Origin of the sequence: Agromyces mediolanus (assembly GCF_014648575.1) — a bacterium.
GTDB classification, from domain to species: Bacteria; Actinomycetota; Actinomycetes; order Actinomycetales; family Microbacteriaceae; genus Agromyces; species Agromyces mediolanus.
On sequence record NZ_BMRJ01000002.1, the window covers coordinates 406,768 to 453,956 of the forward strand.

Consider the following 47,189-nt stretch of genomic DNA (forward strand, 5'->3'; position numbering starts at 1 on the left):
CGCAGCTCGGCCGCATGCGCGAGCCCGTCGGCCGTCGCCTGCTCGCCGAGTCGGTGTGGGCGGCGAGCTGGCCGCACGACCGGCTCGTGCTCGGGGCGTCCCGGCTCATCCGCGACGCCGACCGCGTCGTGCCCGGGCGCCGCATCCACGCGCACGCCAACCGCGGGCTCTCCGGCATCGACGGCACCGTCGCGACGGCGCTCGGCATCGCGATCGCCAGTCAGGAGCCGGCCGCGGCCGGCGGGCCGGCGGAGGCGGAGGCGGTGGTCGAGGCATCCGCCGCTCCGGCGCCGGCCGCGTCCGACGGCTTCGACCCGTCCGCCGGCGACGACCTCGCCGCCATGCTCGCCCGCGCCGCCGAGGTCGAGCAGCAGCTCGCCGAGGCGAAGGCCGGCCGCGCCGCCCAGGAGGCCCGCGCCCGCGCCGAGTCGAGCGTGACCCGGGTGCTGCTCGGCGACCTCACCCTGCTGCACGACGTCGGCTCGCTGCTGCTCGGGGCGGGGGAGACCCGGCCGCGGATCCTCGTCGTCGTCGGCAACGACGGCGGCGGCACGATCTTCGACTCGCTCGAGGTCGCCGCCTCCGCGCCCGCCGAGGCGTTCGACCGCGTGCAGTACACCCCGCAGTCGGTCGACCTCGAGGCCCTCGCCCGCGCCTACGGCTGGCGGTACCGGCGGGCCGCCGTCCGCTCGGAGCTCGAGGCCGCGCTCGGCGAGGCCGTGACCGAGCCCACCATCCTCGAGGTCCCGCTCTGCCGCTGAGGAGCGGGGCGGGCCCCTGCTCTGCCCCGGGCCCGCACGCTCACTGCCCGGCCCCCGGCGGAGGAGATTCGCGCGTCTGGAGGTCGGGTTCGGGGGTCTGATCCTCCCGCGATGCGAATCGCCTCCCCTCAGGGACGCCGGCGTGAGGCTGGCCGAACCGGCAATGGTCACTGTTTGCACAGTCAAGATTGAATATGCTAATTTCATCGAGCCATCAACGACGAACGGCCGAAGGGAACGACATGGACGTGTTTTCTCGGAGCGGTTCCCGGCGGGCCCTTCCCGCCGCGATCGCCGCCATCGCCCTCATCACCGTGCTGGGCGGCTGCGCCCAGCAGGGCGCGGACGCACAGCCCGCATCCGGTGACACCGAGGTGCTCATCGACGACGCGGCGTGCCAGCGCAACCGCGACGCGGGCACGATCACCTACATCTCGGGCTACGGCTACTCGGCGAGCGCCGGCCAGCTCGACGTCTTCCTCGCGAAGGAGCGGGGCTACTTCGACGCGCTCTGCCTCGACGTCGAGATCAACGCCTCCGGTGCGAACGGCCAGCAGCTCGTGGCATCCGGCCAGGCGCAGTTCACCGCCCTCGGCTCGGCGTCCGACGTCATGCTCGCCGCGGCGAACAGCAAGAACCTCACGGCGATCGCCACCTACGGCGACACCTCGCCGTTCTCGATCTTCGCCAACGAGCAGATCACGAGCCTCAAGGATCTCGAGGGCAAGAAGCTCGGCTACTTCATCAACCTCACGCCCGTGGCCTCGGCGATGCTGGACGCCGCCGGCGTCGACGTCTCGAAGGTCGAGCTCATCAAGATGACCAACTACGACCCGACCGTGGTGACCCGCGGTCAGGTCGACGCGATCGTCGGATACGCCTCGAACCAGCCCGAGAAGCTCCGCTCGCTCGACCTGCCGTTCACCGAGTTCCTGCCCGCCGACTCCGGGGTGGGCGGCACCTACAACGTGATGGAGGTGAACTCGGCGTTCCTCGCCGAGCACCGCGAGGTCGCCGCCGACTTCATGCGGGCGAGCCTCAAGGCGCTGCAGGAGTGCCTCGACGACGAGGCCGCCTGCGTCGAGGAGATCAGTGCGCTCGCCGAGGCGAACAATCAGGGTTCGGCGTTCCCGGTCGACCAGCAGGAGCGCACCTGGCGCGTCGAGTCGAGCTGGGTCCGCGACAGCGCGAGCGGGATGCCGGGTGTGCTCAGCGAGGCGGCCTGGGAGTCCGAGTACGCCCTGGTCCAGGAGTACGGCGGGCTGAAGGACCTGCCGCCGCTCGCCGACATGATGGACACCGAGCTCGTGGCCTCGCTGTACCAGGACGGCGCACTCGTCTGGCCGGGCGAATGAGCGCCGCCGTGGTCGACGCCGGAGTCCGGGTCAGCAACGTCTCGAAGTCGTTCGGCGCCGACGGCGCGCGCGTGAAGGTGCTCGACGACGTCAGCCTCACGATCGGGATGGGGGAGTTCGTCTCCGTCATCGGGCCGTCGGGGTGCGGCAAATCCACGCTCCTGAAGGTCGTCGCCGGGCTCATCGACGCCGACGGCGGCAAGGTCGAGATCGACGGGTCGACCGTGCGCGCGGCGGCCGCAGATAAGCGCATCGGGCTCGTGCCGCAGTCGCCGGCCCTGCTGCCGTGGCGCACGGTGCTCGACAACGTGCGGCTGCCGCTCACCGTGAACCGGCGGGCCAACGCCGGCCGAGCCATCCGCGATCCGAAGGAACTGCTCGCCTCGTTCGGGCTCGGCCACGCGATGCAGAAGTACCCGGGTCAGCTCTCGGGCGGCATGCAGCAGCGCGCCGCGATCGCCAGGGCCTTCGTCTTCGACCCGGCCATCATGCTGATGGACGAGCCGTTCTCCGCGCTCGACGAGATGAACCGCGATCAGCAGCGGCTCGGGCTCCTGGAGTTCTGGCAGTCGAACCGCAAGGCCGTGCTCTTCGTGACGCACTCCGTGCCCGAGGCGATCATGCTCTCCGACCGGATCGTCGTGATGGCCGCCCACCCCGGTCGCATCGACCGGATCATCGACGTCGACCTCCCGCGCCCCCGCACCGAGGAGGCGTACGCGAGCGACGAGTTCCGCGAACTGGAGCGGGTGGTGCGCACCGCCCTGCACGAAGTGATGGGTGGAGCCCATGTCTGAGACCAGCACGATCGATGCGACCGCCTCGATGGCGGCCGCCGAGCTCGCCGATCGCCGCACTCGGCGCGATGCGCCGAGTGCGCGCCGAGCACCCGCGTGGCTCCGGCCGAGGGTATGGCTGCCGACGGCGATCACCTTCGCCGTCGCCGCCTTCCTCTGGCAGGTCGTGGCGATCACGAACCCGTACGTCATCCCGACGCTCGACGCGATCGGGGCGAGCCTTGCCGGCGACCCGGCGATGTACTGGGCGAACTTCCTGGTGACCCTCCAAGAAGTCGTGATCGGCGCGGCGAGCGGCATCGTCGCCGGCTTCCTGCTCGCCGTGGTGATGGCCGAGTTCCGCCTGATCGAACGCGCCGTGATGCCGCTCGTGGTGGTCGTCATGGTGACCCCGATCGTCGCGATCGCCCCGGCCCTCGTCGTGGCGTTCGGCTTCGGGATGATGCCGAAGTACATCGTGACCGCGCTCGTCGTGTTCTTCCCGATGCTGGTGAACTCGCTCGCGGGGCTCCGGGACGTCGACGTGAAGGCGCTCGACGTCTTCCGCACCCTGCATGCGAGCAAGTGGGAGATCTTCCGCGACCTCCGCTTCCCGGGCTGCATGCCGTACGTCTTCGCGGGCCTGCGCATCGCCCTGCCCCTCGCGGTGGTGGGCGCGGCGGTCGCGGAGTTCGTCGCGGCCGGCCAGCAGGCCGGTCTCGGCTCGCTCGTCACCACCTCGGCCGCGCAGGCGAACCTGCCGGTCACCTGGGCGAGCATCGCCCTGCTCTGCGTCATGGGCGTGCTGCTCGTCTCGCTCCTCGCCGTGGTGCGCAAGCGCGTGCTCTGGTGGAGCGACGGCGAGGTCGTCGCGCGCTGATCCGCACCGGCGTCGACGGGGCGCCAGGACCCGCCGGCCGCGATGGCCGGACCCATCGAGAAGGAGGAACTGATGAGACGACTGCGCTTCGGACTCTTCGAGAACGCCCAGGCGAACGACTCGGGCACGGCGACCTGGCGGCATCCCGACAACCAGCGGGTGCGCTTCGACGAACTCGCGTACTGGCGCGATCTCGCGCGACTCTGCGAGGACGCGCGGCTCGACTTCCTCTTCCTGGCGGATGCCTGGGGCTGGGCCGATGTGAACGGCGAACGGCCCGAGATCTGCTCGGTCGAGGGACTGGACCTGCCGCGGTTGGATCCGGCGGTCGTCGCCGCCGCGCTGATGTCGCAGACCGAGCAGCTCGGTCTGGTGATGACCGGATCGATCCTGACGGAGCAGCCGTACGCCTTCGCGAGGCGGATGGCCAGCCTCGACCAGCTCTCGGGCGGACGCATCGGCTGGAACGTCGTGACGACCGGCACTGCGGAGACGGCGGTGCAGGCGTTCGGCGTGCCGATGGTCGCCCACGACGAGCGCTACCGGATGGCCGACGACTTCATGGAGCTCGTCTACAAGCTCTGGGAGGGAGCCTGGGAGCCGGACGCGCTCGTGAAGGACAAGGCGGGCGTCTTCGCCGACCCGTCGAAGGTGCACCGCATCGCGCACGAGGGGCCGTACTTCCGCTCGCACGGCTACGGCAACACCGCGTACTCGCCGCAGGGCACCCCGGTGCTCTTCCAGGCCGGTGCGTCACCTGCGGGGCGGGCGTTCGGCGGCAAGCACGGCGAGTGCATGTTCATCGGCGCGGGCTCGGTCGCCCAGCTGGCCGAGCACACGCGGGCCATCCGCGCCGAGGCGGTCGCCTCCGGCCGCCCGGCAGATGCGGTCAAGATCATGTCGGCGTTCGCGTGCGTCGTGGGCAAGACGACCACCGACGCGCAGCGGAAGTACCAGCGGGTGCTCGACGCGCAGAGTCCGGAGGTGGCGGTCGCCTCCTACGCATGGTTCACCGGGCTCGACCTCTCCTCGTACGAGCCGGACACGCCCATGACGGAGCTGCACACGGAGCTCTCGCAGACACAGGTCGCACGGTTCGCGGGGCTCACGGTGGGTGACGTGCTGAAGGACTGGCATGCGCACGGCGTCGGTGCGAAGCCGGTCGTCGGCACGCCGGAGGAGATCGCCGACCGCATGTGCGAGCTCGCCGAGGGCGCCGATCTCGACGGGTTCCTGCTGTCTCCGGTGATCCAGCCCGGTTCGACGCAGGACTTCGTCGAGCACGTGCTGCCGATCCTCCGTGAGCGCGGCGTCGCCGGGACGGAGTACGAGGGGGCGACGCTTCGCGAGCGGCTCCTCGGCACCGGCTCCGCGACGTTGCCGGCGGAGCATCCCGCCGCGGCGCACCGCCCGGCTGCGCTGCGCCGCGCGGCCTGATCGGGTCGGGCTGCGCGGGCGCGGGACCGTTCGGGTCGGTCCCGCGCCGGGTCGCCCGTCTTCGACGAAGGCGGGCGATCCGGCCGTCCGGCTGGATGCCGCGACAGTACCGCTGCCCGCGCACGGTCAGCGCCGGGGTCGCTCCTCGCGGGGGTCGTCCGCGAAGGCGTACTCGCCCTGCTTGAGTCGCTCGGCGAGCGAGCGCGCCCATTCCTGCTCGGCCCGGAGCCGCGCCGTCGACAGCTCGAAGATCTCGCGCACGTACTTCGGCGTCGTCTCCGAGCGTGCGGTGTCTTCGATGTGGAAGCCGTTGGTGAGCACGATCGCGTCGATCTTGGAGATGCGGTGCTCGAGGCCGGCGATGACCTCCTGCCGGCTCAGGATGAACATGAACGAGGCGATCACCATGACTGCCTGCGTGTCGAACGGCTCGACGTTCCACAGCGTGTCGCGCAGCATCCGCATGAGCTCGACCTCGCCGGCCGGTGTGATCGTGTAGCTCGTGCGAGCCGGTCGCTTGCCGTCGGACTCCGTGCCGCTCTCGCGTACGTAGCCGTCCTGCTCGAGCGAGCGGAGCGCGTTGTAGATCGAGCCGGGCTGGATGTTGGCCCACTCGTCCACGAGCCAGGTCATCAGCTCGCGACGGAGGAAGTAGCCGTGCACGGGTTGGAACTGGTGCACCGCGCCGAGCACGACGAGACGTGTTGGTGACGACATGCCTCCCATCGTAGACAGGCGGACTCCAGATTCCGCTTGTTTTGCATGATCAAATCTGCATAAGCTCTTCCCAGATAGACAAACTTGACTAACCGGGGCGCTCAATGGGCGTCCGGAGAGCGGAGTCGACGATGACCACCCAGCAGTCCCTGAGCGAGGCCCCGCAGCTGGCGCTGCGCCGGGCGTTCTCGGCCTTCCCGACCGGCGTCGTCGCCCTCGCCGCGATCGTCGACGGCGCGCCGGCCGGTATGGCGGTGAACTCCTTCACCTCGATCTCGCTCGAGCCCCCACTGGTCGCGGTGAGCGTCGCGCGCACGTCCACCACCTGGCCGCTGCTGGCCGATCGCCCGGCGCTCGGCCTCAGCGTGCTCGGCTCGGACCAGGAGGCGCTCTGCCGCCAACTCTCCTCGCGCACGGCCGACCGCTTCGCCGAGGCCGGCTGGCGGGTCGGTGAAGACGGGTCGGTGCTCGTCGAGGGGGCCGCGCTGTGGCTCGAGTGCGGTATCCACGCCGTGTACGACGGCGGCGACCACGAGATCGTGCTGCTCGAAGTGCGCAGCTCCGAGATGTTCCCCGAGGTCGCGCCCCTCGTGTTCCACCAGAGCCGCTTCCATGCCCTCGGCAACGCCGGCTGACGCATCCTTCGCCGGCATCGTCGTGGGAGGGCACGGGCGCGGGCGCGTGCTCGGATTCCCGACCGCGAACGTGGAGGTCGCCGAAGGAGAGGCGCCGCCGGTCGACGGCGTCTACGCCTGCTGGATCCGCTTCCCGCCCTCCGAGGTGCGCCATGGCGGCACGGTGAGCGTCGGCGACAACCCCACGTTCGACGACGTCTTCGACCGCCGGGTCGAGGCGTACGTGCACGATCTCGACGAGAACCTCTACGGCCGGGCGATCACCGTGGAACCGGTCGCGATGCTCCGCGAGATGCGCCGCTTCGACACACTCGGGGAGCTCATCGCGCGCACGGAGCACGATGTGCGCCGTTCGCGCGCGGTCCTCGCCCGACTCGATCCGTGAGCACCGCGGGAGGGGACGCGTGCGCAGGGAGGGCGGAGTCGGGGTTTTCATCCTCCCTCGGTGCGAATCCCGCCCGCTCGCGCCATGATGGAGCCCACGCGGCATCCGCCGCCGACGCGCACAGGGGGAACCGAATGGACCGCGAATCGTTCTGGACGGCGGACCCCGCCGAGCTGCTCCGCGTCGGCCCGGGCTTCCGCCTCGCCGACGTCGACACGAACGCGCACCCGGGCTTCGACGGCGACAAGGTCGCGGGCCAGGCCGCGCTCGCCGAGGGCGCCGCCGTGCTGAACCGCCTGCAGGAGCAGCTCTTCGCGAACAACGTCGTGAACGGCGACGAGCGGCGGGTGCTGCTCGTGCTGCAGGCGATGGACTCCGCCGGCAAGGGCGGCATCGTGAACCACGTCATGGGCGCCGTGGATCCGCAGGGCGTGCACCTCGCCGCGTTCAAGAAGCCGACGGCCGAGGAGCTGCAGCACGACTTCCTCTGGCGCATCCACAAGCAGGTGCCCGCGGCCGGCCAGATCGGGGTGTTCGACCGCTCGCACTACGAGGACGTGCTCATCGGACGGGTGCGCGAGCTCGCCCTGCCCGAGGAGATCGAGCGGCGCTACGGCGCGATCAACGACTTCGAGGAGGAGCTCGCCCGCACCGGCACCTCCATCGTGAAGGTCATGCTGCACCTCTCGAAGGACGAGCAGCGCGAGCGGCTCGCCGACCGGCTGGCGAGGCCCGACAAGCACTGGAAGTTCAATCCGGGCGACATCGACGAGCGCGCCAGGTGGGACGACTACCAGGAGGCGTACCAGCTCGTCTTCGAGCGCACGGCGACGGCGGATGCCCCGTGGTTCGTCGTGCCCGCCGACCGCAAATGGTACGCCCGGCTCGCGGTGCAGCACCTCGTCATCGACGCCCTGGAGCGCATGGACCTCGACTGGCCGAAGGCCGACTACGACGTCGCGGAGCAGCAGCGCCGGCTCGCGGCATCCTGACCGCGCAGTCGGGCGACTGGGCCGGGGTCAGCCGCCGAAGGCCTCGACGATCGGGCGGAACTTCATCTCGGTCTCGGCGAGCTCCTCGGCCGGCACCGAGTCGTGCACGATTCCGCAGCCCGCGTAGGCCGTGACGGTGCCGTCGCCGTCGACCTGCGCGCAGCGCAGCGCGATCGCCCACTCGCCGTCGCCCGCGCCGTCGACCCACCCCACCGGGCCGGCATAGCGTCCGCGGTCGAAGCCCTCGAGCTCGGCGAGGACGTCGAGGGCGACGCTCCGGGGCGTGCCGGCGACGGCGGCCGTCGGGTGCACCGCCCGCACGAGGTCGAGCGAGTTCGAGCCGTCGCCGAGGGTGCCCTTGAGGTCGGTCGCGAGGTGCCACAGGTTCGGCAGCTGCAGGGTGAACGGCTCGGGGCTCGTGTCGAGGCGGCGGGTGTGCGGCGCGAGCCGCTGCACGGCGCTCGCGACGGCGAGCGCGTGCTCGGCGAGGTTCTTCTCGCTCGCGGCGAGTTGCGCGGCGTGGTCGCGGTCGGATGCCTCGCCGGCCCCCCGCGGGGCCGTGCCCGCGAGCACGCGCGCCGAGACCGTGCCGTGGTCGACGCGGACGAGGGTCTCTGGGCTCGCCCCGATGAGCCCGTCGACGGCGAACACCCAGGTGTCGGGGTAGTCCTCGGCGAGCCGGTTGATGGTGGCGCGGAGGCCCGCGTCCTCGTCGAGCGCGCCGACGAGCTGGCGGGCGAGCACGACCTTCTCGAGCTCGCCGGCGTCGATGCGGCGCACGGCCTCGGCGACGGACGCCTCGTAGCCTTCGGGGCTCATGCTGCCGGGCGCGAACGCGACCCGCGGCACCTGGCGCTTCGGCGCGGGCGTCGGCAGCAGCGCGGCGGTCTCCTCGCCGGCGGTGGCGTCGGCGAGCGCCTGCCCCTCGGCGGAGTCCGCGAGGGCGATGCGGGTGATCCAGGAGCGGCCGTCGCGACGGCCGAGGACGAGCTCGGGGACGATGAGCACGCTCGTCGCGGCGGAGTGCGCGGCGAACGCGAAGGCGCCGAAGGCGACGAGGCCGGTGCCGGGCAGGCCGACCCGGTCGTCGAGATCGGCGGCGGCGGCGATCGAGGTCCAGGCGGCCGCGGCATCCTCGATCCGGTGCTCGCCGGAGGTCTCGATGCGGAGCACCTCGCCGAGGCCGACGACGCCCTCACCGCGCCGTAACCAGACGAGCGGGTTGCGCGGGTCGGTGCGGGGGATCAGCGGCTCGGTCTCGTCGACCGCGGTCGTGCGAACGATGAGCCGCGAGCCCGCGGAGGCGGGGGAAGCGGCGGCATGCTGGCTCACCGCCCCAGCCTACGCCCGCCCCGGCCGGGGGCGGCCGCCGGGCACCCAGGGTGCGGCCGTAGACTCGGAGGATGACCCGCGCAGACCTCGGCAAGCACCCGGAGCAGGTCTCGGCCATGTTCGACCGGGTGGCGGCCAACTACGACCGCACCAACACCCTCCTGTCGATGGGCAACGCGCCGCTGTGGCGCGTCGCCACGACCCGGGCGGTCGACCCGAAGCCGGGGGAGCGCATCCTCGACATCGCCGCGGGCACCGGCACCTCGAGCGCGAGCCTCGCCCGCAGCGGCGCCTCGGTCGTCGCTGCCGACTTCTCGCCCGGCATGATCGAGGTCGGCCGCCGCCGGCAGGCGCACGTGCAGAACCTCGTCTTCGTCGAGGCCGACGCCATGCGGCTGCCGTTCGACGACGACGAGTTCGACGCGGTCACCATCTCCTTCGGCCTGCGCAACGTGAGCGACCCGAAGCAGGCGATCCGCGAGTTCCTGCGGGTCACGAAGCCGGGCGGCCGGCTCGTCATCTGCGAGTTCTCGCACCCGCAGGCCTCGCTCGTGCGCGCCGGCTACGGCGCCTACCAGCGCTGGGTGATGCCGCCGCTCGTGAAGCTCTCCAGCTCGAACGACACGGCCTACGAGTACCTGAACGAGTCGATCAACGCCTGGCCCGTGCAGTCCGAGCTCGCGGCCTGGCTGCGCGAGGCGGGCTGGCGCGACGTCGCCTGGCGCAACCTGACGCTCGGCGTGGTGGCGCTGCACCGCGGGCGCAAGCCGCTCGCCGCGGCAGCGGGCTCGCCCGAGTAGGCGGTTGTCCCGCGTGGGCGGCTCGCCCGCCCGGCGATGTCTCCGGCCCGCCTTCGCCACGGCCGATACGCGAGCGGGCTCCGACGCACAGGTAGGCTGGACAGCGTGAAATCGAGCCTCCAGGGCGCGCGTCGCGGGTCCTCCCTCGCCGCCAACCTCGGTCTGAGCGAGCGCGTCTTCGCGTCCGCAGCCGATCGGGCGATGGCTCGGGCCATCGACGACGGGCTCGATCGGGTCGAGGCGGGGCTCGTCGACGAGGTGCGCTTCACCGCACCGGTGGCGGATGCCTCGACGCGCTACCTGCTCGAGGCCGGGGGCAAGCGGGTGCGCCCCATGCTGACGCTGCTCGCGGCACAGCTCGGCGACGGGGTGACCGACGAGGTCGTCATCGCGGCCGAGGCCATCGAGATCACGCACCTCGCGAGCCTGTACCACGACGACGTCATGGACGAGTCCGACCGCCGCCGCGGGGTGCCGAGCGCGCACGCGGTGTGGGGCAACTCGATCGCGATCCTCACCGGCGACCTGCTCTTCGCCCGGGCGAGCCAGCTCATGGCCCGGCTCGGCGAGCGCGCCATCCGCATGCAGGCCGACACCTTCGAGCGCCTCGTGCTCGGTCAGCTGCACGAGACCGTGGGGCCGCAGCCGGGCGACGATCCGGTGGCGCACTACATCCAGGTGCTCGCCGACAAGACCGGCTCGCTCATCGCGGCGGCCGCGCAGTCGGGCGTGATCTTCTCGAACGCCGACCCGGCGTTCGAGGCGCCGCTCGTCGAGTTCGGCGAGAAGATCGGCGTCGCCTTCCAGCTCATCGACGACGTCATCGACCTGTCGCCGCGCCCCGCCGAGACGGGCAAGGTGCCCGGCACCGACCTGCGCGCCGGGGTCGTGACCCTGCCGCTGCTGCGCCTGCGCGAGCTCGCCAAGCGCGATGCCGACGCGGCATCCCTGCTCGCGCGCATCGAGCGCGACGTGCTCCCCGTCCCGGCCGACGCCGTGGGCGACCCGCTCGACACCAACACGCAGGCCGCGAGGATCGTGCCGTCGAAGGAGACGGTCGACGCCATCGTGGCGGAGCTGCGTGAGCACGAGGCCACCAGGGTGACGCTCGCCGAGGCGCACCGCTGGGCGGACGAGGCGGTCGCCGCGCTCGCACCGCTGCCCGAGGGCAGCGTGAAGAAGGCGCTGACGCGATTCGCCGAGACCATCGTGGAGCGCTCGAGCTGAGCTCGGGCGAGAGGAGAACGAGCACGTGACGAGGAACAAGCTGCGCCTGGCGATCGTCGGAGCCGGCCCCGCCGGCATCTACGCCGCGGACATCATGCTCAAAGCGGAGCGCAACTTCGACGTCTCGATCGACCTGTTCGATCACCTGCCGGCGCCCTACGGGCTGGTCCGCTACGGCGTCGCGCCCGACCACCCCCGCATCAAGGGCATCATCACGGCGCTGCGCGAGGTGCTCGACCGCGGCGACATCCGCATCTTCGGCAACGTCCGCTTCGGCCGGGACCTCACCCTCGACGACCTGCAGCAGCACTACCACGCCGTCATCTTCGCGACGGGCGCGGTGCGCGACGCCCCGCTGCACATCCCCGGCGTCGACCTCGAGGGCTCCTACGGCGCGGCCGACTTCGTGAGCTGGTTCGACGGGCACCCCGACGTGCCGCGCACCTGGCCGCTCGACGCGAAGCAGGTCGCCGTGATCGGCAACGGCAACGTCGCCCTCGACAGCGCCCGCATCCTCGCGAAGCACGTCGAGGACCTGATGGTCACCGAGATCCCGGCGAACGTCGCCGAGGGCCTCGCGGCCTCGCCCGTCACCGACGTGCACGTGTTCGGCCGTCGCGGTCCGACCTCGGTGAAGTTCACCCCGCTCGAGCTCCGCGAGCTCGGCGAGCTGCGCGACGTCGACGTGATCGTCTACGACGAGGACTTCGACTACGACGACGCCGCGAAGGCGGCGGTGTCGGGCAACAAGCAGGTCTTCGTCATCGACAAGGTGCTGCAGCAGTGGCGGCAGCGCGCCCTTCGACAGGCTCAGGAACCGGACGCCCCCAAGGCGTCGCGACGGCTGCACCTGCACTTCTTCGCGAAGCCGCTGGAGTTCGTCGACGACGGCACCGGTCGGGTCGGCGCGATCCGCTACGAGCGCACGAAGTCCGACGGGGCCGGCGGCGTCGTCGGCACGGGCGAGATCCGCGAGCTGCCGGTGCAGGCCGTGTACCGCGCGGTCGGCTACTTCGGTTCGCCGCTGCCGGGCGTGCCGTTCGACGAGAAGTTCGGCGTCATCCCGAACCACGAGGGCCAGGTGATGATCCGCGACGAGGAGACCGGCGAGCCGCGCCAGCTCTACGGCGTGTACGCCACCGGCTGGATCAAGCGCGGACCGGTCGGCCTCATCGGGCACACGAAGTCCGACGCCATGGAGACGGTGAAGCACGTCATCAACGACCTCGGCAACTGGTGGCAGCCGGAGCACCCCGAGGAGGAGGCGATCGTCGAGCTGCTCGAGTCGCGCGGCATCCGGTGGACCGACCTCGACGGCTGGCACCGCCTCGACGAGCACGAGCTCGCGCTCGGCGAGGCGGAGGGGCGCGTGCGCATCAAGGTCGTGCCCCGCGACGAGATGGTCGACCTCTCCCGCGGCGAGGCGTAGGGGCAGCCGCCCCCTGTGGACAGCGGGGCGCCTCTGCGCCGCGTCCGCGACTAGCCTCGGGCGGTGCCCCTCGCCCCGCAGCTGCTCCCCGCGCTCGGTCTCGCCGCGCTGGGCGGCCTGCTCGGCTGGTGGCCGCTCGCCGCGTGGGCGACGCGGAGCCTGCATGCACCGCCGCCGCGAGGCATCCGCGCCGTCGTCGCGACGAGCGCCGCGCTCGCCGCGACCACGTTCGGCGCGCTCGGCTGGCGCTTCGCTGGACCGGAGATGGATGCCTCGGGCCTCGTCGTGCTCGGCGCGCTCCTCGTGTTCGCGGCCGCCGCAACGGTGCTCGCCACCGTCGACGTGCTCGAGCACCGGCTGCCGAACGCGGTGCTCGGTCCGGCCGCGCTCGCCGTCGCCGTGCTGCTCGGCCTCGCGGCGACGCTTGATGGTGCGGGCGCCGGGCCGGGCCGGGCGCGGTCGGCGGCGATCGGCGCCGCCGTGCTCTTCGCGCTCTTCCTCGCCGTCGCCCTCGTCTCGCCGCGGGCGATGGGCATGGGCGATGTGAAGCTCGCGGCCCTCGTCGGCGGTGTGCTCGGCTGGGGCGGGCTCGCGAGCTGGGCGGTCGGCGTCGTCGCCATGTTCCTCATCGGCGGCCTCGTCGCCGTCGTCGGCCTGAGCCTGCGGCGGGTGCCGGCCGGTGGGGCGATCCCGTTCGGTCCCGCGATGCTCGCCGGGGCGCTCCTCGCCGTCGTCGCGGTGCCCGCTACCCTGGGGCCATGACCGCCGCGTGGCGCCCCGACGTGCTCGGGCCCGGGTTCGAGCAGCTGACGCTGCCGCTCGGCTCCGACGACGAGGGCGAGCTCGTCGCCACCCTCGTGCGCTACACCCCGCCCGCGGCATCCGGCTGGTGGCCGTTCGCCCGCACCCCGCGGGGGCCGGTCGCCGGCTGCGACGTGCTCTCGGTGCACGGCTGGAGCGACTACTTCTTCAATCCCGAGCTCGCCCGCTTCTGGGCCGCGCAGGGAGCCCGCTTCTTCGCCCTCGACCTGCGCAAGTACGGCCGCAGCCTCCGCCCGGGCCAGACGCCCGGCCTCATCACCGACCTCGCCGACTACGACGTCGACCTCGACGCCGCGCTGACCGCGATGCGGGCCGGCGGCCCCGCCCGACCGCTCATCCTGATGGGGCACTCCACCGGCGGGCTGACCCTCTCGCTCTGGGCCGACCGGCACCGCGGCCGTGCACGCGCGCTGGTGCTGAACAGCCCGTGGCTCGAGTTCCAGCTGAGCCGCGTGGGCCGCGAGGCGCTCGCCCCCGTCTTCGCCCTCGGCGCCCGCGTGCACCCGCTCGCGCCGCTGCCGAACGTCGACCTCGGCTTCTACACCCGCGCCGTCGCGAAGGAGCAGGGCGGCGAGTGGGAGTACGACCACCGCTGGCGGCCCGACCGGGGCTTCGCGACGAGCCCCGTCTGGCTGAACGCCATCCTCGCCGGCCACGCGCGCGTCGCCGCGGGCATCGACGTCGGCTCGCCGGCGCTGACCCTGCTCTCGGCCAGGTCGAGCATCCTCACCCGCTGGGACGAGTCGATGCGCACGAGCGACAGCGTGCTCGTCGTCGACGAGATCGCCGAGCGCGCGCTGAAGCTCGGCCCCGAGGTGACGGTGTCGCGCATCGACGGCGCGCTGCACGACGTCACCCTCTCGCGGGAGCCCGCCCGCGCGGCCGCCTACGCCTCGATCAGCCGTTGGCTGCGCGGCTACGCGCCGCGCTGAGCCGCGCCCGTCAGACGCGGGCCCGGCCCGGGCTCAGCGGAAGTTGACGAACTGCAGGTCGACCTCGAGATCGGCCGCCTTCAGGATGCGGATGACCTCCTGCAGGTCGTCGCGGCTCTTCGAGGACACTCGGAGTTCGTCGCCCTGGATCTGCGACTTCACCGTCTTCGGGCCCTGCTCGCGGATGATCTTGCCGATCTCCTTCGCGGCCTTCTGGTCGATGCCCTGCTTCAGGGCGATCTCGATGCGGAACTCCTTGCCCGAGGCGTAGGGCTCGCCCGCGTCGAGGCTCTTCAGCGTGATGCCGCGCTTGATGAACTTCGACTGCACCACGTCGAGCACGGCCTTCACGCGCTCCTCGGAGGAGGCCTTGAGCAGGATCTTCTCGCCGCTCCACTCGACCGAGGCGCCGACGCCCTTGAAGTCGTAGCGCTGCTCGATCTCCTTGCGGGCCTGGTTGACCGCGTTGTCGGCCTCCATCTTGTCGACCTTGGAGACGATGTCGAACGTCGAATCTGCCATGCCGCCAGTCTAGCCAGGGCCGCGCCGCCCGGCTCAGCCGAGCACGTGCAGCGCGTCGCCGACCGCGACCGTGTCGCCCGACGAGGCATCCAGCGCTGGAACGAGCCGCACGCCGAACCAGGTCTTGCCCTCGCGGCGCCGGTGCCGCGCGAGCGTGCGGATCGGCTCCTTGCCGCGCACGAGCGTCGTCGGGTCGATCGTCGTCATGACGCAGCGGTCGCAGCAGCCCTCGACGCGGAACTCGACGTCGCCGATGCGCACCCGCGTCCACGCCTCCTCGGCGAAGGGCGTCTCGCCGTCGACGACGAGGTTCGGCCGGAACCGCTCCATGACGAGAGGCGCGGGCTCCGCGTCGCCGCGCTCGGCGGCGTCGCTCGCCGCGAGCTCGTTCAGCAGGCGCAGGGATGCCTCGCTCGCGAGCAGCAGCGGCGAGGCATCCGCGAGCGTCAGCGAATCGCCCGGTCGTCCGCCGTAGTCGGGCTTCACGGTGCGCGCCGTCGGGTCCGGCTGCCAGACGAGCCGGAGCGGGCGGCCGATGCGCGCGCTGATCCAGGCATCCGCCTCCGCGCCCGCCGGCAGCGCCGTGCCCTGACGCGAGTGTCCGACCGCGACGGGCTCGGCGTCGCGCGGGGCCGCGACGAGCAGGCTGCCGGCCGCATCGCGCTCCGCGCCGAGCCGAAGCGCGTCGTCGGCGAGCGGGGTCGCGGCGAGCCCGAGCAGGGCGTTCTCCTCGCGCGCCGTGACGGGGGCGCCCTCCGGGTCGACGACCGCCCAGCGGCGATCGCCGGCGAGCCCCCAGGGCAGCACGCTCGCGCTCGGCACGTCGAATCCGGCGAAGGACTTGACCGGGTGGATGCGGACGCGCGTGAGCTGCATCACAGCACCGTACCCGCCGGGCTCGTATTGTCCCCCATCCGCGTGTCATCTGGCGGCCCCCGTTCGGGTGGGGTAGAAACGACGGCGGACTCCGATCGAAGGGATCGCGAACGTGAAGTGGATCAAGCCCCTGGCCGTCGTGCTGGTCGTCGTGTTCGCGCTCTTCTACATGATCAGCCGGCCGGAGGACGCGGCGAACCTCGTGCAGGGCGCGGTCAACGGCGTCGCCACCGCTGTCGACGGCGTCGGCCGCTTCTTCACCTCGCTCGCGTCCTGAGCGGCCGGCGGATGCTGCCGTGAGCGTGTTCGGCCTCGACCCGAAGGTCGAGCGGCATCTCATCGCCGACGAGGGCGAGGTGATCGTCGACGAGGTCGGCAAGCACTGGGCCGCGAAGGTCGGCTGCGTCGCCGAGATGGTCGCCGCGGCGCCCGTGCTGCTGCTCCTCGCAGTGCTGCCGAAGCCGCTGTACTTCGTGCCGCTGCTCCTCGCGCTCGGGCTGCTCCTGCACGGGCTCTGGCGCTACGTCGGACTGCGGATGGACCGCTTCGTCATCACGAACATGCGGGTGTTCCGGGTGCACGGCATCCTGTCGCAGCGCATCGCGACCATGCCGCTCTCACGGATCCTCGACATCTCGGTGCACACGCCCTTCGTCGGGCGGATCATCGGCTACGGCCACTTCGTCTTCGAGTCCGCGGCGCAGGACCAGGGGCTCCGCGAGATCCGCTTCGTCGGGCGACCCGACGAGCGCGGGCTCACGATCCAGCGGGTCATCCAGCGCTCGGGGCTCCGCGGGCGGATGCCTCAGCCGGACTTCCCGATGCCCGAGTACGACCCGACGCGGGTCGGCCAGCTCGCCGCCTACGACGCGGCGAGCGGCGGGCAGATGGCGGCTCGGGCCGAGGCGGATGCCGCGGCGGATACTCGGGATCTGAACGCGACGCGGGACTACGGCGACGAGCTGCCCTGGTGGCGCGAAACCCGCTGAGCCGGTTTCGCGTCGGGTCGCTGCGGCGGGCGGCGAACTCGATTTCGTCAGCGGGCGCGCTCCGAGTATCCTTGTGAGGCCCCCGGTTGTGTGCAGAACGTGGTCGGGTGCACACGGCGAGTTACCCAAGCGGCCAAAGGGATCTGACTGTAAATCAGACTGCATTGCATTCGGGGGTTCGAATCCCTCACTCGCCACCACGAACGAAAGCCCCGGTAGCACCTGAGAATCCTCGGTGGCCGGGGCTTCGTCGTTGCTGCGGCGGGCTGACGGTGACCCCTCCGAATCCCCTCCGCGCCGTCTACGCTGCGGTAATCTCAGCTGCCTCGAGCGCCCTCCGGCGGTCATATAGGCAGAGGACCTTGCGAAACAGCGCCCGCAGGTATGGCGAACTTGCTTCCTCAGTGCCATACAGCTCGACCAGCACCTCGCGCAGATCGTCTGTTGTGTAGCCGGATGGGTCGAGCAAGATTAGGCACTCCAGCTTGAAGTAGGTGGCGTAACTGGAATCCATCACTTCACGCGGGGTCTTGAGGACACCTTGTACCTCCCGGTTGAAGCGTGCGACGCTCTGCGCAGACGCCGTCAAGGGCTTCTCTGCGAGTTGCTTTACGACCTCCGGTAGATCGTCGAACTCGATGCTGCCGTCGGGCGAGATTCGACCACTCTCCAACAGGTACTTATGCACGGGCAGGTTGGATGTGGGGCCGGGGCGAATCGCATCTGGGATACCCGAGAGAAGGACGTTCTGCGGGTCCAGTGCGCGCCGACGAACGCCTAGAACGTCCTGCTCGATATCGTCGCGCGTAAGGGTTCGACCGATTGTAGAGAGGTTTTGCAAGTCCTTCTCCGAGAAGGCGCCCACGCCGAAGACGACTCGATACTCGTTTCCCTCGTCGCCGTCGATCGGAATGGCACGAACGACTTCTCGCGTCTGGCTCGGGTCCGGGTGCGTGACGAGATCGAAGACGTGCTTGCGCAGTTCGCGCAGGATGGCTGCTGGGAAGGGGCGCTCCAGCCGTGACAGAGCTTCCCACAACCATTCGAAGCTGTGGGTGTCGATCCGAGTTATCGGAAGCCTGGAGCCGCCACGCTCGATGCTGGTCTGCTCTATCAGGGTGGGCGCAGATGGGTCAGCGCTCCACTCGACAAAATAGATGCGCTTACCCAACTCGCCGAGACGCTCCGGTCCGACAGCGGTGGCGATGTTGTCGAGGATCTCGTTCAGATACTCATCACCCAAGCTGTAGCCCACGAAGATGACCGGGTGCTCGGCGAAGATGGTGAGAAGTTTCGCCGCAAGGTAGTGATTTCTGTTCGAGAAACGGTCGTAGTCGCCCTTGGTCAGCACCAAGGAGAGCGGCTGCGTCGCTGCCCCATGAATCTTGTAAGTCTCCGCGATGAACTGCGCATCGCTCATCATCAGTTCGTCCTGCCCGATGTATGGCTGGAAGGACTGGAAAAGCTGGTCAGTCAGGGAGTCGTAGTTCGTCGTGATGACGCCATCGACAACGGCCGAGCCGAGCAGCGCGATCTCTGCTGCGAGCGATTGATCGTCAACGCCGGGGACGCCAGCGGCCAAAGTGTCGTGCGTGCGAATGTACTCCGAGATGGCTACCTTCAGACCACCCTCTTCATCGCGGACAATCGATGAGTACGCTGCACGCTGGTCGGCATAACGGTCGTCCTTCCACCAGATCTGATGGAACACTCGAGCGATGCTGGTGGCGGCAGTCGGGAGATCACCGTTTGCTGTCGCGAGGTGGAAGTTGAAATCCTCGCCGGCTTCGGTCGCGAACTGCCTGAGAAGACCCTCCCAGTCAGGCAGGTCGAGATAGCGCCGTGAGATGCCGCTTCCAATGAACAGATACGGAAGAGCCCCATGCGAAGCGAGCGACGCGTAGAGAGTTTCAGTGGCGCCGTCAGTTTCGACGGGCTGATCGGTGTCTGAAGGGCCAGGCGTCATGCCACCAATCTAGAGGGGCCACCCGTTGCCGATGCGTGCAAGCGGTTCTACCGGCGTGGCTGCGCCGCCGAGCGCATCGAGCCGCTCCATGTCAGCCTCGTGGCCATCGACGAACAGATGCATGTAGGTGCTGTAGGTCATATTGATGTTGGCGTGACCCATCCATCGCGCGACCTTGTGAATGTCGATGCCCTGCGCGGCGCAGGCCGAGGCGTAGAAGTGTCGAAGGTCGTACCAGCGCACCACCGGGATGCCGAGCTCTTCGAGGGCAGGCTTGAGGTGTCCCCGGTAGACGCTGCCGTGACGGAAGGGCACGTCATAGCTCAGCGGGGCGCGCTTGCCGGGAGCGCCGCCCTTCTTGCGCCCGGGCCACAACAGAGCGTCGGGATCGCTGCGGTAGGGGTGCGCCTCAACGTGCTGCGCCAGCGCTCTGAGCAGGCTCCTGGTCAGAGGCACGTCGCGCACCGCCTTTGCCGACTTGGGCGTGATGTACTCCAGCCCAACCTTCGGCGTGTGCTGTGCCTGCCGCCGGACCTCGACATGACGGCGCAGGAAGTTGATGTCCCGGATGCGCAGCGCTTCGAGTTCGCCGGGGCGGAGGCCGGTGTAGGCCGCGAACCGCACGATCAGCCCGTAGGGCGGCACATCGTCCAGCCAATCCGCCAGGCGCTCGACCTGCTGCGGTGAGAGGAAGGTCGGCTCCTCGCGGACGATCTTCGGCTTCTCGATCCCAGCGCATGGGTTCCCCGAGATGAGACGGTGCCGCGCCGCGTACTTGAACACCTTCGACAAGGCGATGAGCGCGCCGCGGACAGTCGAGGCTGCGTAGGGCAGATCTGGAGCGTCGTCATTGTGCTTCGGCTTGGGCTTCGTGCGCATCTCCGCAGCCCACTTCTCGACGTCCATCGACGTGATCGTGTTGATGCGCCGGTTCCCGAACGTCGGATAGATGTGCAGTGCGAAGCAGTCCTCGTAGCCGCGCCGGGTCTTTGGCTTGAGCTTGTGGGTCGCCGCCATCATCGCTTCTGCAACGTCACGGAACTTCTTTGCGTTCTTGACGAGCGCTTCCGTGCCGCCGCCATCGGCGAGCTCGTTCTCGACGCGGAGGGAGAACCGGTCAGCCTCGCGGCGGGCGGTGAAGGTCTTCTGCTTGAACTTGCCGTTGGCGTCGCGCCAGCGCACCTCGTAGGCGACGCCGTCCTTGCGTGCGACCTCTCGAACGTTTGCCATCAGTACTCGCCCTTCTTCGCAACTTCGAGGCGGGCAGTGGGGTGGTAGTCGCCGAGCTTCCACCACGGCTCGCGGGAGGCCTGCCAGATGTAGCGGCAGTAGACGTGGATGCGGCCGCTGCCGTACTGGAGGCGGACGATGCGGGCGGGGTGCTGCCAGCTCTCGAGCACGACGTCGCCGACCTTGAGGTCTGCCGTCTGCTTGCCAATGGTCTTCGGGGTGTAGTTGAGGGTCATCGGGGTGCCTTGAATCCGAGGGTGACGAGGATGGTTGCAATGTCGCGGGCGGTGAACCCTGCCCAGCGCATCGCGGCGATGATCTGTTCGGGCGTCATCGACTTGCTGCGATGGACGACGGGGCGGGAAGGCTCGCGGTGTCGGCGACGGGTCATGCTGCTTCCTTGGGTGCGTAGGCCTTGAGGATGCGGGCGACGGTGGAGGCGTGCCAGCGTCCGCCGTGGGCGGTGGGGACGTGTTCGGTGTTGAGCTGGTCGGCGATCTTGACGAGCGAGAGGCCGTTGGCTCGGAGCTCGAACAGCCGGAGCTGTGCGGTCTTGGAGAGGGTGCGCGGTCGGCCGAGCTTGACGCCGCTCGCTGCGAGCGCTCGGAGGGCATCGGAGGTGCGTTCGCCGATCAGCTCTCGTTCGAACTGCGCGAACTGGATGAGCACGCCCGCGATCAGCCGGCCAACGGCGCTGCGTGTGTCGAGGTCGAAGTCGAGCACGACGATCGACCACTTCTGCCGTCGAGAGGCTTCGAGTAGCGCGCCGAAGTCCACGACCGAACGGCTGAGGCGGTCGAGCTTGGCTGCGACCACACCATCGGCCTCGCGCACCTTCGGCCGAGCCGAAAGTGCCGAGAGAAGAGCCTGGAGGCCGGGGCGGTCGGTGTCCTTGCCCGAGACACCGTTGTCGATGAACCAGCCAACGACTTCCCAGCCCTTCAGCTCGGCATGCCGCTCGATCTTGGCCTGCTGGGCCTCGATCCCGAGGGACGTGTCGCGGTTCCGGTCAGCCTTGGACACACGGAGGTAGCCGTAGACGCGGCGGTTCATTTCGCCTCCTGCTTCGCCTTCGCCCCGCGCTCGGCGCGACGCTCGACCTTGGCCTGCGCTGCGGTGACGCGAGCTGCCTTGGCATCGGCCATGCGCTTCTGGTTGCCGGGCGACTTCTGGAACGCGGGACGCAGCATCGAGGAGAGCTGCACTGAGATGGGGTCGACCTTGTAGCCGGTCTCCTTCTCCAGCCATGCGATGTACTCGCGCATGACCGGAGTGATGTCCTTCTCGGCGTAGGCGGCGAGCTCGGGCTTCTTGGTGTTCGACATGGTGTCTCCTTGATGGCAGATGGGCCGTCAACCGGTGTTGACGTGAGCGGAAGTTAAACGCGTAAACGTCCGTTTTGGCTACTGATCTGGGAAATCCGAGCGTAAGGACCGCAAATTCTTCGGCTCAGGGAAACCCTTGGGTCTGCCCGTTTCGCCATGGAGCGGCCGAGGTAGGGCCGTTCCGTCATGCCTTCCGCCTGCCGCGACCGCCGTTTGCGGACGGATTCGGCTCGTACCAGTGGGGGACGCCGTCCTGTTCGGGCTGCGATGGGGCACGGCGGGGTTTGAGTGGTCGCAGTCCTTGCGACGGGCTGCCCTCGGCGGCGCGGGCCTCGGCGCGGAGGCTTGCGGTGTACTCGGTTTCGTCCACGACTTCGGCATCGATCACGTCGGCGTCATCAACGCCTGCCCAGTCGATCTCCACTCTCCTCACGGCGCCACTTTCGAGCAGGCGCTGCTCCCACGCGGGCATACCGAGTTCGAGGTTGACCTGCTGCGTGCCGACGACGTTCGCCCGGTCGAGCAGCTCCTTCGCGGCGGCGAGCTTCACGTTGTCCCCCACGGTCGGGGACGACATCAGCTCCACAAGCTTCTTGGCGGCGAGGTCGCTCGCCATCAGGATGCGCACCTGCGCCGCCGCGCGGACCTGCGGCGCGGACCCACCATGGAGTCGGCAGACCGTCGCTCCCTTGATCGCGTAGTTCATGCACGGCTGACCGTTGCGCCGCCTCGCAGTGCATACGGTCCCGGTCTGCATACGGTCCAGGCCCTTCTTCGTCATCTTCACTTCTCCACTTCGGTCGAATGTCCACTTCGGGTGAACCCAGCCCGGACGGCGCAGGCAGGATCGACAAGAGTCGCGCCGTCCGGGCTGGGGGTCTTGTTAGAGGGGTCGCGGTTGGGCGTTCAACTTCCGCCTAATCAACCGCCGCCCCTTAAGGGACTAGGCGGAAGGGCGGCGGTTGCCGCCCCGGCCCGTCCCTGGCATCCCGGCTCGCTATGGCCGCCTACTTCCGCCTCAGCGGTCAGGCGGCGATAGGAACCGCGCCGTTACGGCGAAGCACGGGCATTCGAAGGCTCGTCCGCTTCAACCGCCGCCTCACCTTCAGGCGGCGATAGACGCACCTTCGACGGGCTGGATTCGCTGAGGCGGCGATAGCCCCACACCTTCACGGCCCGCTGCTTGCCGTCCTTACCCGCGCGCTGGGTCTCGCGGGGCTCAAGTTCACCCGTTTCCGCGAGCTCGTCGAACGCTGCGCGCTTCGCTGCGGTCGCGCCCGATACGGCCTGCAGAACCTGCTCGCGGGTGTACTCGAACGAGTTCTGCCGGACGAGCTTCGCGATCGACAACGAGATGCCTTCGAGGCGGGACGGCGGCTTCTCGCCCCATCCGACGGCGCGGACGGCGACTTGTAGCTCGCCGAGGTGCTCGCCTGCTGCGGCGTCGAAGCGCCCGATCGACCAGTCCACGATGTACTGCTGCCCGCCCCACTGTCGCGAGCCGAACTGCATGCCGATCGAGAACTCGCCTTCGTCCACGCGCGGTCGGGTGTGGTGGTTCTGGAGGATCCAGCTATCGGCCCACTGAGCCACGCCGGATTGCGCGATGGAATCGAGGTCGAGGTCTTTGCCGCCGGTCTTGCGGAAGTGATCCGCGAGGAGGAACGACGCCCCGTCCGGCACCATCTGCTGCAGCTCGGCCAGCATTGCACCTCGGTCGTAGAGGTTCTGGGCCTCCACTCCGGGAGGGTGGAAGGCGTAGAGGGGGTCGATGATGACGAGGCCCGGGGTTTCTTCCGCGACCGCCTCCTCGAACGCAGCGAGGAACGTCTCGCCGGTCAGGTCGCCTGCGTCGAACACCATGCGCAGGGGTAGCGAACGTAGGTCCACTCCCATCGACTGCGCGATGCGCTGAAGACGACGCATCGTCGGGAACTGACCGCCCTCGCCGAGGTACATAAGAACGGGGCGCGGCTCGGGGACAGCGAAGCGGTCGAGATAGGGCTCCCCGCTTGCTACCGAAAGCGCGAGCGCCAACGCGGTGTAGGTCTTGAGCGTCTTCTTCTCGCCCGCAACGACGCCGTAGGAGCCGTCCGGCCACACGCCCTCCACCAGCCATCGCATCGGCGGCACCGGTTCGGCGAGCTCCGAAGCGCTTACCACGCGGAACCGCTCGCGTGCAGGGGAAGCGCCCGATCGGACGCGTTGCATCTCGTTGATGATCTGCACGGCCGTGCCGTGCAGTTTCATGTGCCAGTCGGTGAAGTCCTTCCTGCTCTTGTCGCCCGCGAGAAGGCCGAGTGGTGCCCAATCGAGCACATGCACGTCTGCGCCAAGCTTGCCCAGGGCGGCAGCGACCTTCTTCGCGCCCTTCTTGCCTGCCTCGTCGTTGTCGTACAGAACGAACACTTCTCGGTTCGAGAGCATGTCAAGGCCTGCTGGAAGCGTGGCTGCCCCGCCCGTGCCGGTGACAGCGACGAACTCACCCTCTCCGATCTGGTTAGCGAGCAGAGCATCGAACTCACCCTCGACGAGCAGCACGGGTAGGTTGCCGGCCGACAGCACTTCGGAGAACGCGAGCACTGCTGCGCCGTGATCGGGCAGGTTGAGCATCTTCTTCTTTGCGTCGGCGTTCGGCCGATAGCGGCGCACGTTGACCCACTTGCCTTCGAAGCGAACTGGGATCGTGAACCGCTGACCGTCGTGGCCGAGCTTGAACTTGTTGATCGTGTCGAGGCTGAGGCCGCGCTGCGCCGTCAGATACTCCACCCGGGCAGGCTGGGCGGCCAGCATCTGGTCGTGCCAGCGGTAGACCTTGCTGTCGTCCTCCAACGGAGGCGGTGGCTTTCGTTCCGTTGCACGGGGAGCAACCTTGATCGACGATGCCTCGATCTTCTTGCCGAGCTTGGTGAGAAGGTCTTCGACAGAGCCGCCGTCTTCCTCGGTCTTGAGGCAGTTCCACTCGCCGGTCTCGATGTTCATCGAGGCAGACGGCGTCCTGCTCTCCTCGGGGTCTTCGCACAGTGGGCAGAACATCCGCTGCTCGCCATCGGAGCTCGGTGCTCCGACAGTCCACAGTTCGAAGGCGGCTAGCACTGCGTCGGCAGAGTACACGCGACGCTCTCGGCGCACGGAAGGTCTACGGCGGGATGCTGCGTTGCGCCTCATGGTTGGCACGGGCATCGCCTACTCGGCGTCGGTCGTCGGCGCGATCTCGCACGACTTCAGGTAGGCATCGAGTTGCGCCTGCGAGAAGCGAACGTGCAGTCCGCCGAGCTTGTAACGCCCGATCTTCCCGGCTTCAGCGGCGCGCTTGAGCTGCCGCACGGAGAGTCCGACGTACTCGGCACCGGTCGGGTAGTTGAATGTCGGCTTGTTGTAGTCGTTCTGCGTGGACACGGTGGTCCCTTCCCGTCGAGAAGGTGCCGTACCAACACGAAAGCCGAGCACGGAACCCACCCGACATCGATTCATGTCGTTGAGTGGGTCCACTGCTCGGCTTCACGTCACCTGGGGTTCCGCAGGAAAGGCCGAGGCCACATCTCCGTTAGCTCGCAGGATCTTTGCGAATCCGCTTGCGCCCTCCGGTTGCTCGTGACGTCGCACGGCCTTTGGGACAGCGGGGTGTTGCTTGTTCAGTTGTGCCGGGCTTCCCCGGTGCGTTTCAAGGTTACCCGATCTCGGTTCGGTGCCGCTCGGAGTCGGTTCCGAGCGTGCGTGAGGCGCAAAGTGCACCGAGCCGAACGTGGCTGAACGGGCCACGAACTCCCTCCGGTGCGAAGGTCGTCCAGACCTCGACGCCCAGCTCTGCGGCATCGACTGCGGCGAGCAGCGCGAAACCCTTGTGAGCTGATCGCAGGCCATTCGGATGGACGCTGAGCATCGCGCGTTGGAGGCTGCGGGCAATCCACGTGCCGCTGTGGCTGAGCTGGTTGGATCGCTTCCAGATGGCGAGCCGGACGACCGCTTCGTGGACGAGACTGGAACCGCCGGGACAGTGTGCGAGGTCAGGCGCGATGATTCGTATCGTCGCGCGTTCGAGCGGGGTCATGGCGCGAGCACCGACCTCCCACGGCGCAAGATCGATTGGCTGATGTGGATAGTCAGCGGCCGAGCCCCAATAGTCGGGCAGAGCGCCCCGAATCGGCACCGAGGTAGCGTTGATCGTGTTCATTCTGGCACTTCCCTTCCGAGAGCCCCGCGACGACCGAGAGTAGGCGGCGTCCGGGGCTCTTGCGTTGTCAGAGGACGAGCGTCGGCCGGATCATCGGCCACTTGGTGAGCAGGTCGCAGTAGCTCTCGTAGACGTTGCCGTTCCGGTCGATGTGCCACTGAATTTCGTGTTCGGCTCGGTCGAGCTCGCTCAGTGCGTACTCTGCTGTGCGCCGCAGGTCTTCATACCGCTGCGCCAGATCGGACGTCGGTTCGGTACCGTCCATCAATTGGTACTTCACTTCCGTGCGCAGCGACTCGATGAGCTCGTCGGCGGCGGTCAGATCGACAGTTCGCTCGGCCATGAATTCGTCGGCGGCTCCGGACACGCCGCGCTCGAACGCGCGGACGCTGTCGAACACGGCCCGGTCGACGGCAGCGATGGTCTCTCGCTCAACGGTCGAGTTGGCGTATCCCTGCTCGCGGGCGAGGATCCGCAGGTCGTGTGGGTGCATGTTTTCGGTCATCGGGTTCTCCTATCGGCGGCGGTTCGTCTTGGCAAGGGCCGCGACGCGGTCGCGGGCGGTCTGTCGGCGGTCGGCCTTGTCGAAGGCAGCCGCCCACTGGGCGTCGACGGCGGAGAGCTCTTCGCGGAGGGCTTCGGCTCGTTCGCGGAGCTTGGTCCGCTGGGCTTCCAGACGCTTGACGGTGCCCGCGCCGACCGCGGCGGGGTACTTGGGGAGATCGATGGTCATCGGGTTCGTTCCTTTCGGTCGGCGGCGAGGACGCCGCGTGCGAGGGTGGGCTGAATCGGCTGGCTGGTGGCGGGCAACACTCCTTGCTCCACGAGGTAGCAGCGGAGTGCTTCCGCGACGATGGAGCGCTTGGAGATGCCGGAGAGCTTGACGAGCGCGTTCAGCGCGGTGTCGATATCACCCGGGATGGGCTGCTGAAGCTTCGCATTGGGCTTCAAAACTTGAGTGAGCATGCCTCAACTTTACGGTTCAAGCCGCCCTCCGCGCTGGACTCGACGGAGAGGCAAATTCGGATAGGAAGTGGACCCAAGGTGGACACGGGCGTCGAGCGCTGCGAACGGCAGGAGAGCGAAGCTTGAAGGATGACTGAACCCATCCCGACCGCATCCGAATACGCCTCCGGCGGCTACGGCCGCACCGCAGATGGCAGGCCCCGCCCGCTCACCCCGAAGGAACGTGCCCAGGCTGAACGCTCTGCGTCCATCCGCGGCGAGAGCATCGAGCAAGCCGCCGACCGGCTTCGCGGCACTCGTCGCTAGCCGCTACACGCCCAAATGCGTGGCTCGGGTGGTGGCCTCAACCCCGGCTACCGGCTCGACCGAGATCGCCATGGAGCGCCCAGCCGGCCATGGCTCCGTCAGGCGGGCTCGTCCAGCGAGGCAAGCAGATCGCCGAGGTCAACATCGAGCGCGTGTGCAATCCGCCACCACGATTCGAGCGACCCGCGTGACGCTGGCTGTTCGGGTCGTCGGGACCGTGGTGAACCTGTCTCCATCGCGATGAGGGTTGCTCGCGAGACGCCGCTGCGCTCTGCAAGCTGCTCGTACGTCAGTTCTCGCTCGGCGCGAAGGACGCTCAGCCGAAGCCTCAGGGCGTCAAAGTTCGGTTCAGCGAGCACTCGAACAAGCCCACCCGTTTGCGGGACGGTGCGCAGTATGGCAAGCCAGATAGAGTTGGGCAAGCCAGACCAGATGGAGAGGAACCACCCACTCGTGAGAACCGCCCGACCACGCATGTTCCTGCTCATCTCGGCTCTGATCGCTTCACTCCTCGTCGGCGCTCCAATCGCTGCACAGGCGACCGAACTCGACGTGCCGATGCCGGATCTAGTCGGCGAACCGGCTGACATCGCTGCGAAGGCTCTCGACAACATGGACCTCAAGGTGAAGTTCGACGCGAAGGGCCGCGCGGTCTGGAAGAAGAGCAACTGGGTCGTCGTCTCTCAGAAGCCCAAGGCGGGCGCTGCGGTCGAGGAAGGTGACAAGGTCACCCTGCGTGTCATCAAGAAGAGCGACGTGGTCAACGAGGGACGCGCGGTCCCGCTCTGCAAGCGCCATGCCGAAGACAGCGGGCAGATTCCCCAGAACGTGAAGTGGCCGCTCTTCGACTTCGTTGCCTCGCCGCACGACCTCGGCATCGTCGTTCGGGTCAATGGTGCGACCGACGATGCCTTCAAGACGCCCGTGTCGATCCGCTGCACTTACGAGGGTACGAAGAAGGACCCGAAGCTGGTCGAGTTCGAGGTGCTCGAAGTCTTCTGAGTCGAGAGCACGCCGGAAGTCGGTTCCGGGCCGCGTTGTCGCCTCCCGCGCTGCGCGTCAGAACGGGCTGGCGCCTCCGTACGACACCCACGATTCGCTCGCGGCGAGGCGCGAACGCGGGAGCGGCGGATACGTCCAGACCTCGCTCTCTCCGGTCGCGGCATCGACGACGTTCTCGATCGCGGTGAACGCAAAGTCGAACTCGTCGTCTTCGAGGATGCGGATGCCGATCCCCATCTTCAATCCTTCGGCGAACACGTTATCCGCGAAGTCCTCCCACGACGGTCGAGCGTCCATGTTTCTCCACGCAGCGGAGATTACGGCGACCGCCTCCTTCACCGCTTCACCGATCTCCTCCCCTAAACCGGACACGCCAAACTCCGCCTGGAAACCCCTCCGGAACCCCTCGCGCCGCGCCAACCCTCGGTGCTCGGTTGCGCTCCGGCGTACTCCGAACGGCCTTTTGCGGCGCGGCGTTCCCAGCGTTCTGGCGGGGCGGGACGGTCTACCGACGAGCACGCCGGTTCGCCCCGGAAGGGCTTCCCCGACTCCCTGTAAATCAGACTGCTCAGCATTCGGGGGTTCGAATCCCTCACTCGCCACCATCAGCGCTTGAAGACGAAGGCCACCGGATTCCGGTGGCCTTCGTCGTTCCCTCCGGCCGTCGCGGCCCATCTGCGCCTCGTTCGGGGGTCGCGCGTCCGCCGGGGTCCCGAGATCCCTCTGTTTAGATGGAGAGGACGGTCCGTACCCCGAGCGGACCGACTCCGACCCGGGCTTCATGGTGGCTTCCCACAGAACCGAACGATCAGCGGATCCGCGCGAGCTGCTCCGCCGTGCCGTCGGCGAGCGAGACGTCGAGGCGGTCACGTCCCTCGTCGCGCAGCACTGGATGTACCTGCTCGAGCACCGCTCCATCACGCTGGCGCTGGCGATGGGCCTCTGCGCGCCGGACCCGGCCGATCCGCTGCTGACCGCCGTGTTCACCGAGCTCGGCGCCCACCTGAAGTCGACCTTCCGCACGAACGCGGCCTCGCACCGCGCTCGCTGGAGCGGCGCACGCCGCTCGGAGGCGGAGGCGCTGCGCGCCGTGCTCGGCGGCACCGTCGCCGCGATCGCCGCGCGCGCCGACGGCCGCGCCGCCGAGAGTCTCGTCCACATCGATCGCGCCCGGGCCGCCCTGCCCGCGGCCGCTGCGCGGATCCCGCCGGCGATGCTCGCCCGGCTGCAACATCACTGGCTGCGCACGGAGCTGATGAGCACCGGCTACGTGACGGTCGTCGACGGCTCGGAGGAGGTGCTCCGGGTCGCGGTCGCGACGGAGCAGCTGGACATCGCGTACTGCACGGCCGGGTACTACGCGCTCTCGCACGCGCTGGCCGGGCGGGGACCGGCCGCCGACCGGGCCGCGGCGGAGGCGGATGCCCTCGCCGACCTCATCGAGCCCTGGCAGCGGGCGGCGATGGGCGTCCCGCTCCGGCTCGCGTCGGCGCTCCGGCTGCTCGACCGGGGGCACGGCGACGACGCGGCGGCGCTGCTCACCGACGACCGTCGAGCGGAGCAGGACTCCGAGCTGTGGGCGCTCGCGCTGATGGTGCGCTCGCAGCTGCCGGCCGCGAAGCAGGACTCGACGCGGTTCCTCGCCCAGCTCGAGGCCGAGGCCGCGTCCTGGCCGTCGGACGTCGTGGCCCAGCCCGCGAACAGCGTCCACCTCGACGTGGCGCGCGCGCAGCTGAACGGGCTGACCGGGCGCGGCGCGCTCGCGATCGAGCTGCTGGAGCGGAGCGCGGAGCACGACGCGCACGGGATCGTGCGCGTCCGCCTCGCGGCGATCCGCGCAGCGGAGGACCCGACCGCCGCCGCGACGCTCGTGGAAGCGGTGCTCCGGGAGAGCCGGGACCGGCCGCGGGCGGCAGCGGAGATGCACCTGCTCAAAGCCGCCCGCGCGCTCTCGGAGGGCAAGGACGCGATCGCGTCCCGCGAGTTCCGGCGCGCGGTCGCGCTCGCACTCGCGAACGGCATCCCCAGGTCGCTCGTCGTCGCGGGGCCCGCCGTGCTCACGAAGCTCTCGGAGCTGACCGGGACGCGCGAGGCGCTCGACGCCGTCGCCGAGATCGACCAGGAGCTCGTCTCCCTCGACCGCTCGAGGGATCACACCCTCCTCACGCCCCGCGAGCGCGCCGTGCTGCTCGGACTGATGTCCGGGAAGACCCGCGCGGAGGTGGCGCGGGACTCGTTCGTCAGCGTCGAGACGGTGCGGAGCCAGCTGCGGTCCGCGTACCGAAAGCTCGGCGTGCGTTCGCTCGAGGCGGCGATCTTCGCGGCGAGCGAGGCCGGAATCCGCAACTGATCGGCTCGCGGACTTCACCCTCAGGGGGATTCTCCGCGCGCCGAGGGTGAAGTCCTGCGTTCCCGGGCTGCATCTCACATGCGGTCGGACATAGTCGAAGTGACGCCCAGCCGGTCGGACCCGACGCATCCGGCCGAATCCGACGCATCCCGACCGACTGACGCGCGCGCTCCCAACGGAGCGAGAACCCGATCGGCAGCGACCCCGTCGCGCCCACCCGATTCACCGAAGGAGCGTGCCTTGCGTTCGACCGCGCCGCGAAGTCACCGACCGCACCCCAGCCTCGTCCGGCGCCTGCTGGCGTTCGTGGCATCCATCGGGCTCGCGCTCGTCGCGGTGGTCGTGCTGCCGTCCGCGGCGCACGCCGCCCCGAACCCCGCGATCGTCGTCGGCGACGTGACCATCGCGCCGGCCGACACGCAGGCGACCATCGGCGACTCGCTCACCGTGTCGGGCTCGTGGAATGCGAGCGAAGCCGACCCGAAGGTCGGCGACTCCTTCACGATCGGGCTCCCGCCGCAGCTCAAGTTCCCGCAGAACGTGCCGTTCCAGCTCACCGGCACCACCCCGAGCGGCGACCCGGTCGTGTGGGGGAACTGCCTCACCGACACCGCGTCGGGCATCGCCACCTGCGAGCTGACGGACGAGGTCGAGGCGTTCCCCGAGCTCGTCATGGGCACCTGGCAGTTCCAGGTGGAGGCGGTCCAGGCGACCACCGCCGAGGCGATCCAGTTCGACCTCAACGGCAAGCCGGTCATGGTCGACCTGCCCGGCACGGGCGGGATCGACGACGGCATCGTGCTGCCCGGCGAGGTCACCAAGTCCGGGGTCATGAACCAGAACAACTGGTCCATGACGTGGACCATCGACATCCCCGGTGCGAACCTCGTCGCCGCCGGCGGCGACACCGCCCGCATCACCGACACCCTCGGCGCCGGTCACGCGCTCTGCGACCCCACCGGACTCAAGGTGCAGACGGTGCGCGGCAGCACGGTCGTCGACGTGACGAGCATCGCGACGCTCGACGGCGCACCCGGCGACACCTCGTTCGGCCTCGCGCTGGCCGGGCCGTTCGACGCGAACGTCACCTACCGGGTCACCTACCAGACCTGCACCGAAGACGGCCGGATCGACCCCGCGGGCACCGAGTACGAGAACTCCGCCCAGATCGAGGGCTGGGGCGAGGCCGGCCACGGCGTCGGTACCGTCGCCAACCTGCCGTGGCACCTGAACCTCGGCAAGTCCGGCAGCGTCCTCGGCGGCGCGGAGCGCAACGGCAAGGTCGCGTGGACCGTCGTCGTCCCGGGCGACCAGCTGCTCGGCAAGGACGGCTTCACCCTCACCGAGACCCTCGGCGCCGGGCACCAGCTGTGCACCGACACGATCAGCGGCATCCAGATCGCCGAACGGTACGGCCCCAGCAATCAGTTGCAGCAGAGCCTGACCGGCAAGCTCACGCCGACCACGCTCGCCTCGAGCCCGCAGTCGTTCCAGGTGCGGTTCGACCTCAACGACAGCGCCGTGGCGTTCAAGGCGTCCGACTACCGGTACGTGATCACCTACACCACCTGCGTGACCGCCACCGAGCTGCCCAACGGCGGCACCGCCTACGCCAACTCGGTCGATGTCGACGGCGCGGTCGCGACGAACGAGGCGACCGTCCCGAACCGGAGCCAGGGCAAGACCGGCCGCATCAACACCACGGCCGTGACCATCGACGGGGTCCAGCACATGCCGCAGACCACCATCGGCTGGTCCGTCACGATCCCCGGTCAGCTGATCGAGAACGTCGACGGCGTGCTCACGCTGACGGACGTGCTCTCCGACTCGCAGGCCGTCTGCGCGGCCGGCGACCCGAGCGCGGGGCTGGCGGCCCGCCTGGGCCTCCGGGTCGAGGCGCGCGACCAGATCCAGAACGGCGGCCTGCAGACCGTCGACCTGAGCGGCTCCACGGCGGTGCAGCAGAGCGGGAACACGCTCACCTTCGACCTCGACGCGGTCGACCTCCCCATCCCGACCGGCACGAGCGACGGCTTCAGCCGCGAGTACCAGTACGTGCTGACGTACACCACCTGCACCGCCACCGGCGGGATGGATGCCCCGGGCACCGTGTACTCGAACACGCTGACCGGCGACGGGGTCTCCTTCAGCTCCACCACCACGCAGAACAACAGCGGCAGCGGCACCGGTCAAGGCGTGACCCGCGGCTCCGTGTCGCTCGTGAAGACGCTCGTGGACAACGCCGGGGCGGCGTTCGTGCCCGCCGACACGATGTTCACCGTCCACGTCAAGGAGATCGACCCGACGGCGACGGTGCAGAAGGAGTACGAGCTGCGGGTGCCGCTCGACGGCGCCCCCATCAGCGGGCTCAACGCACGCGGCACCGGCTGGACGGTCGAGCTCACCGAGCCGACGTTCCCGACGGTCCCGGGCGTGACGTTCGGTGACCCGGTGTTCGCCGAGGGACCCGGCGTGACGGTCAGCCCGGACGGGAAGACCGCGATCGCCTCGATCGACCCGGGCGTGAACGTCGCGGTGTCGCTCACGAACGAGGCGCTGCTCGGATCCGCGACCATCGTCAAGGAGCTCGGCGGCGGCGCCGCTGAACTCGTCGACGCCGACCGCCGGTACCAGGTCACCGCGGCCATCGACACGAGCGCGCTCGGGCAGGGCTTCCCCGCCCAGGCCGACCGCGTCCTGCAGCTCGAGACCGGCGTGCCGGTGACGCTCGCCGAGCTGCCGATCGGCGCGACGGTGCACTTCACCGAGCTCCGGCCGGTCGACGACGACACCCTCACCTGGGCCGCGCCGGTGATCACCCCGTCGACCGTCACGGTCTCGGCGGGCCACGCGACCACTCCGGCCGCGATCACGGTCACGAACAGCGCGGAGCGCACCGTCGGCACCTTCGCGGTGGCGAAGACCGTCACCGGTGCGCAGGCCGACAACCCGGCCGTCCCCGACACCGTGACCGTCACCGCGAGCTGGACCGAGGAGGGCGTCCCCGGCAGCACGACGCTGACCGTGCCGACCGACGGCACCCCGGTGCCGCTCGGCGCGGACCTCCTCATCGGCACCCGGGTCACGCTGAGCGAGACCCCGCTCGTCGACGGCTCCAGCATCGCCTGGGGCGCGCCGAGCTGGTCGGGACCCGGAGTGACGGTCGACGGCGACTCCGCCGTCGTGACGATCGGCAGGACGGCCGACGCCACCGTCGCCCTCGAGAACCACGCCGCCACCTCGACCGCCGGCATCAGCCTGCTGAAGGCCGTCGCCGGCGAGGCGGCGGGCGAGGTCGATCCGGAGGCCGAGTTCCCGGTGACCGCCAGGTGGGTCGACGCGGACGACGTCGAGCACGCCCGCGAGCTGATGATCAGCACCGCGGAGCCGACCCCGCTCGGCGTGGAGCTGCCGGCCGGCACCGTGGTCACGATCACCGAAGGCGCCCAGCCGCGCTTCGACACCGTCGTGTGGGGGTCCATCACGATCTCCGGTGCGGGGGTCGACGATCACGGCGACGGCTCCGCGACGGTCGTCGTCTCGGACCAGCAGGATGACGTGGCGCTCGTCACCGTCGTCAACGAGGCCACCTGGGCTCCCGGCGACTTCTCGATCGCGAAGCGCGTCGACGGGGTCCGCGGGGACCACCCGGACGTGCCCGCCGCGGTGACCGTCCTGGCCGAGTGGACGGATGGCGACGCCGCGCAGTCGCTCGAGCTCGAGGTGCCGACCGACGGGACCGTCGTGGCGTTCCCGGCGCAGCTGCCGCACGGCACCGAGGTCACGCTCAGCGAGACCGGGCTCGAGGCCGGCGCGCAGTTCACCTGGGCGACGCCGGACTGGACCGGGGACCGGGTCGTCGCGAGCGGCGACGGGACCGCGGTGGTGACGATCGGCGCGGCCGACACCGCGGAGGTGGCGCTCGTGAACACGGCCGTCCCCACCCTCGGGAGCGTCACGATCACCAAGACGCTGGCCGGTGAGGGCCGGGATGCCGCCGCGAAGACGAGCTTCCCGGTGACCATCACCTGGAGCGACCTGCTCGGCGAGCCGCAGAGCCGCGAGGTCCAGCTCACCGCCGGCACGCCCGCCACGATCGACGGGCTCCCGCTCGGCACCGAGCTCAGGGTTGAGGAGGGGACGGCGAAGCTCCCCGAGGGGATCCGATGGGCCGGAGCCGACTGGTCGTCCGACGACGACCGGGTGACGGTCACGAGCGATGCGGGCAGCGCCGTCGCCACGGTGACGGTCACCGGTGAGTCGGCCGCCGCGGCCGAGCTCTCGCTCGAGAACCGGCTCGAGCTCGGCCCGGCCCTCGCGGGCACCGGCGTCGACGGGGTCGCGCTCGGCATCGTCGGGGGCGCTGCGCTCCTCGCGATGCTCGGCGGAGCCGCGGTCCTCATCGCGCGACGGCGCGCTCGAGGCTAGGCGGCTGCGAACGGCCGGCGCCGTCGGGTGAGACTCCCGGCGCGCCGGCCGTTCGGCGTCCCGAGCGCGCGGCTGCGGGTGTGGAGAGCTCCTGATCCAGTTTGGTATCCCGAACTAGGATGGCGCGGGGTGCATCGGTGCCGTCCGGCCCAGCGCGCCGACGATCGAGAGGGATGACCATGGCAGTTCGGGAGACGTTCGTTCGCAGGCGAGGCGCGAGGTTCGCGGCCGGGGCGGGGGTGCTGGCGGTCGCGCTCCTGCTCACGGCCTGCGCCGGCGCCGCCCCGTCGGCGGGGCCCGCAGCTGGCGAGCAGACGGCTCCCGGCGATGCCGCGGCGAGCGACGCGCCCCAGGCGGCCGGCAGCGGGCGCGACCTCTCGGAGGGTGGCAGCTGCGTCGGCGGCGAGGACATCGTCATCGCGGCCGACGGCTCCAGCGCGGTCGTCGACGGCCCGTGCGGCACCGTCACCATCACCGGCGCGGACTTCGGCGGCAACATCGAGTCGGCGGAGTCGGTCGAGGTCTCTGGCGCGAACGCCAGCGTCCTCGGCACCGAGTGGGGCGAGGCGCGCGTGCTCGCCGACGGCGTGACGCTCAACGTCGACTCCCTGCAGCGGCTCGTGACCGAGGCGGCCGGCACGCACCTCACCACTCAGCGCGCGGGCGAGCTCGTGATCGACGGCGACGGCGCCACCGTGAACGGGGGCGAGGCCGAGCGCGTCGCGCTGAATGCGAGCGACGCCACGGTGGTGCTCACCGCGATCACCGGTGCGCTCGAAGTGCACGGCGACCGCAACATCGTCAACTGGGCGACCGGAGTCGAGGCTCCGACGGCCGACACCGGTGCAGAGAACGTCTACACGCACTAGCCGCGCGTTCGCAGCCCGCTCGCAGGGTGGGCCGGGAGCCACTCAGCATGTGCTCCCGGCCGCGCCAGCCCCTGACGCATCCAGCAGGAGAAGCCCCCTTCTCACTACCGGGCCGTCGCTTCCCCCGAAGCGACATCACCAGTGAATCGCATCGAGGCCCCGCGGTCCCGGGCCTTGACAGCGGTGCCTTAGGTGTGCTGCGTCGCGCGCTCAGAGGCGCTGGTACCACTCGACCGCGCTCGCCGGCAGCGCGAACGGCCGGTCGAGGGGAGCGGATGACTCGGCCCGCACGCGCTCGGTCGAGAAGTCGTGATCCACGGCGAGCAGCGCGAGCGCCCGCTCGAGCCCTGGCGAGCCGGCGACCGCCGCCCGAGCCTGCGCCATCGACACGCTCGGCGGGGCCGACCGCCCGGGCCAGAGGGCGTCGACGAGCGCCCGCACCGGCACGGGGTCGCGATGGGCGGCGTGGAACACCGAGTGCTCCGGGCGCGGACCCGTCGCGAGCTCGACGAGCAGGCCGCCGAGGGTGCCCGCCTCGATCACCGAGTGCACGGCGCGCCCGCCGTCGACGAGGCCGCCGACCGCGGCGGTCAGCGCCGCGATGCCCGGCCCCACCCAGCGGTCGCCAGCACCGAGCACGAGGTGCGGGCGCACGACGAGGCCGCCGGCGTCGAGCACGAGCCGTTCGGCGGCCGCCCGGCTCGCGCTGAGCGGCGAGCTCGGGGCGAGCGGGGCATCCGCCTCGTCCAGGTGATGGAACGGCCCGCGCCCCGAGACGGCGGCCGTGCTGAGGTACACGACACGGGCGCCGCTCGCCGCGGCGGCGGCGGCGACGTTCGCCGTGCCCTCGACGTTGACCAGCCGGTGCAGCTCCGGGTCGCTCCCCACATGGCTCGCGGCGTGCACCACCGCCGAGACGCCGGCGAGCGCCGCGTCGAGGGCCGAGACATCCCGCACGTCCGCCAGTTCCCGGGTGATCGGGCGGACCGACCACCCGGGCAGGCGACGCGCCGCCTCGGCGGCCCGTGAGCCGATGAAGCCGCGCGCGCCGAGGACGGCGAGCACCGGTCGGGAGGTTCCGGGCATGTTCGGCTCCATTCATCCGGGGGAGGTTGGCTAGGGTTGACCGCAGCCGAAACGAAGCGGGGTGGAATGGTCCAGCAGGAACGGGCGCGACGGACGCGGGCGAAGATCATGCTGGGCGCGGCCGAGGTGATCCGCACCGCCGGCTACGCCAATGCGACGCTCAACGACATCGGTGCCGCCTCCGGGGTCACGAAGGGCGCCCTCTACTTCCACTTCGACTCCAAGGAGGAGATCGCCCGGGCGCTCATCGAGGAGCAGCACCGGGTGACCCGGGAGGCCGCGGCCGAGATCCTCGAACTCGAACTCACGCCGGTCGAGCACATGCTCCGCCTCTGCATGGACCTCGCCGAGCGGCTCACCAGCGACCCCATCGTGCGCGCCGGCATCCGTCTCACCACCGACTCCTCCACCTTCGACACGCCGCTGCTCGACCCGTACCGGGACTGGATGGCGAGCTTCGAGGAGCTCGCCCGCCGCGCCGAGGCCGTGGGCGAGACGAACGGGCTCATCTCGCCCGAGGTGTTCGCGCGCACCCTCATCCCCTCGTACACGGGCGTGCAGCTCGTCTCGGAGACCTTCACGGGGCGGGCCGACCTGATCGACCGCATCCACGACCTCTGGCGAGTGCTGCTCACCGCGATCATCCCCGCCGAGCAGCTCGCGGCGAAGCTCGCGCTCGCCGACGAGGTGTTCACCGTGAAGCCGGCACGCCGGCGGAAACGAGCGTAGCCTCGGCGCGCATCGCCACGCGCCGCCCCTGACGGATCTCGAACGCGGCCTGCTCGCGCCGGATCGTCGCGTGGACGGTCGCCGGAGGGTCGTACTCGACGATCCGGTCGAACTCGCCCTCGAAGCGGCCGAGCTCGAGTCGGGGGTCGGCCGCCTCGAGCCGGGCCGCCTGCCGGCAGGCCTCGATGAGCGCGGCGCCGGGCACGTGGTCGAGCAGATGGTCGTAGAAGACCGGATGCCGCCGGTCGACATCGAGCGTGAGGGCGCCGTCGCCGTCGACGAGCAGCACGTCCTGTTCGAGCCGGCGGCCGACCGCCGCCGCCGGCACGAGCGGGCCGCGACGGCGGAGCGGCGGCGTGGTGCCGGCGCGCTCGCCGCGGAGGCGGGCGTACGCGGCCGGCCCGACGACGAGGGCGTCACCGTGCCCCGCCGCGACGGCGCCGCCCGTCGGCTCGCTGATCGAGATCTCGAAGCGCGCGCTGCGGAACGCCCCGCCCGGGGTGCGCACGAGTCGAGTCGCGCGCACCGTCGCGTGCAGCTCCGCCGCGGAGCCCGCCCGTGCGGCGAGTGGAGTGCGGAGCAGTGCGAAGCCGAGGCCGGTCATCAGGAAGCGGTGCTCGAGCGGCACGCCGAAGCCCTCGTGGCACGCGAGGATCGTCAGCTGGCGCACCGTCTCGGTCACGAGGGCCGAGCCGGGCAGCTCGGGTTCGAAGTAGCCGTGCCGCCTCGGCCACTGCAGCGCGGCGATGTACTCGTGCTCGCCCCAGCGCACGAAATCGGTGGGCAGCACCTCGCTCGTGGATCGTCGGTGGACGAGGCGGCGCGGGACCGTTCGGTCGAAGGACAGCACTGGCGCTCCAAGGGATTCGGGCTCGGGGTTCACGGGAAACCGGGGAGGCGGTATGCTGATCTTAGTCGGGGGGCTGTGCGCGGGTGCAGGAATCGGGGGATGCCTGTACCCGCGCACTCATGCGCACGGCGTGAGTCGCCGGGAGTCAGCCCGCGAGGAAGGCCGTCACCTCGTCGCGGCTCGGCAGATCGGCGCCCGCGCGCGACGCCGTGATGGCCGCGCAGGCCGCCGCGAAGCGGGCCGCGGGGAGCAGCTCGCCCGCGGTCGCCGCTCGCCGCCGCAGCGCCGGGGCGAGGCCCTCGGCGACGACCGCGAAGAGGAAGCCGGCCATGAACGAGTCGCCCGCACCGACCGTGTCGACGGTCGTGATCGGGAACGCCGGGAAGTCGAGCACCTCGGCGCCGGCGGCCAGCAGTCCACCCGCCGCGCCGCGCGTGATCACGGCGACCGCGCCGGTCTCCGCCGCAAGCGCCGCCGCGGACAGCTCCGCGGTGCGCTCCGGGTACAGCCACGCGGCATCCTCGTCGCTCATCTTCACGAGCTGCGCGATGCGGGCGAACGCGCCGAGCCGCGCGACGGCGGCGTCGCGCGAGCCGATCAGCGTCGGGCGGACGTTCGCGTCGAAGGAGACGAGCGCGCTCGCCGCGGCCTCGCCGACGGCGTCGAGCACCGTCGTCGCGCCGGGCTCGAGGTAGGCGGCGATCGAGCCCGTGTGCACCACGTCGAAGCCGGCCACCTCCGGACGCACCGGTCGCCACTCGAGCGCGAACTCGTAACTCGCCCCGCCGTCCGCGGCGAGCGTCGCCTGCGCCGTCGAGGTGCGCGGGATCGCGCCGAGCGTGCCGGGGGCGAGGGCCGCACCGGATGCCTCCACGTGCCGCCGCACCATCGCCCCGTGCGCGTCGTCGCCGAGGCAGCTCGCGAGCTGCACGGTCGCGCCGAGGCGGGCGAGGCCGACGGCGACGTTCAGCGGGCTGCCGCCCGGATGCTCCGCGACGCCGCCGGTGCGGTCGTGCACGACGTCGACGAGGGCCTCGCCGATCGAGAGGGCGCGCGCGCCCGCCGGCCAGCTCGCTGCGGTCATCTCGGCTCCCGGCTCTCGGATCGGCGGTTCAGTAGGAGGCGTGCGGGTGCGGCGCACCCGGAACGGGCTTCGCGTCGACGACCACGAGGAGCACGGTCGCCGGTGCGCCGCCCTCGGCCGCGAGCAGGTGCTCGAGGTCGGCGTCGAAGTGGATGCTGTCGCCCTCCTCGAGGCGGAGGCGCTCGGCGCCGAGCTCGACCCGGATCGCCCCGGAGAGCACGAGCACGAACTCCTCGCCCGCGTGCCTGGAGAGGGCGCCGGGGTGGTCGGCGGCCATGACGAGGCGCACGGCCTCCATCGAGGCCCACGGCGCCCGGCTCGCGAGGCCCGTCATCACCCCGCCCACGACGTCGTCGGCGTGCTCGTCGTGGCGGTGCAGCACGTAGCTCTCGTCGGCGTCGGGTTCGTCGAAGATGTCGCCGATGCGCACGCCGAGGGCGCGGGCGACGGCGATGATCGTGCCGAGCGAGGGCGTGCGCGCGCCGGTCTCGATGCGCGAGAGGAACGCCTCGGAGAGGCCGGTCTCCGCGGCGAGGCGGCTCAGCACCCAGCCGCGGTCCTGGCGCAGCTGCTTCAGCCGCGGGCCGACCTGCGCCTCGTCGATGCCCTCCGCCGACTCGTCGAACGCCATCCGCGCACTCCTCCTCATCCTCAGCCAGGCCTCCCGCTCCGTCATTTGACGGCTCCGAGGGAGAGCCCGCGCACTAGTTTGCCCTGTGCGACGAGGCCGAGGGCGAGGACGGGCAGCGACACGAGCAGCACGGCGGCGCTCAGCCGGGCGAGGAACAGCCCCTGATTGGTGATGAAGCCGACGAGGAACACGGGCGCGGTGCTCGCGGACGTCGCCGTGAGGTTCAGCGCGAAGAGGAACTCGTTCCAGCTGAAGATGACGCAGATGAGGGCCGTCGCCGAGATGCCGGGCAGGGCCACCGGCGCGATGACCTGGAGCAGGATGCGGCGCAGGCCCGCCCCGTCGAGCTGCGCCGCCTCGACGATCTCGGCGGGCACCTCCAGGAGGAAGGAGCAGAGGATCCAGATCGCGATGGGCAGGTTCATCGAGGTGTAGAGCAGCACGAGCACCCAGAGCTGGTCGAGCGCGCCCGCGGTCGAGACGAGCAGGAAGATCGGCAGGATGGCGGCCACCATCGGCAGGAACTTCGTCGACAGGATGAACATGCGCAGCTGCTCAGCACCGCGCACGGGACGGACCGCGAGCGCGTAGGCGGCCGGGAACGCGAGCGCGATGACGAGCACCACCGAGCAGCCGCTCGCGATCGCCGAGTTCAGCAGGTACTTCGTGGCGTCCGAGTCGAGCAGCAGCCGCCACTGGTCGAGGGTGAACGGCGCGAGCAGCTCGCCGGACACGGCGTCGGCCTCGCTCCGCAGCGACGCCTGCACGACGAAGAGCAGGGGAGCGGCGAACAGGGCGCAGGCGGCCCAGGCGAGGAAGATGCGGATGGCTCCGGCGCGGGTGCGGGTCATGCGCCGCGCTCCTTTCCGAGTCGGGTGAGCACGCGGACGAAGAGGTTCGCGATGACGAGCGCCCCGGCGATGACGACGACGCTCGCCGCCGCGGTCTGGCCGTAGTCGAACTTGCGGAACATGGTCTGGTAGATCTCGAACGGCAGGTTCGTCGTCGCCGTGCCGGGGCCGCCCTGCGTGATCGCGAAGACGGCGTCGAAGGTCTGCACGACGTAGAGCGTGCCGAGCACCGCCGCGAGCGAGAGGTAGCTCCGCAGGTGCGGCAGCGTCATGTGCACGAAGATCCGCCACTCGTTCGCGCCGTCCACGCGCGCCGCCTCGAGCACGTCGTCGGGCTGGCCCTGGAGCCCCGCGAGCACGATGAGCATCATGAACGGCGCCCACGTCCAGACGAGGGAGGCGATGAGCGCGGTCATCGGTGCCGCATTCAGCAGGTCGATCGACTGCGGCGCCGCGCCGGTGAGGGAAGCGAGCCAGTCGGCGTTGCGCTGCAGCATCCCGAAGTTCGGGTCGAGGATCGCGTGCTTCCAGATCAGCGCGGCCGCCATCGGCATGACCATGAACGGCGCGATCATGAGCGTGCGGGCCACCCCGCGGCCGGGGAACGGCCGGTCGAGCAGGAGGGCCACGGCCGTGCCGATCACGAGCGAGACGATCACGACGCCCGCCGTCAGCACGATCGTGTTGAGCACGGCCGGCAGCATGCGCGCGTCCGTGAACACCGCGACGAAGTTGTCGACCCAGGCGAAGCCGAAGGCGTCGGGGCGGAGGATGTTCCAGTCCAGCACCGAGATCACCAGGGTGACGACGAACGGCAGCTGGGTGAGCACGACGAGGAACAGGAAGGCCGGCCAGAGCGGCAGCCAGCGGCGGCGGTTCTCGCGCCGCTCGTGGGCCGCCGCCGCGGCCAGGCGGCCCGGGCCGGAGGGGCCCCGCGTGCGGGACCCCTCCGGTGCCGAGGCGGTGGCGGGAGCGTCGGGCGTCCGGATCATTCGCCCGCGTACTCCTGCCCGATCGGGATGGCGAGCTCCTGGCCGACGGCGAGCGCGTCGGCGACGCTGTCGGCCTGGCCGGCGAGGATCGCGTTGATCTGCTCGGCGGTGCGGGTCGCGAGCAGGCTGAACTCGGGGATGGCCACGAAGATCGTGCCGATCGTCGGGCGGGGCTGCACGCCGGGGTCGCGCGGGTCGATCGACTTGATCGAGTCGAGCACGATCGGCGCGTAGGCGCCGGCGTGGGCGAGGTAGTCCGCGTTCGAGTAGGTCGACTCGCGCTTGCCGTCGGGCACGTTGCTCCAGCCGATCTCGGAGCCGACGAGCTCCTCGTAGCCGGCGCTCGACGCCCAGGAGATGAACTCCCACGCGGCATCCGCCTTCGCGCTGTTCTTCGGAACGCCCCAGCCCCAGCCCGCGATCCAGCCGGAGTAGTCCGTGAGCTTCGTCGGCGCGTAGGCGTAGCCGACCTTGCCGGCGACGGTGCTCGTCTCGGGGTTCTCGACGAGGCCCGCCCCGGCCGTGGCGTCGTACCACATGGCCGCCTTGCCCTGGCCGAAGAGGTTCAGGCACTCGGTGAAGCCGGCCTGCGCGGCGCCGGTCTCGCCGGAGTCCCGCACGAGGTCGACGTAGAACTGCACGGCCTCGGTGAACTCGGGGGAGTCGACCTGCGGCTCCCAGTCCTCGGTGAACCAGGTGCCGCCGAAGGTGTTCACGATCGTGCCGAGCGGGGCGAACATCTGGCCGGCGGCGGGCTGGCCGCGCAGGCAGATCCCGGCCGTGTCGCCGCTGTCGAGGGCGGCGGCGTACTCGGCGATCTGGTCCCAGGTGGGGTGCTCGGGCATCGTGATGCCGGCCGCCTCGAAGAGGTCGGTGCGGTACATCACGAAGGAGCTCTCGCCGTAGAACGGGATGCCGTGGATGCCGCCGTCGCTCGCGCTGTACGTGGTGAGCATCGAGGGCAGCACGTCGTCGACGTCGAAGGCGGGGTCCTGCTCGGTGTACGCGGTGAGGTCCTGCAGCCAGCCGAGGTCGGCGTAGTACGGGGTCTCGGAGGAGTTGATGCTGATGACGTCGTACTTCGAGACGCCGGCCGCGAGGTCCTGGGCGACGCGGTCGCGCAGCTCGTTCTCGGGCAGGACGGTGAAGTCGACGGCGAGGCCGGTCTCGGCGGTGAAGTGCTGCTCGGTGAGCTCCTGCAGATCGGTCATCTGCGGGTTGCCGACCATGAGGACGGAAATGCGGTCGCTCGCGGCGTCGCCGGCTGCGGCGCACGAGGCGAGCGGGACGGCGACGGCGAGCGCGGCGGCGGTTGCGGCCGCGCGGCGCCAGGTGGGTGTGGACACGCTCAACTCCATTGTCTCGGGGGAGGCCGGGTTTTCCCTGCCGAGACGAGATAGTGCCACACAGGCAAGTTCTTGTCTATCTACTTTCCTGAGAGGCATGTAGAGTGGCGCTCGCCGTCACGCCCGTGGCGGCACTGTGCGACACGAGGATGGCAATGGCTGCATCGGTACTGCTCGTGGGGGAATCGTGGGTGGTCCACGAGATCCACTACAAGGGCTTCGACACGCTGAACATGACGAGCTTCGAGTCGGGCGGCAGCCCGCTCGTCGAGGCGCTCACGGCGCACGGCCACGAGGTCACCTGGATGCGCGCCGACGAGGCCACCCGCTCGTTCCCGTTCCACGCGAGCGAGCTCGACGGCTACGACGTCGTGATCCTCTCCGACGTCGGGGCGAACAGCCTGCTGCTGCCGCCCGAGGTCTGGCGGGAGGCCAAGGTGCGACCCAACCGGCTCGAGGCCCTGCGCCAGTGGACCGAGGCCGGCGGCGGCCTGCTGATGTGCGGCGGCTGGCGCTCGTTCGCCGGCTTCCAGGGCGGCGGCTTCTACCACGGCACCGCCGTCGAGCGGGCGCTGCCCGTCGAGGTGCTGCCCTACGACGACCGCGTCGAGACGCCCGAGGGCGCGCACGGGGCGGTCCTGGATCCGGAGCACCCCGCCGTGCGCGGGCTGCCGGCGAGCTGGCCGCCGGTGCTCGGGCACCACCGGCTGACGCCGTCGGCCGGCTCGACGGTGCTCGTCGAGTCCGAGCAGGGGCTGCCGCTCCTCGTCGTGGGCGAGCACGGCGCCGGGCGCAGCGCGGCCTGGGCCTCGGACATCGCGCCGCACTGGTGCCCGCCGGAGTTCTCCGAGTGGGACGGCTACGGGCGGCTCTTCGCCCAGCTCGTCGACTGGCTCGCCGCGAAGGACGGTTCGGGGGCGGCGGCGGCCGATCGTTCGGCGACAGCCGATCGTTAGGCGGCGGCCCGTCGGAAGCGGCTGATCCACAGCCCGGGGAGCACCTCGAGGTCGCTCTCGTGCACGAAACCCGCGGACTCGTACAGGCCGCGCGCCGGCTCGTTGCCCCGGCCCGTCGCCACCACCGCCTCGGGCGCGAGGGCGAGCGCCGCGACCACGAGCGCCCGGCCCGCGCCTCGGCGCGCGTGCTCGGGTGCGACGACCAGGCTGTCGAGGTCGATCACCCCGTCGTCCACGGTGAACCCGAGCGCTCCGGCGAGCCCGCCGGAGCGCTCGGCGACGAGCCAGCGCAGGCCGGCCGCGCGCAGCCCCGCCTCGGTCTCGTGCAGTGGCGGGATGCGGTCGTCGCCGATGAGCGCCGCCTCGACGGCGTAGGCGGCGTGCTGGATCTCGAGCAGGCGCGGGGCGAGCGCGTCGAGCTCGGCCGCGCCGAGCTCGCGGACGGCGACGGGCGCGGTCACGCCGGGCGGTCGCCGCTCTCGGCGTCGGCCGCGCCGCGCTCGGATGCCTCGGCCCGGCTCAGGTGGTCGAGCAGCTCGTCCATGGTGGCGAAGGAGCGGCTCTCGACGCCGTCGCCGTCGCCCTCCAGCTCGTACTCGTACTCGAACTCCTCGTCGTCCTCGTCGAGTTCCACCTCGGCGACCGCGAACTCCTCGTCGAGGGCGCAGAAGACGGTGACGCCCTGACCGGGCGCGTCGTACATGAGCACGAGCTTCGCGTCGGGCAGCACGATGACGCCCTCGAGTGCGACCTCGACGGTCTCGCCGTCCTCCACCGCGAGCTCCTCGGCCGCGCGCGCATCGGCGGCCAGCAGGTGCGACTCGGCGAGGGGCGCGAGGGCGCGCTCGACGAGGGCGCGCATGGCGCCGAGCTCGGCGGCGGTGCCCTCCTCCGGCTCCGAGAGCACGGCGACGACGCGGCCGCCGGGCAGCGTCGCGGTGGCGGTCAGGTCGCCGTCGTCGTCGAGGGTGACGTCGGTGAGTCCGGTCATGGTGGGGCTCCTCAGCTGCGGTGGACAGCATCGATCCTGCCATTCGGCGGCGTGCGCCGCCGCATCGGGCGGCGAGCCGGCGAGGCATCCGCCAGTTGTTTTGATTCATTCAAAACAACTTGCTAGGGTCGAGGCATGGAGGTGCACGGCATGGCGACGGACGACGCGGAGCGACTGCGCGCCGCGGGCCTCAAAGTCACCGCACCGCGCAAGGCCGTGCTGGCCGCCCTCGGCGGCCAGGGCCACTTCGACGCCGACACTGTCTTCGAGCGCGTGCGCGGCGAACTGCCGACGACTTCCCTGCAGGCCGTCTACGGCGTGCTCGCCGCCCTGACCGGCGCGGGGCTGCTGCGCCGCATCGAGCCCGCCGGCTCGCCCGCCCTCTACGAGCGCCGCACGGGCGACAACCACCACCACCTCGTCTGCACGAAGTGCCACACCGTGGCCGACGTCGACTGCGTCGTCGGCCAGCCGCCCTGCCTCGAGCCGGCCGACGCCGGCGGCTTCGCCATCCACACCGCCGAGGTCACCTTCTGGGGCCTCTGCGAATCCTGCAGATCGGAACCGGCGGCGTAGCGCCGCCGGCATCCGACCCACCGCCCCCGCCGGCCCTGCCCGGCGGTGTTCGGCGCGCCCTGCCGCGCCCGCCGCGCCCAGCGCGGCTCGTCACCCATCCGCCCACGAACCGAAGGACGAACGCATGACGAACCCCACCACCACCCAGACCGGCACGCCCGTCGCGAGCGACGCGCACTCGCTCACCGCCGGCCCGGACGGCACGACGGCGCTGCACGACCGCTACCTCGTCGAGAAGCTCGCCCAGTTCAACCGCGAGCGGATCCCGGAGCGCATCGTGCACGCCAAGGGCGGCGGCGCCTTCGGCCGCTTCGAGACGACCCACGACGTCTCGGCCTACACCCGGGCGGCGCTCTTCCAGCCCGGCGTCACCACCGAGACGCTCATGCGCTTCTCCTCGGTCGCCGGCGAGCAGGGCTCGCCCGACACCTGGCGCGACGTGCGCGGCTTCTCGGTGAAGTTCTACACGACCGAGGGCAACTACGACATCGTCGGCAACAACACCCCGGTGTTCTTCATCCGCGACGGCATCAAGTTCCCCGACTTCATCCACTCGCAGAAGCGCCTGCCGGGCTCCGGCCTCCGCGACGCCGACATGCAGTGGGACTTCTGGACCCTCTCGCCCGAGTCGGCCCACCAGGTCACCTACCTCATGGGCGACCGCGGCCTGCCGAAGTCGTGGCGCGAGATGCCGGGCTTCGGCTCGCACACCTACCAGTGGATCAACGCCGCCGGCGAGCGCTTCTGGGTGAAGTACCACTTCGCGAGCCGCCAGGGCGACCTGCACCTCGACGCCGCCGAGGCCGAGGCCATCGCGGGCGCCGACGCGGACTTCTACCGCCGCGACCTGCACGACGCGATCGCACGCGGCGAGTTCCCGCAGTGGGACCTCTCGGTGCAGGTGATGCCCTACGAGGACGCGAAGACGTACCGCTTCAACCCCTTCGACCTGACGAAGGTCTGGCCGCACGCCGACTACCCGCTCATCCCGGTCGGTACGCTCACGCTCGACCGCAACCCGCAGAACTTCTTCGCGGAGATCGAGCAGGCGGCGTTCTCGCCCGCGAACACCGTGCCGGGCATCGCGATCAGCCCCGACAAGATGCTCATGGCGCGCGTGTTCAGCTATCCCGACGCGCAGCGCTACCGGGTCGGCACGAACTACGCGCAGCTGCCGGTGAACGCGCCGCACGCCGCGCCCGTGCACAACTACTCGCAGGACGGCGCGCAGCGGCACCACTTCAACGCGCCGACGACGCCCGTGTACGCGCCGAACTCCTTCGGCGGCCCGGTCGCCGACGCGCAGCTCGCGGGCGAGGGCTCGTGGGAGTCGGACGGCGAGCTCGTGCGCGCCGCGGCGACGCTGCACGCCGAGGACGACGACTTCGGCCAGGCGGGCACGCTCTACCGCGAGGTGTACTCGGCCGACGCGAAGGCGCGCTTCCAGGCGACGCTGCTCGGCCAGGCGCGCGCGATCACGATCGACGAGATCCGCGAGCGCTTCTTCCAGTACTGGACGAACGTCGACGCCGAGCTCGGCGCGGCGCTGCGCACCGCCTACGCCGGCTGACGCCCGGCCCAGGGTTGCCCGACTTTCATGAAAGTCGGGCAACC

At 70.5% G+C, this 47,189-nt stretch carries 51 protein-coding genes and 1 tRNA gene (1 of these 52 running past the window's edge); 24 read left to right on the top strand and 28 right to left on the bottom strand.

Translation table 11 applies throughout. From position 1 onward, the window contains the following. From menD to IEY71_RS11745, 5 genes are all read left to right on the top strand, one after another. On the top strand, nt 1–761 hold the end of the coding sequence (gene menD / locus IEY71_RS11720) for a 2-succinyl-5-enolpyruvyl-6-hydroxy-3-cyclohexene-1-carboxylic-acid synthase (RefSeq protein ID WP_229781709.1). The gene continues 1,219 nt to the left of window position 1, outside the view; the window shows 761 of its 1,980 coding nt (coding positions 1,220–1,980); its start codon lies beyond the left edge, outside the window; the stop codon is at nt 759–761. 242 nt (nt 762–1,003) lie between these two features. Further along, a complete protein-coding gene (locus IEY71_RS11730) occupies nt 1,004–2,116 on the top strand; it encodes an ABC transporter substrate-binding protein (RefSeq protein ID WP_189085508.1) in 1,113 nt (370 codons plus the stop codon). Nucleotides 2,117–2,124: 8 nt separating this feature from the next. Further along, the gene (locus IEY71_RS11735) at nt 2,125–2,913 is read left to right on the top strand and encodes an ABC transporter ATP-binding protein (RefSeq protein ID WP_229781710.1); all 789 of its coding nucleotides are present in this window, start codon (nt 2,125–2,127) and stop codon (nt 2,911–2,913) included. Then, nucleotides 2,906–3,772, top strand: coding sequence for an ABC transporter permease (locus IEY71_RS11740; protein WP_189085510.1), 867 nt, complete (start codon nt 2,906–2,908; stop codon nt 3,770–3,772). The genes IEY71_RS11735 and IEY71_RS11740 overlap by 8 nt, the downstream gene beginning before the upstream one ends. Nucleotides 3,773–3,844: 72 nt before the next feature. Next, entirely contained in the window at nt 3,845–5,209 is a 1,365-nt protein-coding gene (locus tag IEY71_RS11745; protein ID WP_189085511.1) for an NtaA/DmoA family FMN-dependent monooxygenase, read from the top strand. 126 nt (nt 5,210–5,335) lie between these two features. Here the strand turns inward: IEY71_RS11745 and IEY71_RS11750 are convergent, their stop codons facing one another. After that, complete coding sequence (locus IEY71_RS11750; protein WP_189085512.1) at nt 5,336–5,926, bottom strand: PadR family transcriptional regulator; 591 nt, start codon at nt 5,924–5,926, stop codon at nt 5,336–5,338. A gap of 131 nt (nt 5,927–6,057) precedes the next feature. Between IEY71_RS11750 and IEY71_RS11755 the strand changes: the two genes are divergently transcribed. The 3 genes from IEY71_RS11755 (at nt 6,058) to IEY71_RS11765 (ending at nt 7,938) form a co-directional block, all read left to right on the top strand. Further along, entirely contained in the window at nt 6,058–6,561 is a 504-nt protein-coding gene (locus IEY71_RS11755; protein ID WP_189085513.1) for a flavin reductase family protein, read from the top strand. A gap of 46 nt (nt 6,562–6,607) precedes the next feature. Next, complete coding sequence (locus IEY71_RS11760) at nt 6,608–6,946, top strand: riboflavin kinase (RefSeq protein WP_229781711.1); 339 nt, start codon at nt 6,608–6,610, stop codon at nt 6,944–6,946. Between the two features lie 134 nt (nt 6,947–7,080). Continuing rightward, nucleotides 7,081–7,938 carry a polyphosphate kinase 2 family protein gene (locus tag IEY71_RS11765; protein ID WP_189085515.1) on the top strand — a complete coding sequence of 286 codons (858 nt, stop codon included), beginning with the start codon at nt 7,081–7,083 and terminating at the stop codon, nt 7,936–7,938. Nucleotides 7,939–7,965: 27 nt separating this feature from the next. Here IEY71_RS11765 and IEY71_RS11770 read toward each other — a convergent pair whose 3' ends face one another. Next, nucleotides 7,966–9,270: an isochorismate synthase gene (locus tag IEY71_RS11770; protein WP_189085516.1), complete on the bottom strand. Its 1,305-nt coding sequence runs from the start codon at nt 9,268–9,270 to the stop codon at nt 7,966–7,968. A 71-nt stretch (nt 9,271–9,341) separates the two neighbouring features. On the opposite strand from IEY71_RS11770, the gene IEY71_RS11775 reads away from it, so the two are divergent. The 5 genes from IEY71_RS11775 to IEY71_RS11795 all read left to right on the top strand — a co-directional run bounded on the left by IEY71_RS11775 (nt 9,342) and on the right by IEY71_RS11795 (nt 14,480). Then, nucleotides 9,342–10,070 carry a demethylmenaquinone methyltransferase gene (locus IEY71_RS11775; RefSeq protein WP_189085517.1) on the top strand — a complete coding sequence of 243 codons (729 nt, stop codon included), beginning with the start codon at nt 9,342–9,344 and terminating at the stop codon, nt 10,068–10,070. Nucleotides 10,071–10,175: 105 nt separating this feature from the next. Then, on the top strand, nt 10,176–11,297 hold the full coding sequence (locus IEY71_RS11780; protein WP_229781712.1) for a polyprenyl synthetase family protein: 1,122 nt from the start codon (nt 10,176–10,178) through the stop codon (nt 11,295–11,297). A 94-nt stretch (nt 11,298–11,391) separates the two neighbouring features. After that, the gene (locus IEY71_RS11785) at nt 11,392–12,726 is read left to right on the top strand and encodes a ferredoxin--NADP reductase domain-containing protein (RefSeq protein ID WP_229781749.1); all 1,335 of its coding nucleotides are present in this window, start codon (nt 11,392–11,394) and stop codon (nt 12,724–12,726) included. Between the two features lie 63 nt (nt 12,727–12,789). After that, nucleotides 12,790–13,488 carry a prepilin peptidase gene (locus IEY71_RS11790; RefSeq protein WP_189085520.1) on the top strand — a complete coding sequence of 233 codons (699 nt, stop codon included), beginning with the start codon at nt 12,790–12,792 and terminating at the stop codon, nt 13,486–13,488. Continuing rightward, nucleotides 13,485–14,480, top strand: a complete 996-nt coding sequence (locus IEY71_RS11795; RefSeq protein ID WP_189085521.1) for an alpha/beta hydrolase — start codon at nt 13,485–13,487, stop codon at nt 14,478–14,480. Before IEY71_RS11790 ends, IEY71_RS11795 begins: the two co-directional genes overlap by 4 nt. Before the next feature lie 33 nt (nt 14,481–14,513). Here IEY71_RS11795 and IEY71_RS11800 read toward each other — a convergent pair whose 3' ends face one another. After that, nucleotides 14,514–15,002: a YajQ family cyclic di-GMP-binding protein gene (locus IEY71_RS11800; protein ID WP_189085522.1), complete on the bottom strand. Its 489-nt coding sequence runs from the start codon at nt 15,000–15,002 to the stop codon at nt 14,514–14,516. A 33-nt stretch (nt 15,003–15,035) separates the two neighbouring features. Next, complete coding sequence (locus IEY71_RS11805) at nt 15,036–15,878, bottom strand: MOSC domain-containing protein (RefSeq protein WP_189085523.1); 843 nt, start codon at nt 15,876–15,878, stop codon at nt 15,036–15,038. A gap of 112 nt (nt 15,879–15,990) precedes the next feature. Between IEY71_RS11805 and IEY71_RS11810 the strand changes: the two genes are divergently transcribed. The 3 genes from IEY71_RS11810 to IEY71_RS11820 all read left to right on the top strand — a co-directional run bounded on the left by IEY71_RS11810 (nt 15,991) and on the right by IEY71_RS11820 (nt 17,067). Continuing rightward, nucleotides 15,991–16,155 carry a hypothetical protein gene (locus IEY71_RS11810; RefSeq protein WP_189085524.1) on the top strand — a complete coding sequence of 55 codons (165 nt, stop codon included), beginning with the start codon at nt 15,991–15,993 and terminating at the stop codon, nt 16,153–16,155. A 19-nt stretch (nt 16,156–16,174) separates the two neighbouring features. After that, the gene (locus tag IEY71_RS11815) at nt 16,175–16,867 is read left to right on the top strand and encodes a PH domain-containing protein (RefSeq protein WP_189085525.1); all 693 of its coding nucleotides are present in this window, start codon (nt 16,175–16,177) and stop codon (nt 16,865–16,867) included. Between the two features lie 115 nt (nt 16,868–16,982). Further along, a tRNA-Tyr gene (locus IEY71_RS11820) sits at nt 16,983–17,067 on the top strand. A 101-nt stretch (nt 17,068–17,168) separates the two neighbouring features. Here the strand turns inward: IEY71_RS11820 and IEY71_RS11825 are convergent. From IEY71_RS11825 to IEY71_RS18610, 14 genes are all read right to left on the bottom strand, one after another. Then, nucleotides 17,169–18,833, bottom strand: coding sequence for an SIR2 family protein (locus IEY71_RS11825; protein WP_189085526.1), 1,665 nt, complete (start codon nt 18,831–18,833; stop codon nt 17,169–17,171). Nucleotides 18,834–18,842: 9 nt separating this feature from the next. Further along, nucleotides 18,843–20,063, bottom strand: a complete 1,221-nt coding sequence (locus IEY71_RS11830; protein ID WP_189085527.1) for a tyrosine-type recombinase/integrase — start codon at nt 20,061–20,063, stop codon at nt 18,843–18,845. Beyond that, nucleotides 20,063–20,299, bottom strand: a complete 237-nt coding sequence (locus tag IEY71_RS11835) for a hypothetical protein (RefSeq protein WP_189085528.1) — start codon at nt 20,297–20,299, stop codon at nt 20,063–20,065. The genes IEY71_RS11830 and IEY71_RS11835 overlap by 1 nt, the downstream gene beginning before the upstream one ends. Continuing rightward, nucleotides 20,296–20,454, bottom strand: coding sequence for a hypothetical protein (locus tag IEY71_RS11840; protein WP_189085529.1), 159 nt, complete (start codon nt 20,452–20,454; stop codon nt 20,296–20,298). Before IEY71_RS11840 ends, IEY71_RS11835 begins: the two co-directional genes overlap by 4 nt. Then, nucleotides 20,451–21,116 carry a recombinase family protein gene (locus IEY71_RS11845; protein WP_189085530.1) on the bottom strand — a complete coding sequence of 222 codons (666 nt, stop codon included), beginning with the start codon at nt 21,114–21,116 and terminating at the stop codon, nt 20,451–20,453. The genes IEY71_RS11840 and IEY71_RS11845 overlap by 4 nt, the downstream gene beginning before the upstream one ends. Next, the gene (locus tag IEY71_RS11850) at nt 21,113–21,388 is read right to left on the bottom strand and encodes a hypothetical protein (RefSeq protein ID WP_189085531.1); all 276 of its coding nucleotides are present in this window, start codon (nt 21,386–21,388) and stop codon (nt 21,113–21,115) included. Before IEY71_RS11850 ends, IEY71_RS11845 begins: the two co-directional genes overlap by 4 nt. A gap of 184 nt (nt 21,389–21,572) precedes the next feature. Beyond that, nucleotides 21,573–22,169 carry an HGGxSTG domain-containing protein gene (locus IEY71_RS11855; protein ID WP_189085532.1) on the bottom strand — a complete coding sequence of 199 codons (597 nt, stop codon included), beginning with the start codon at nt 22,167–22,169 and terminating at the stop codon, nt 21,573–21,575. Between the two features lie 269 nt (nt 22,170–22,438). After that, nucleotides 22,439–24,370, bottom strand: coding sequence for an AAA family ATPase (locus tag IEY71_RS11860; RefSeq protein WP_189085533.1), 1,932 nt, complete (start codon nt 24,368–24,370; stop codon nt 22,439–22,441). A gap of 204 nt (nt 24,371–24,574) precedes the next feature. Further along, a complete protein-coding gene (locus IEY71_RS11865; protein ID WP_189085534.1) occupies nt 24,575–24,787 on the bottom strand; it encodes a helix-turn-helix domain-containing protein in 213 nt (70 codons plus the stop codon). Nucleotides 24,788–25,058: 271 nt separating this feature from the next. Further along, nucleotides 25,059–25,562, bottom strand: coding sequence for a hypothetical protein (locus tag IEY71_RS11870; RefSeq protein ID WP_189085535.1), 504 nt, complete (start codon nt 25,560–25,562; stop codon nt 25,059–25,061). Nucleotides 25,563–25,629: 67 nt separating this feature from the next. Further along, nucleotides 25,630–26,067, bottom strand: coding sequence for a hypothetical protein (locus IEY71_RS11875; RefSeq protein WP_189085536.1), 438 nt, complete (start codon nt 26,065–26,067; stop codon nt 25,630–25,632). Nucleotides 26,068–26,076: 9 nt separating this feature from the next. Continuing rightward, nucleotides 26,077–26,295: a hypothetical protein gene (locus IEY71_RS11880; protein WP_189085537.1), complete on the bottom strand. Its 219-nt coding sequence runs from the start codon at nt 26,293–26,295 to the stop codon at nt 26,077–26,079. Beyond that, the gene (locus IEY71_RS11885) at nt 26,292–26,528 is read right to left on the bottom strand and encodes a hypothetical protein (protein ID WP_189085538.1); all 237 of its coding nucleotides are present in this window, start codon (nt 26,526–26,528) and stop codon (nt 26,292–26,294) included. The genes IEY71_RS11880 and IEY71_RS11885 overlap by 4 nt, the downstream gene beginning before the upstream one ends. Nucleotides 26,529–26,932: 404 nt before the next feature. Further along, nucleotides 26,933–27,424: a helix-turn-helix transcriptional regulator gene (locus tag IEY71_RS18610; RefSeq protein ID WP_373292263.1), complete on the bottom strand. Its 492-nt coding sequence runs from the start codon at nt 27,422–27,424 to the stop codon at nt 26,933–26,935. Between IEY71_RS18610 and IEY71_RS11895 the strand changes: the two genes are divergently transcribed. Then, complete coding sequence (locus tag IEY71_RS11895) at nt 27,309–27,836, top strand: PASTA domain-containing protein (RefSeq protein WP_189085539.1); 528 nt, start codon at nt 27,309–27,311, stop codon at nt 27,834–27,836. The two genes, IEY71_RS18610 and IEY71_RS11895, sit on opposite strands and share 116 nt — an antisense overlap. Nucleotides 27,837–27,893: 57 nt before the next feature. Here the strand turns inward: IEY71_RS11895 and IEY71_RS11900 are convergent, their stop codons facing one another. Then, nucleotides 27,894–28,256 carry a hypothetical protein gene (locus tag IEY71_RS11900; RefSeq protein ID WP_189085540.1) on the bottom strand — a complete coding sequence of 121 codons (363 nt, stop codon included), beginning with the start codon at nt 28,254–28,256 and terminating at the stop codon, nt 27,894–27,896. A 364-nt stretch (nt 28,257–28,620) separates the two neighbouring features. Here IEY71_RS11900 and IEY71_RS11905 point away from each other — a divergent pair, with 364 nt between their 5' ends. The 3 genes from IEY71_RS11905 (at nt 28,621) to IEY71_RS11915 (ending at nt 35,483) form a co-directional block, all read left to right on the top strand. Next, the gene (locus IEY71_RS11905) at nt 28,621–30,186 is read left to right on the top strand and encodes a helix-turn-helix transcriptional regulator (RefSeq protein WP_189085541.1); all 1,566 of its coding nucleotides are present in this window, start codon (nt 28,621–28,623) and stop codon (nt 30,184–30,186) included. A 240-nt stretch (nt 30,187–30,426) separates the two neighbouring features. Further along, the gene (locus IEY71_RS11910; protein WP_189085542.1) at nt 30,427–34,614 is read left to right on the top strand and encodes a DUF5979 domain-containing protein; all 4,188 of its coding nucleotides are present in this window, start codon (nt 30,427–30,429) and stop codon (nt 34,612–34,614) included. 173 nt (nt 34,615–34,787) lie between these two features. After that, nucleotides 34,788–35,483, top strand: coding sequence for a hypothetical protein (locus IEY71_RS11915; RefSeq protein ID WP_189085543.1), 696 nt, complete (start codon nt 34,788–34,790; stop codon nt 35,481–35,483). A gap of 210 nt (nt 35,484–35,693) precedes the next feature. Here the strand turns inward: IEY71_RS11915 and IEY71_RS11920 are convergent, their stop codons facing one another. Further along, entirely contained in the window at nt 35,694–36,569 is an 876-nt protein-coding gene (locus tag IEY71_RS11920; protein WP_189085544.1) for an NAD-dependent epimerase/dehydratase family protein, read from the bottom strand. Between the two features lie 66 nt (nt 36,570–36,635). On the opposite strand from IEY71_RS11920, the gene IEY71_RS11925 reads away from it, so the two are divergent. Then, nucleotides 36,636–37,298 carry a ScbR family autoregulator-binding transcription factor gene (locus IEY71_RS11925; RefSeq protein WP_189085545.1) on the top strand — a complete coding sequence of 221 codons (663 nt, stop codon included), beginning with the start codon at nt 36,636–36,638 and terminating at the stop codon, nt 37,296–37,298. On the opposite strand, the gene IEY71_RS11930 is transcribed toward IEY71_RS11925, so the two are convergent. Genes IEY71_RS11930 through IEY71_RS11955 form a run of 6 tightly spaced genes read right to left on the bottom strand, consistent with a single transcriptional unit; the run spans nt 37,261 to nt 43,052 of the window. Continuing rightward, nucleotides 37,261–38,265: a ScbA/BarX family gamma-butyrolactone biosynthesis protein gene (locus IEY71_RS11930; RefSeq protein ID WP_308426147.1), complete on the bottom strand. Its 1,005-nt coding sequence runs from the start codon at nt 38,263–38,265 to the stop codon at nt 37,261–37,263. The genes IEY71_RS11925 and IEY71_RS11930 overlap by 38 nt on opposite strands. A gap of 28 nt (nt 38,266–38,293) precedes the next feature. Then, a complete protein-coding gene (locus tag IEY71_RS11935) occupies nt 38,294–39,232 on the bottom strand; it encodes a PfkB family carbohydrate kinase (RefSeq protein WP_189085547.1) in 939 nt (312 codons plus the stop codon). A gap of 28 nt (nt 39,233–39,260) precedes the next feature. Beyond that, nucleotides 39,261–39,863, bottom strand: coding sequence for a helix-turn-helix domain-containing protein (locus IEY71_RS11940; protein WP_189085548.1), 603 nt, complete (start codon nt 39,861–39,863; stop codon nt 39,261–39,263). Between the two features lie 41 nt (nt 39,864–39,904). Further along, nucleotides 39,905–40,714, bottom strand: a complete 810-nt coding sequence (locus IEY71_RS11945) for a carbohydrate ABC transporter permease (protein WP_189085549.1) — start codon at nt 40,712–40,714, stop codon at nt 39,905–39,907. Further along, nucleotides 40,711–41,706, bottom strand: a complete 996-nt coding sequence (locus tag IEY71_RS11950) for a carbohydrate ABC transporter permease (RefSeq protein ID WP_189085550.1) — start codon at nt 41,704–41,706, stop codon at nt 40,711–40,713. The genes IEY71_RS11945 and IEY71_RS11950 overlap by 4 nt, the downstream gene beginning before the upstream one ends. After that, on the bottom strand, nt 41,703–43,052 hold the full coding sequence (locus IEY71_RS11955; RefSeq protein ID WP_229781713.1) for an ABC transporter substrate-binding protein: 1,350 nt from the start codon (nt 43,050–43,052) through the stop codon (nt 41,703–41,705). Before IEY71_RS11955 ends, IEY71_RS11950 begins: the two co-directional genes overlap by 4 nt. 155 nt (nt 43,053–43,207) lie before the next feature. Between IEY71_RS11955 and IEY71_RS11960 the strand changes: the two genes are divergently transcribed. Next, on the top strand, nt 43,208–44,008 hold the full coding sequence (locus tag IEY71_RS11960) for a glutamine amidotransferase (protein ID WP_189085552.1): 801 nt from the start codon (nt 43,208–43,210) through the stop codon (nt 44,006–44,008). Here the strand turns inward: IEY71_RS11960 and IEY71_RS11965 are convergent. Both IEY71_RS11965 and IEY71_RS11970 read right to left on the bottom strand, forming a co-directional pair. Beyond that, complete coding sequence (locus IEY71_RS11965) at nt 44,005–44,469, bottom strand: GNAT family N-acetyltransferase (protein WP_189085553.1); 465 nt, start codon at nt 44,467–44,469, stop codon at nt 44,005–44,007. The genes IEY71_RS11960 and IEY71_RS11965 overlap by 4 nt on opposite strands. Beyond that, the gene (locus IEY71_RS11970) at nt 44,466–44,999 is read right to left on the bottom strand and encodes a hypothetical protein (RefSeq protein ID WP_189085554.1); all 534 of its coding nucleotides are present in this window, start codon (nt 44,997–44,999) and stop codon (nt 44,466–44,468) included. The genes IEY71_RS11965 and IEY71_RS11970 overlap by 4 nt, the downstream gene beginning before the upstream one ends. Before the next feature lie 135 nt (nt 45,000–45,134). On the opposite strand from IEY71_RS11970, the gene IEY71_RS11975 reads away from it, so the two are divergent. Both IEY71_RS11975 and IEY71_RS11980 read left to right on the top strand, forming a co-directional pair. Further along, a complete protein-coding gene (locus IEY71_RS11975) occupies nt 45,135–45,575 on the top strand; it encodes a Fur family transcriptional regulator (protein WP_271202648.1) in 441 nt (146 codons plus the stop codon). Between the two features lie 124 nt (nt 45,576–45,699). Continuing rightward, complete coding sequence (locus tag IEY71_RS11980; protein ID WP_189085555.1) at nt 45,700–47,145, top strand: catalase; 1,446 nt, start codon at nt 45,700–45,702, stop codon at nt 47,143–47,145. Nucleotides 47,146–47,189: the final 44 nt, after the last annotated feature.

Bases quoted from the DNA above. Each gene is read 5' to 3' on its own strand.
- IEY71_RS18610 (WP_373292263.1), bottom strand. From the start codon at position 27,424: ATGTCAGCCGGTTCGCCGACTAGATCCGGCATCGGCACGTCGAGTTCG.
- IEY71_RS11730 (WP_189085508.1), top strand. From the start codon at position 1,004: ATGGACGTGTTTTCTCGGAGCGGTTCCCGGCGGGCCCTTCCCGCCGCG.
- IEY71_RS11950 (WP_189085550.1), bottom strand. From the start codon at position 41,706: ATGATCCGGACGCCCGACGCTCCCGCCACCGCCTCGGCACCGGAGGGG.
- IEY71_RS11935 (WP_189085547.1), bottom strand. From the start codon at position 39,232: ATGACCGCAGCGAGCTGGCCGGCGGGCGCGCGCGCCCTCTCGATCGGC.
- IEY71_RS11765 (WP_189085515.1), top strand. From the start codon at position 7,081: ATGGACCGCGAATCGTTCTGGACGGCGGACCCCGCCGAGCTGCTCCGC.
- IEY71_RS11755 (WP_189085513.1), top strand. From the start codon at position 6,058: ATGACCACCCAGCAGTCCCTGAGCGAGGCCCCGCAGCTGGCGCTGCGC.
- IEY71_RS11925 (WP_189085545.1), top strand. From the start codon at position 36,636: ATGGTCCAGCAGGAACGGGCGCGACGGACGCGGGCGAAGATCATGCTG.
- IEY71_RS11775 (WP_189085517.1), top strand. From the start codon at position 9,342: ATGACCCGCGCAGACCTCGGCAAGCACCCGGAGCAGGTCTCGGCCATG.
- IEY71_RS11975 (WP_271202648.1), top strand. From the start codon at position 45,135: ATGGAGGTGCACGGCATGGCGACGGACGACGCGGAGCGACTGCGCGCC.
- IEY71_RS11840 (WP_189085529.1), bottom strand. From the start codon at position 20,454: ATGACCCGTCGCCGACACCGCGAGCCTTCCCGCCCCGTCGTCCATCGC.
- IEY71_RS11880 (WP_189085537.1), bottom strand. From the start codon at position 26,295: ATGACCATCGATCTCCCCAAGTACCCCGCCGCGGTCGGCGCGGGCACC.
- IEY71_RS11875 (WP_189085536.1), bottom strand. From the start codon at position 26,067: ATGACCGAAAACATGCACCCACACGACCTGCGGATCCTCGCCCGCGAG.
- IEY71_RS11750 (WP_189085512.1), bottom strand. From the start codon at position 5,926: ATGTCGTCACCAACACGTCTCGTCGTGCTCGGCGCGGTGCACCAGTTC.
- IEY71_RS11740 (WP_189085510.1), top strand. From the start codon at position 2,906: ATGTCTGAGACCAGCACGATCGATGCGACCGCCTCGATGGCGGCCGCC.
- IEY71_RS11945 (WP_189085549.1), bottom strand. From the start codon at position 40,714: ATGACCCGCACCCGCGCCGGAGCCATCCGCATCTTCCTCGCCTGGGCC.
- IEY71_RS11960 (WP_189085552.1), top strand. From the start codon at position 43,208: ATGGCTGCATCGGTACTGCTCGTGGGGGAATCGTGGGTGGTCCACGAG.
- IEY71_RS11835 (WP_189085528.1), bottom strand. From the start codon at position 20,299: ATGACCCTCAACTACACCCCGAAGACCATTGGCAAGCAGACGGCAGAC.
- IEY71_RS11915 (WP_189085543.1), top strand. From the start codon at position 34,788: ATGACCATGGCAGTTCGGGAGACGTTCGTTCGCAGGCGAGGCGCGAGG.
- IEY71_RS11795 (WP_189085521.1), top strand. From the start codon at position 13,485: ATGACCGCCGCGTGGCGCCCCGACGTGCTCGGGCCCGGGTTCGAGCAG.
- IEY71_RS11970 (WP_189085554.1), bottom strand. From the start codon at position 44,999: ATGACCGGACTCACCGACGTCACCCTCGACGACGACGGCGACCTGACC.
- IEY71_RS11940 (WP_189085548.1), bottom strand. From the start codon at position 39,863: ATGGCGTTCGACGAGTCGGCGGAGGGCATCGACGAGGCGCAGGTCGGC.
- IEY71_RS11785 (WP_229781749.1), top strand. From the start codon at position 11,392: ATGCTCAAAGCGGAGCGCAACTTCGACGTCTCGATCGACCTGTTCGAT.
- IEY71_RS11885 (WP_189085538.1), bottom strand. From the start codon at position 26,528: ATGCTCACTCAAGTTTTGAAGCCCAATGCGAAGCTTCAGCAGCCCATC.
- IEY71_RS11800 (WP_189085522.1), bottom strand. From the start codon at position 15,002: ATGGCAGATTCGACGTTCGACATCGTCTCCAAGGTCGACAAGATGGAG.
- IEY71_RS11895 (WP_189085539.1), top strand. From the start codon at position 27,309: ATGTTCCTGCTCATCTCGGCTCTGATCGCTTCACTCCTCGTCGGCGCT.
- IEY71_RS11850 (WP_189085531.1), bottom strand. From the start codon at position 21,388: ATGTCGAACACCAAGAAGCCCGAGCTCGCCGCCTACGCCGAGAAGGAC.
- IEY71_RS11920 (WP_189085544.1), bottom strand. From the start codon at position 36,569: ATGCCCGGAACCTCCCGACCGGTGCTCGCCGTCCTCGGCGCGCGCGGC.
- IEY71_RS11830 (WP_189085527.1), bottom strand. From the start codon at position 20,063: ATGGCAAACGTTCGAGAGGTCGCACGCAAGGACGGCGTCGCCTACGAG.
- IEY71_RS11855 (WP_189085532.1), bottom strand. From the start codon at position 22,169: ATGACGAAGAAGGGCCTGGACCGTATGCAGACCGGGACCGTATGCACT.
- IEY71_RS11805 (WP_189085523.1), bottom strand. From the start codon at position 15,878: ATGCAGCTCACGCGCGTCCGCATCCACCCGGTCAAGTCCTTCGCCGGA.
- IEY71_RS11845 (WP_189085530.1), bottom strand. From the start codon at position 21,116: ATGAACCGCCGCGTCTACGGCTACCTCCGTGTGTCCAAGGCTGACCGG.
- IEY71_RS11980 (WP_189085555.1), top strand. From the start codon at position 45,700: ATGACGAACCCCACCACCACCCAGACCGGCACGCCCGTCGCGAGCGAC.
- IEY71_RS11860 (WP_189085533.1), bottom strand. From the start codon at position 24,370: ATGAACATCGAGACCGGCGAGTGGAACTGCCTCAAGACCGAGGAAGAC.
- IEY71_RS11870 (WP_189085535.1), bottom strand. From the start codon at position 25,562: ATGAACACGATCAACGCTACCTCGGTGCCGATTCGGGGCGCTCTGCCC.
- IEY71_RS11745 (WP_189085511.1), top strand. From the start codon at position 3,845: ATGAGACGACTGCGCTTCGGACTCTTCGAGAACGCCCAGGCGAACGAC.
- IEY71_RS11825 (WP_189085526.1), bottom strand. From the start codon at position 18,833: ATGACGCCTGGCCCTTCAGACACCGATCAGCCCGTCGAAACTGACGGC.